Origin of the sequence: Staphylococcus sp. HMSC36A10 (assembly GCF_001838845.1) — a bacterium.
GTDB lineage: Bacteria > Bacillota > Bacilli > Staphylococcales > Staphylococcaceae > Staphylococcus > Staphylococcus aureus.
Genome location: NZ_KV839088.1, coordinates 66,534 through 124,204, shown reverse-complemented (window position 1 = coordinate 124,204; position 57,671 = coordinate 66,534). Strand labels below are relative to the sequence as shown.

The following is a 57,671-nucleotide window of genomic DNA, read 5'->3' as shown; positions in this document are numbered from 1 at the left end:
CGCAGTATTAAAACTTTATGAAGATAAGAACATTGACACATTAGATTTATTAAATGAAGCGTATATTTTAAGAAAACATTATTTTGGTAAAAAAGTGAAATTGAATATGATATTAAATGCCAAAAGTGGGATATGTCCTGAAAACTGTGGTTACTGCGGTCAATCTAGAGATATTAAACAAAAGCAAAGATATGCCTTAATTCCAGAAGAACAAATTATCGATGGAGCAAAGGTGGCGCATGATAATCATATTGGAACATATTGTATTGTTATGAGTGGTAGAGGCCCAAGTGATAAAGAGGTTGATCACATTAGTAATACAGTAAGAACGATTAAGTCACAACACCCACAATTGAAAATATGTGCATGTTTAGGATTAACAAACGACGAACAAGCAAAGAAACTTAAATCAGCAGGTGTCGATAGATATAATCACAATATTAATACAAGTGAAAATTATCATGATAATGTTGTAACAACACATAGTTACAAAGATAGAACAGATACGATAGAGCTGATGAAAGCAAATAATATCTCACCATGTTCTGGTGTGATATGTGGTATGGGAGAATCTAATCAAGATATTGTGGATATGGCGTTTGCTTTAAAAGAAATGGATGCCGACAGTATTCCGATTAACTTTTTACATCCAATCAAAGGCACAAAGTTTGGAAGCATGGATGATTTAACACCAATGAAATGTTTAAGAATAGTAGCGTTATTCCGATTAATTAATCCTACGAAAGAGATTCGTATTGCTGGAGGTAGAGAGGTGAATTTACGTTCGTTACAACCTTTAGCATTAAAAGCAGCGAATTCAATATTTGTCGGCGATTATCTAATTACTGGTGGGCAACCGAATCAATTAGACTACGATATGATAAATGATTTAGGCTTTGAAATTGATTATGGCACTTGTGAAAATAAGGAAAACAAGAATGATGTTTCAAGAGCAAATTGATTTATTACAACAGAAAGGGTTATATCGGTCGCTTAAATCGGTAGGGTATATAGATAGACAGTATATTGAAGTAGAAAATAAGAGATGTACGAACTATACATCTAATGATTATTTAGGATTAGGTCAAATAGCGTTTGATAAGGATGATTTCGAAAGATTTATGCGGAAGTATAGTTATCACTTATCAAGTTCAAGATTAATTAGTGGAAGTTCGACAGCTTATGAAGAAATTGAAACAATGTTAGCAGGTTGGCTCGGATATAGTGCATGTACTATCTTAAATAGTGGTTATGATGCTAATTTGGCGTTATTTAATATTTTCAAAAATACAAATTGTGTCGTGTTTTCAGATCAAGAAAATCATGCGAGTATTATTGACGGTATTAAGTTAAGTGGTTTAGAAAAAGTGATATATAAGCATTTAGATATTGCTGATTTAGAAAAAAGGTTAGAGAAATACCCTAATCAAAATATACCAAAAATAATCATATCTGATAGTGTATTTTCAACGAATGGCGACGTTGTGGATATTGGTCAATTAGTCTCATTAAAGCATAAATATAACGCAACACTGATACTCGATGTTTCACATAGTTTTGGAATAGAGAATTACTCGAATTATCAAGGTGTAGATATACTCACTTCTAGTTTATCTAAAGCATGTGGTGCATACGGGGGTGTGATTTTAAGTTCAAATGATGTGAAGGATATGTTAATTAATCACGGTAGACCACTCATCTACTCAAGTAGTTTGCCAATTTATAATTTGTATTTTATAAAAAGAAACATTGAAAAGTTAATAAATGCTGATGATAGACGCACTAAATTAAATAGTTTGAGTAAATATTTTAACCAAAAGTTAAAAGCACTCAATGTTAATTATAATAGTTCAAACTCGCCGATTAAGTTTATTGAGTTTGATGACATAGAAGCGGCTGAGAACATTCATCAAACATTATTAAAGCATCATGTGTTTACAAGTTATTTAAGGTATCCAACTGTGACTAAGCCAATGTTAAGAATATCATTGTCGTATTTTCATACTGAACAAGATATAGATAGGTTGTTTGAAATTTTGCATCAAGAAGATTGAGGTGATCGTCATGTATAGTATAAAAATGCGTTCTAGCAATCAAGATGTTCATATTAGTGGTGCTGAAACGATTTGTGAGTTTGACAAAATAGAACAGACGGTACAAAGGTTTTATAATAAAGGTTTTTTTCATGAAAATGGGCAACCGGATTTTCTCAATATAAAAATACAAAAAATCATGGAACCGATTCAACAAATAAAAGCATTACAAATTATTGAGGATGATAAAGCAAATCTCCAACATTTAACACAAGAATGTGGTGTAACTGAACAAGCGCTAAATCAAGGGATGACATATATTAAAAATGAAACGGTTTATACAGGAGCTATTATTCTATCTGCTATATCTGGTAAACGTTTAGATTCATTTGGACAAAGGGGGATTAGGGCAACACATTTTTCGTTTGAAGATATAAATAATAAAGGTGATCTTAATGAAAGAGTGACTGATGCCTTAGCAATTGCTAGTTGTATCAATGCGCATCCGTATGTCAAAGGAGAACTTTGCGTGTCCGATGACTTAACGTATACGACAGGTTATTTTGCCTCTGCTAAAATTGGTTACCATCGATTATTTGATATTAAACCAGTTAATACGAGATATGGAGGCAGAATAATATTTGTGGACGATTGTATTGATTTAAATCATTACATATCATTTTTAGAAAGCACACCGAAGCAAGTTGTTTATGAAACGGTATAGGGGTTTTAGTATGACATCAAAAGATATTACTCAAATTAGTGTCATTGCTGCGATTTTAACCATTTTGGCAGTTTTGAAAATACCGTCCATTATACCAGGATTAGATTTTCAATTATCTGCACCGGCAGCATTATTGATATTAGCTTTCTTTGGAATTAAAAAGTACTTTTTAGGTGGATTATTATCTAGCCTATTATTACTAGTATTTGGCGTATTTAATCCAATTAATGTGATTATCTCTATTATATTTAGAGTTATAGCTATTGCAGTTGTTTATTTATTGAAAATAAATGTACTATCATTAGTTTTAGCAAGTGTATTAGGCAGTTTGGTATCTAGGCTACTATTATCTATTATTTTAAATTTACCTGTGTGGGTAGTGTTGTTAAACGCGATTCCAGGCGTAATATTCACTTTAATTGTAGCTATTCCTTTATATCTCACATTGAGAAAAAGAATGGCAGTCTTACTAAGATAATAAATCAAAACACGGTCGTCACAATTACTGTTGGCGACCGTGTTTTACTAGCTATTTATTGTTTTCAGTTTCTTTTGTATCTAACAATTTCACTTTGTGATTTTCCCAATCAATTTCATATGTTGATTTAAATGTTCTAGTTTTAAAGTTTTTATAATTTGCGCCTGCCCAGTAGAAGCCATTCCAACGAATTTGGTATAAATCCATTTCACGTTGATAAGTTACTGTAATTTTAGATTTTTTAGCGCCATCTTGTCTGTGTGATAGTACGCTTAAAAATTCTGGATTGAAGTTACTTCTAGATAATAATGGCATTTGGTGTTGCGCTATGAAGTTTTGGCCAGCGTATGCACTGCTTTGTCTGCCAGCTAAGAAGAGTTCATTACCATATGTTGGGTGGAAGCTATCTCTTCCATAAGGTCCCCAACCATTATTCATAATTTTATGTGCTTCAACTCCCCAGCCAACATTTTTATAATTTGTGTTGCGACTTAATGTTGTTCTGTAACTTTCTTGTTTATAATTAATTGTTTCAGAAAAAGCTGTATTTCCATTAAGTCCACCAGATAAACCATTAGAGATACTAATGTCACCACCAAATGTATAGCCTAAAGTATTTTGAACTTGAAACTCTTCATTTTGATTTTTTGGTGCATAATCAACGACGTTTACTGAATCATTAGATTGTGAGCTTATAGATACATTGTATTTAGCTCCCCAATATAATTTTGAAAAGTCATAGTCATTAGGATTAGGTTTCACAAAGCCTGAGTTAATATTCCCAGTAGCTTTAAGTACTAAAGTATCTTTATCATAACTTTTATCTTTGATGAAATTAAATGTTAAAATCTGTGAAATTTTAAATTTATCAGAATCTGCTGTGGCTGTTGTTTTGTATAAAGTAACTTTGTCATCGACTTTTTTTACGCTGACTGGTGTTATTTTACCTTCAGCATTAGCAGTACCAGAAAGTAATAATAATGCCATAGATGTAGCAACGGATGATTTGACTAATTTATTCATTTTCATATCAATTCTGTCCTTTCACCTTGATTTCATGAGTCTTCCAATTGACCTCGTATTTCACAGTATAGTTTCTATTTACAAATGCATTATGGACTCTATGTCCGTCTAAATAACTGTTGCCATAATGCGTTGATCTTTTAATGGCATGAGTGACATCCATGTTTCTTCCGTAAGTAATTTCAAATTCGCTTGTATCGCTTGAACCTTTTTCATGAGATACTGTGGCGATAAATGAAGGGTTAAATCCACTTTGTACAAGAGGTGGTAACTCACTGTCTGGAACGAAATAATCTCTAGGATCTTTACTATGAGGTTTGTAGCCTACAAATAAATCGCTATCAAAGGCTGATTTTTGACCTGATTCAGTGGCGAATGAATTCGCTTTGACGCCCCATAAAACACTTTTTGAGTTTTGTTGTTCTACTTCACTTACATAATTTTGTTGTGTATAGCTAATCGATTTAGAATAGTTAAATGATCCATTACCACCGAGTGATGGGGCTGATTGGAAATTACCACCGATATTGTATCCTAATGTCTGACTCACGTTTGTAGATTCAATTTTATTTTTAGGTAAATAATTAATTAAAGAAACATATTTATCATTTGTTTTTAAACCAATATTATATTGGAATGGCCATCGCATAGCTTTAACATGATTAGTTTTTTTATAGTTGTAATATGTTGTTCTAGAGCTAATGAATCCTTGCATCTTTAATATCAAAGCATCTTTGTTATATTTTTTATCCTTCACAAAATCAAATTGAATATTTTGAGTCACGCCCCATTTTTTACTTGTTTTATCTTCTGTCCTTTTGATAATTTCTATATCGCTTCCTTTACCGATGTCTTCAGTATCGTTGGCAGCTTTAGCATTTTCTAATAACGGATTGGCAAGAGGGGCAAGTAAGCTCACAGATAAAGTTGTAGTTAATATTTTGTTTTTAAGCATAAGTTTCACTTTCTTTCTATAATTTTATTTAACTTAATTAAATAATAATATATTTTGGGCGTTATTATAATTAACTGTTCATTAACAATTGACCATTATCAACTTTTTTTACAATTAAGTTAAAAATGCCATAATTCCGTTCAATTTAACCTTTTTTGTTTGGAATGCTAAAAGCTAATTTTGTGAGAAATATAGTTAATAAAACCTTGGTATTGTTAACAGTTGTAAACAATTTAAGGTAACCGATTGCACGAATGTCTTGCTTTTATTTTTAATTAATGTTTGTAAAATACAAATTGTTCTTTTTACGATTTTTGATGAATCCATCTAAAAGTTAATTATTTATTAACTTGAGAATATTTATTTAAGCTTTCAACTTAAATGGATTCATTTGTATTATTTGTGTATCTACTATGGTGTGATACTTTGTTCTTATAAAAATCAGTTGTTATTATTAAATTTAATATACGATAAATTAATTTAATGTTATGAGGCTGATTCAATATGTTAAAAAATCCTGAGACAAGTATGAAGTGTCCCAGGATTTTATAAAATGATTGAACTGTTTACTTAGGTGTGATGCTTTTAATTTTTACTTCATGTGTTTTCCAGTTCACTTCATATTTAACTGTAACGTTTCGGTTTTTAAAAGCATCATGTTTTCTATCAACGGCTAAACGATGTCTTGTCACGTAAGCATATGTAGCATCCATGTTTCTACCGTAAGTGATTTCAAACTCGCTTTTATCACCTTTACCTCTTTCGTGTGACAATGTTGTAATAAATGATGGATTAAAGCCACTTTGAATTAAAGGAGGTAATTGATTATCTGGGACGAAATAGTCTCTTGCTGCTGGACCAGTTGGGTCTTGTGCAAATAAGTATTGATCATATGCAGATACTTGACCATTCGGTGTAACGAATGAATTTGCTTTCACTCCCCATTTAACACCTTTAGAGTTCTGACTTTCTACTTCAGTAACATAGTTTTTTGATTATAACTAATTGTTTTAGAGTAGTTGAATGAGCCACTGCCTCCGATTGATGGCGCTGATTGGAAGTTTCCGCCGATATTATAGCCTAATTTCTGACTAACATCTGCTGAATCAATTTTATTTTTAGGAAGATAATTGATTAAATCAACATTAGAGTCTTTCGTTTTCAAACTGATATTATATTGAAATGGCCATATCATTCTTTTAATATATGGATATTTTTTTAAGTCTGAATATGTTGTTCTAGAGCTGATGAAGCCTTGCATCTTAACAACTAGGGCATCTTTGTTATATTTTTTATCTTTTACAAAATCAAATTGAATGTTTTGAGTTATAGCTAATCGTTTGCTAGTAATGTCTTGTGTTCTTTTGATGATTTCTGCACCTTGGCCGATATCTTCTATCTTATTTTCTGCTTTAGAAATTTCTATAAATGGATTGGCTAAAGGGGCTATTAAACCAACTGCTAAAGTTGCTGTTAATATTTTATTTTTAATCATAGAAATCACTTTCTTTCTATTTAATTTTAAGTTCATATATATAATAATCTATTTGTAAGCGTTTTCGAATTAACTGTTCGTTAAAAGTTAATTACTATCAACATGTATTGAAGAGACATTTTTATCATTGTTAAATGATGTTTTTGCATTATGTTATGTTTAAAAGATTTATTGGTCGCAGGCGTTTATATAGCTACATAACTATGTTTTGCAAGTCTTATTCTATTGGATTGTTGTTTAATTATGGTGCTTGTAGTGGAAGAGGAATGGATTGCGCAACAGTTTGTGAAAATTTGAAGTTAATAAAGTTGAGCTGATTCAACTAAATGATGAACTATTCGTTAACGATGTAAGGATTATTTAACAAGTCGCAGATAAAAAAGTGGGCTGACAAATAGCGAAGAAACATTTAATTGATGGATAATGAAAAAAGAACCGTAGATTCGATTGAGAATCTACGGTTCTTTTTAATCACGGTTTATTACGAAAATTATTTAAAAAATGATGTAAAACTAGAGAAGATACTTTTGATTGATTATTTCCAGAATGATTTGAATATGCCTGTTAAAGCGTTTTTGAAAGTTGTTGCTGTTTCTTGAGCTTTAATAGCTGTTTTTACTAATTCTGGTTTTTGGTAAAATGCGTATAACACTTTACCAGTGTTGATTGACTCAGTTACATAGTTTCTTACTTGTGCATATGATTTAGCCAAATTCCCGCTTTCTTTGCTCACTTCAAGAGGTTTAATGTATGAACCATAACCACTACCGATTGTTGTTAAAACTGTTTGGTCAATTAAACCTTTATATTGGTAATATTTATTATAGTAGTACTTTGCTGTATCATATTTTTCTTTATAGCTTTTATAAGTATCTGTTAAATACTTGTAACCATAGTTAAATGAATCTTTTAATGATTGGTAGTAACCTAATAATTTAGATTGAGGAACCTCAACTTTTGGTGATTGGATTTGAGGGACTTCAACTTTTGGTGATTCTGCTTTAGGTTTTTCAATTTGTGGTGATTGAATTTGAGGAGCCTCAACTTTTGGCGCCACTTTCTTTTCAGCATCTTTTTGAGCTACTAATGCGTCTAATTGTTTCTGTAAATGCTCTTTTACATCCATAGGTGCTTTGTTAACTTCACGTTGTGCTAAACGTCTGTTTTCAATTGAATCTTTTACATTTAATTTTGAGATTGCATCATTTGCTGATTTCACACGCTCATCATGACGAACGATTGCTTTTTCAATTGAAACTTTTTCTACAAAGCGGTTATTTTTATCACGTAAATCTTTAGGTAATTTTGAGTTAGCTTCATATGCTGCTGATTTATCGTGTGGTGCTTTGTTATCTTGGAAATCTTTAATTGCTTCATCCGCATTTTCAATATTTTGACGTTCTTTAGCTTTAGAAGATTGTACTGATTCTACCCAAACTTGTTGGCTTCTATCAGGGTTTTCTTTAATTTGTGCAATGTAATTATTTTTTTCTTGTTCAGTTAAGTTATCATTTTTAAGAACATTGTAAAAAGCGTTTTGTTGTGCAACACGTCGGTCTGGGTTCTTGCTGTCTTTAAGTGATTCAGAGAATACTTCTTGTGCACGTTCTGGGTGTTCGCGTAATGTTTTGATGTATTGGTTACGTTGTTCTTCTGTGATACCTTTTAGATGTAATACTTGATAAAAAGCTTTTTGTTGATCTGTTACGTAGTTGTTTTGAGTTGTTTGGTGCTTAGTTGAAGTTTGTTGCGTGTTTTCACTCGCTTTTGCTTCCCCATTTGAAATCATTGTAGCTAACGTAATTGTTGCTGCCCCAACTAGCAACTTCGAGATATATTTATTTTTCATGTGTATTCCCTTTCTTTTTACATATTAAATTTATTGTATGCTTTTAGAATTTATCACATGAGAATACAAATGGAAATTAACTAATTATTAACTAATGTTAACTAATAGATTAACTAGTGTTAACTATGTAAAAAGCGTTTAATTCAGAACATTCAGCGTATTTTAAGTAAGGAAGTACTATATGGAGAAATGCAATAGTTTGCTAATAAATAGAGGAGAAAATTGTCTTTCGAAGAGAGTTTGGTAGAGTAGAAATCTCATTTAATTTGTCACTGATGCACTTTTTCTTCTATATAATTAGGTCACGACATTAGATAGCTTCGCAACTCATGCATAGGGTCCCAACATAGAAACTTTCGAGGCGAAAGTTCACAAACAGGGAGAGTTGGGCGCCTTTCTAGCTCATAAAATTCGCAGAAAATAAAGGAACACATTAGATAGCTTCGCTACTAATGCATTGGGTCCCAACATAGAAACTTTCGAGACGAAAGTTAACAAACAGGGAGAGTTGGGTGCCTTTCTAACAAATAAATTTGAAGAAAGGCTAAAAATTATTTTTAGGGGTTGCGAATGAATAAATTAGTTTAATTTTATAAAAATTTATAAAAATTAAAAACGTTGTAAATTTAAAATAAATCATTCATAATATTGTTACTATACTAATTCAAGGTGGTTCAACGCATGTCTCATAATGAAAATCTTAAATTGGCGCAACGCGGTGCTTATTTGAGTTTAATTGTATATATAATCTTATCTATTGTTAAGTATGTCACGGGTTTTGTCTTTAACTCTGCAGCTGTAAGAGCCGACGCATTAAACAATATGACAGATATTATCGTTTCTTTAGCTGTTATTATTGGATTGAAAATTTCAATTAAACCTGCCGATCGAAATCATCCTTATGGCCATTTGAAGTCTGAAAATATTTCTTCATTATTGGTGTCATTTGTCATTATGTTTGTAGGTATCCAAGTAGTTATTCAAAATGCACCTCGTTTGTTCAAAGAAGATGACGTTGTACCTAACGCAATAACAATTATCGTCAGCTTAATCAGTGGTCTTGTAATGTTGATTGTATTTGCAGTCAATCAAAGACTAGCGAAAAGAACGAAAAGTAGTTCTTTAAATTCGGCTGCCAAAGATAATTTATCAGATAGTTTAGTCAGCATTGGAACAGCGATAGGATTAATTTTTACGCAAATCGGTTTCCCAATTGTCGATATTATTTTAGCAACATTACTAGGCTTACTAATCGTTTATACTGGTTTTGGTATTTTTAAAGAAGCAATTTTTATGTTGAGTGATGGTTTCAATGAAACTGAATTAGAAGCGTATCGCAATGATATTTTAGAAGTTGATGAAGTACAAGAAGTTAAAAGTATTAAAGGGCGTTACCATGGAAGTAGTGTGTTTATTGATGTCACAATTGTTGTAGATGCTAACCTTTCCTTAGTAGAAGCGCATCAAATTTGTGACAATGTCGAACATCATTTGCACAAAAAAGGTATTTCCTCAGTATACGTTCACCCAGAACCAGACCATCTATAATGTATTTAAACGTCTTCATAGATATATAAATATCTGAGGAGGCGTTTTTATTACATTTATTTTTAGGTGCACCTAAAAATATTTTTTAAAACTTAGAAAAATAGCGGATAAAGGTGTATAATATGATTTGTTATTAGGTGGTTATTGATTCATTTATGAATTAAAAAATGAAAATGGGGAATAGGATTTATGTATTTAATGTCTAGTGATAATTGATTTAATCATTGAATTTTAAAACATATTGAAAAGAAAATTACTAAGATTAAATCATCTTAAAATATCCCTGAAATAACGTCCTAAAGATTAAAGGAAAGAGGTTATAAGTTATGCCAAAATTAATTTTATGTCGTCATGGACAAAGCGAGTGGAATGCTAAAAACTTATTTACTGGATGGGAAGATGTTAATTTATCTGAACAAGGTATTAATGAAGCGACTAGAGCAGGTGAAAAAGTAAGAGAAAATAACATCGCCATCGATGTAGCTTTTACATCGTTATTAACACGTGCTTTAGATACAACGCATTATATTTTAACTGAATCTAAACAACAATGGATTCCTGTATATAAAAGCTGGCGTTTAAATGAACGCCACTATGGTGGATTGCAAGGCTTAAATAAAGATGATGCTAGAAAAGAATTTGGAGAAGAACAAGTACATATTTGGCGTCGTTCTTATGATGTGAAACCGCCTGCTGAAACCGAAGAACAACGTGAAGCTTACTTAGCTGATCGTCGATATAATCATTTAGATAAACGTATGATGCCTTATTCTGAAAGTCTGAAAGATACTTTAGTTCGAGTGATACCATTTTGGACAGATCATATTTCACAATATTTGCTAGATGGTCAAACGGTATTAGTTTCTGCACACGGAAATTCAATTCGCGCATTGATTAAATATCTTGAAGATGTGTCAGATGAAGATATCATTAATTATGAAATTAAAACAGGTGCACCGCTTGTTTATGAATTAACGGATGATTTAGAAGTTATAGATAAATACTACTTATAAAAAAAGAGCTGCATGTACACAAGGAGTGAGTGTATATGCAGCTCTTAAATATGTGAAGTAATGTAAGGAAATAGTTAAGTATAGAGTTTATATTAACGAGCTAGGGATACTCGAAAATATAGTTAGACATACAATATAGTCAAATTAAAACAATTATTTCGCTCTTTTATGTTGCTTAATAATCTTTAAAGCACGCTTTCTTGTTTTAATGTTAGGGCTATTTAAATTACGACGAGCAGTCTGTAAATCTAATTTCATCTCTATCCCTCCTTGTAAATATATTATGACCGATAACTACTCATATGTAAATAGTAATGATTACGTTTTAAAGAAATTGTAATAAAGTCGTGCTAATTTTTTTGAAAATGGGTATAATTACCGGATATCTAAAAATGAGTGTCGTTTTTTAGATGGTGAGGGGGGAAGCTTTAAATGTCGAAGAAACAAAAATTAACGATGATTATTACTATGCTGATGGGTGGATTTTTTGGATTATTAAATGAAACACTATTAGTGACGGCTTTACCAAGTATTATGAAAGACTTTGAAATTTCATATACACAAGTTCAATGGCTGACAACAGCTTTTTTATTGACTAATGGGATTGTTATTCCTTTGTCCGCGCTTGTTATACAACGTTATACAACAAGACAAGTGTTTTTAGTGGGTATTTCTATCTTTTTCTTAGGTACATTACTCGGCGGCTTGAGTCCGCACTTTGCAACATTATTAGTTGCTAGAATTATTCAGGCGTTAGGCGCAGGTATTATGATGCCATTGATGATGACAACGATTTTGGATGTTTTCCAACCGCATGAACGCGGTAAATATATGGGGATATTTGGTTTGGTAATTGGTTTAGCACCAGCTATTGGACCTACTCTTTCAGGTTACCTTGTTGAATATTTTAACTGGAGATCGCTTTTCCATGTTGTCGCTCCAATTGCAGCTGTTACATTTTTAATTGGATTTAAAACGATAAAAAATGTTGGAACTACAATTAAAGTACCTATTGATTTTATTTCTGTCATTTTTTCTGTACTAGGTTTCGGCGGGTTATTGTATGGAACGAGTTCAATTTCAGAAAAAGGTTTTGATAATCCTATCGTATTAGTATCTATGATTGGAGGCGTTGTTTTAGTCGCATTATTTGTATTACGTCAATATCGGCTATCAACACCATTATTAAATTTTGCTGTATTTAAAAATAAACAATTTACAGTTGGTATCATTATTATGGGTGTCACAATGGTATCGATGATTGGTTCGGAAACGATTTTACCTATCTTTGTGCAAAATTTATTGCATCGTTCAGCTTTAGATTCTGGGTTAACTTTATTACCAGGAGCAATTGTTATGGCATTTATGTCGATGACTTCGGGTGCTTTATATGAAAAGTTTGGTCCAAGAAAATTGGCTTTAGTCGGTATGGCGATTGTTGTTATTACTACGGCTTATTTTGTTGTAATGGATGAACAAACATCAACAATCATGTTGGCAACAGTTTATGCGATTCGAATGGTTGGTATCGCGTTAGGATTAATTCCAGTAATGACCCATACGATGAATCAATTAAAGCCAGAAATGAATGCACATGGTTCATCTATGACAAACACAGTACAACAAATTGCTGGTTCTATCGGAACAGCTGCATTAATTACTATTTTATCCCATGCAAGCAAAAACTTTTCTCCAACTATGTCAGACTATAATGGCATGAACAAAATTGATATGATGAATCAAATTAAAGTTGATACGATGTTGCATGGTTATCACGCTGGATTTTTATTTGCATTATTGATTACAGTTGTTAGTTTCTTTTGTTCATTTATGTTACAAGGTAAGAAAAAAGAAGTTGATTCTCGTCAATAAATATAAGTTGCTAGCTATATAAAGCTTTTTAGCAAAAGTTCAACATATTGACTTATCCGGCATTTCAGATTAAAATATTTTTATTCCGATTAGAATAATAAGAATAAGGAGATATATTCTATGAAAAGACTTTTATTTGTGATGATAGCTTTCGTTTTCATATTGGCTGCATGCGGAAACAATTCGTCGAAAGACAAGGAAGCTAGTAAAGATAGCAAGACAATTAATGTTGGGACTGAGGGGACTTATGCACCATTTAGTTTCCACGATAAAGATGGTAAATTAACTGGTTACGATATTGATGTTATTAAAGCAGTGGCTAAAGAAGAAGGTTTAAAACTTAAATTTAATGAAACTTCTTGGGATTCTATGTTTGCAGGTTTAGACGCAGGGCGTTTTGATGTAATCGCGAACCAAGTAGGTATTAATCCTGATAGAGAAAAGAAATATAAATTTTCTAAGCCTTACACATTCTCAAGTGCTGTTTTAGTTATTCGTGAAAATGAAAAAGATATTAAAGATTTTGATGATGTTAAAGGTAAGAAGTTAGCACAAACATTCACATCTAATTATGGTAAATTAGCTAAGGATAAAGGTGCTGATATTACAAAAGTTGATGGCTTTAACCAATCAATGGATTTATTATTGTCTAAGCGTGTTGATGGTACATTTAATGATAGTCTGTCATACTTGGATTATAAAAAACAAAAACCTAATGCTAAGATCAAAGCAATCAAAGGTAATGCTGAACAAAGTAGATCTGCATTTGCATTTTCTAAAAAAGCAGATGATGAAACAGTTCAAAAATTCAATGATGGCTTGAAAAAAATCGAGGAAAACGGTGAATTAGCTAAAATAGGTAAGAAATGGTTTGGTCAAGATGTTTCTAAATCTAAATAGCGAACAACAACATGCGCTAGATGCTGCAAAACAAGCTTTCGGACCTATGCTAGAAGGTTTGGTCAAATATTCAATTCCTATTACATTAGTTACATTTGTTTTAGGATTGATTATTGCATTATTTACAGCATTAATGCGAATTTCAACGAGTAAAATTTTAAGAAGTATTTCACGTGTCTATGTATCTATTATTCGAGGAACACCAATGATAGTACAACTATTTATCATATTTTATGGTATTCCAGAATTAGGTAGATTATTAACAAATGACGCTGACAACCAATGGACATTGGCACCTGTAGTGGCTGCTATTATTGGTTTATCATTAAATGTAGGTGCGTATGCTTCGGAAATTATTCGTGGCGGTATTATTTCTATACCGAAAGGACAAACAGAAGCTGCATATTCCATCGGTATGACGTATGGTCAAACGATACAACGTATCATTTTACCGCAGGCAATTCGAGTGTCGATTCCTGCACTAGGTAATACATTTTTAAGTTTAATCAAAGATACATCATTATTAGGATTTATTTTAGTGGCTGAAATGTTTAGAAAAGCTCAAGAAGTTGCGTCTACAACATATGAATATTTAACAATTTATGTGTTAGTTGCGCTAATGTACTGGGTGGTATGCTTTATTATTTCAATTATCCAAGGTATCTATGAATCTTATATTGAAAGAGGGTATCGCTCATGATTCAATTGAACAATATCTATAAATCATTTAATGATGTTGAAGTCATCAAAGGTATTGATTTATCTGTTGAACAAGGTGAGGTTGTAACCTTAATCGGTCGATCTGGTTCAGGTAAAACAACATTGTTACGTATGATTAATGCATTAGAAATTCCAACTGAAGGTACAGTTTATGTTAACGGCAAAACATATACATCTAAAGATAAAAAATCACAAATAGAAGTTCGTAAACAGTCTGGTATGGTATTTCAAAGTTATAACCTTTTTCCGCATAAGACGGCATTAGAAAATGTAATGGAAGGTCTTATCACAGTTAAAAAGTTGAAAAAGGATGAGGCACGTGGGAAATCACTTGAGTTACTTGAGAAAGTTGGTTTAACACATGTCAAAGATCAACGTCCACATGCATTATCAGGTGGTCAACAACAACGTGTTGCTATTGCAAGAGCACTAGCAATGAACCCTAAAGTGATGTTGTTTGATGAACCAACATCTGCACTTGATCCTGAACTTGTGAATGATGTTTTAAAGGTTATTAAAGATTTGGCTAATGAAGGCATGACAATGGTCATTGTGACACATGAAATGCGTTTTGCTAAAGAAGTATCTAATAACATTGTATTTATTCATGAAGGCATGATCGGAGAACAAGGGGCACCAGAAGAGATGTTCAATCGTCCGAAAACAGAAGAATTAAGACGTTTCTTAAATGTTATAAATGAAGAATAATCAAATAGAACCACGTATCATGTTTTAGTATGGCGATGAAGCCATATACATGATGCGTGGTTCTTTGTTATGTTGTCATAATCTTGGAGCGATATTTTAACGACGTTTATGATTTAAGTACGTTTGTACCTTATATAGTAATGGTTTGATAGGCTTAATAAAGTCACCGATATACTCTTCTACATGTGCGTTAAAACCTTTTTTGAATTGTTGGACGCCATAGTCTTCTGATGACTCTGAAAAGTCACCGGTAATACCATAAAAATTATAGCGATCAATATGATGCGCTTTAGCAAACTTAATCATTTCCCACTGCAAATGGTAGGCACCCATATAAGCATTATATTTAGGGTTTGAACCACTAGATAAGTAATAAACTTCATGCTCATTGTAGATAAATAAAGCAGAAGCTAAGTTTAAGACTGCACCATCTTGTTCAATTTGTTCTATTGTATTGTCGATTTTACGCTTATTGCTATTTAGCTGTTGTTCTAGCTGTGTGCGTTTCGTTTTATTTTTCTTTGAATTAGGACTTTCTTCCAATGCTTCTTCAACACCTGAGAGTTCAGCTGTTAATTGTTGTTGCTTTAATTGTAACGTTTTTAAATACTCGTTTAAATCAATATACGCCAACTTTAACATGGCGTGGTCATCGTATAACTTTTGCATTTCTTCAAAGTATGGTAACTCACGGAATTTGAAACCATGCTTTTCCTCAGCCATATGGAATAAGTCGAAAAAAGTTTGCGTTTCATCAATCGTTAACGTTTTAGTTTTGACACCAATATCATATGTTTTTTTAATATTACGTCTCGTTTGATAATCCATTTCTTTTAAAAGTTGGTCTTCAGTCTTATCTTTTAAATCTAACACTGACAGCCAACGGATTTGGCTCATTGAATCATAACCTACAGGGAAACCTTGGTGTTTATAACCTAATTTATCCATTGTTCTAACAAATGCTCGGTTATCATAAGATTTAACAATTTCACCGTCTGCATTGCGTAAATTTTCAATTAAATATGGATCTACAAGGACATATAAACAATTGTGTTTCTTTAAATATGACGTTAATGCTTTAAAGAAAAATGCTACTAATGATTGATTTGTATAATCCATCACTGGCCCGCGATGTGTATAAAAATATTTGAAAAATTTAAGTGTGCGTGCTTCTGTCAATAAGCATCCTGCAATCACTTGACCATTGTCATCTTTAACCCCTACAAGATGCACATCGCCTTTTAAATCAACTCTATGATTGTAATGAATAGCTGATTGTGTGTAATGTGAAAAATGCTTTGTTGTAAACGCATTGAACTCATCCGAAGTCAACGTTACAAAGTTCATTTTATCCCATCCCTCTCTGAATTGAACTGTAATTTTTGAATTTATTAATAATGCTATTTTTTTATTTTATCAAAAACTGATTACAAATACACATAGAAAATGAAATATATTTTTCTTTGACTATACATAACTGTTATTTCTTTGGATATTTATATTAAATGCATTGGTAGTAGTTGTAGCGCATTAATGTTTGACGGTGTATAGTATTAATTATATTGAAAGTTAGTTGGAAGTTGATAGTAGGAGTGGGAGCATTGAAGCGATTTGTGGCGACGGTATTATTATTACTAGTCTTTATATCAGGATGTGGTAATGATAAATATGTGAAAGAAATAGATGAAGCAGTTAAAATTCAAAATCAAAAACAAGAACAACTTGCCAAAAAAGGCAACGGTGATCGTGTTGATCATTTTGAACGCAAAGATGCTAATATTTATGTCTATGATAAGGATAAAATTATCATTTTAGCTTATAAACCTTTGAGTAATGATGATGAAGTGCATTATTATGCATATGATTTTAGTGATAAACGTGTATCATATAAGCAAGATTTTGATTCGAGACGATATTATCAACAACATGATGCGGATTATCATGAAGAAAATATGACGAACTAGATATGAATAGGAGTTATTATGACTAAAAAATTACTAACATTATTTATAGTGAGCATGTTAATTTTAACAGCTTGCGGTAAAAAAGAATCAGCAACGACATCTTCGAAAAACGGCAAACCATTAGTTGTCGTATATGGCGACTATAAATGTCCTTATTGTAAAGAATTAGATGAAAAAGTCATGCCAAAGTTGCGTAAAAATTATATAGATAATCACAAAGTGGAATACCAATTTGTCAATTTAGCTTTCTTAGGTAAAGACTCAATTGTTGGTTCGCGTGCGAGTCATGCAGTATTGATGTATGCACTTAAATCATTTTTAGATTTTCAAAAGCAATTATTTGCTGCCCAGCAAGATGAAAATAAAGAATGGTTAACAAAAGAACTATTAGATAAACATATTAAACAACTGCATTTAGATAAAGAGACGGAAAATAAAATTATAAAAGATTACAAGACAAAAGATAGCAAGTCTTGGAAAGCTGCAGAGAAAGATAAAAAAATAGCGAAAGATAATCATATAAAAACGACACCAACTGCATTTATTAATGGCGAGAAAGTTGAAGATCCATATGATTATGAAAGTTATGAGAAGTTATTAAAAGATAAAATCAAATAGTCTTAATTGTTGAGATCAGTAAGTGATACCAATTTATTAGGACAATACGAAAAGGCAATTTCTATTAGCGATATGATAGAGATTGTCTTTTTAATGTATGAAGTCTAAATAGGTGGAAATTATCATGTAAACATTGTTTAGTAGGGAATCAGTACAGGATAGGTATTGATTCTTCCCCGTGCGAAATCTTGATTAGTAGTTTTTTTCTGTGTCGCTTGTTTTATTGTACAGATATTTGTACAATTGAGGTGTGTTAAAAGGAGGCGATAAATATGATTATTAAAAATTATTCATACGCTCGACAGAATTTAAAGGCACTTATGACAAAAGTAAATGATGATAGTGATATGGTAACTGTAACATCTACTGATGATAAAAACGTAGTAATCATGTCAGAATCAGATTATAACTCCATGATGGAAACACTTTACCTCCAACAGAACCCAAATAATGCTGAACACTTAGCTCAATCAATTGCAGATCTAGAACGTGGGAAAACTATAACGAAAGATATAGATGTATAATGGCTAGGTTAAATATTACGTTTTCGCCTCAAGCCTTTGAAGATTATAAGTATTTTCAGCAGAACGATAAAAAAATGGTGAAGAAGATTAATGAGTTACTTAAAAGTATTGACAGAAATGGTGCATTGGAAGGTATAGGTAAGCCTGAAAAGTTAAAATCGAATCTGACTGGGTATTATAGTAGACGTATCAATCACGAACATAGATTGGTTTATACAGTAGATGACAATCATATAAAAATAGCATCATGTAAATACCATTATTAAATCTAAAAGTCACACTATAAAAATAGGGTAAGTTATTTTAGGACAATATGAAAAGGCAATTTCTATTAGCAATATGATAGAGATTGTCTTTTTTTCTTATATTATGACGTTCGTAAATACTATAAAGTTTTCTGTATCATATTTGTACAATAGTCATGTATTAGATAAAACGAAAAGTGGTAAATACCTAAAGTATGATTCGACTTTATATTATTTATAAAAACAGTGCTTGTATTTTAAGTAGCATGAGTATATAATTTTAAAACGTAAAGATTACTATTTAGGAGGGTGACTATGAAAAAGAAATTAGGTATGTTACTTCTTGTACCAGCCGTAACTTTATCATTAGCCGCATGTGGGAATGATGATGGAAAAGATAAAGATGGCAAGGTAACAATTAAAACGACAGTTTATCCATTGCAATCATTTGCAGAGCAAATTGGTGGAAAACACGTGAAGGTATCATCAATCTATCCAGCAGGGACAGATTTACATAGCTATGAACCAACACAAAAAGATATATTAAGTGCAAGCAAGTCAGACTTGTTTATGTATACAGGGGATAATTTAGATCCGGTTGCTAAGAAAGTTGCATCTACTATCAAAGATAAAGATAAAAAACTGTCTTTAGAGGATAAATTAGATAAAGCAAAGCTTTTAACTGATCAACACGAGCATGGTGAAGAGCATGAACATGAGGGACATGATCATGAGAAAGAAGAACATCATCATCATCATGGTGGATATGATCCACACGTATGGTTAGATCCTAAAATTAACCAAACTTTCGCTAAAGAAATTAAAGATGAATTAGTGAAAAAAGATCCAAAACATAAAGATGACTATGAGAAAAACTACAAAAAATTAAACGACGATCTTAAGAAAATTGATAACGATATGAAGCAAGTTACAAAAGATAAGCAAGGTAATGCAGTATTCATTTCACATGAATCAATTGGATACTTAGCTGATCGTTATGGTTTTGTTCAAAAAGGTATTCAAAACATGAATGCTGAAGATCCATCACAAAAAGAATTAACTAAAATTGTTAAAGAAATTAGAGATAGCAATGCTAAATATATTCTTTACGAAGATAATGTTGCGAATAAAGTGACTGAAACAATTCGTAAAGAAACAGATGCGAAGCCTTTAAAATTCTACAACATGGAGTCTTTAAATAAAGAACAACAGAAAAAAGATAATATTACGTATCAATCATTAATGAAATCTAATATTGAAAATATCGGTAAAGCTTTAGACAGTGGTGTTAAAGTGAAAGACGACAAAGCTGAAAGTAAACATGACAAAGCAATTTCTGATGGGTATTTTAAAGATGAGCAAGTTAAAGACCGTGAATTAAGCGATTATGCTGGTGAATGGCAATCTGTTTACCCTTACTTAAAAGACGGTACGCTTGATGAAGTGATGGAACATAAAGCTGAAAATGATCCGAAGAAATCTGCTAAAGATTTAAAAGCTTATTATGACAAAGGATATAAAACTGATATTACTAACATTGATATAAAAGGAAATGAAATTACATTTACTAAAGATGGTAAGAAACACACTGGTAAATATGAATACAATGGTAAGAAAACATTGAAATATCCTAAAGGTAACCGTGGCGTGAGATTTATGTTTAAATTGGTCGATGGTAATGATAAAGACTTACCGAAATTCATCCAATTTAGCGATCACAACATTGCACCTAAAAAGGCAGAACACTTCCATATCTTTATGGGTAATGATAATGACGCGTTATTAAAAGAAATGGATAACTGGCCAACATATTATCCTTCAAAATTAAATAAAGACCAAATCAAAGAAGAAATGTTAGCGCATTAATTCAACAGGTTTGCACACTCTACTCAACTGTTAATAGCTGAATAGAGTGTGTTTTTTATTTCGTAGTTATCAATTTCAACAGAGGGAATGATTAATATTACTATAGTTTATAACAAATGATTTGGTAACATATGTTACTCAATGCATGTTAAGATGAGTAAATATAAAAGATAGGGAGTGGGAAGATGACGATTAAAGTTGAAGATAATAAAATTATTTTTTCAAGAACGATAGAAGCACCGATTGAAAAGGTGTTTGATGCCTATACGACAAAAGCATTATTTGAAAAATGGTTTCATCCAAAAGACGCTAGTACCAAAGTGTTTCGCTTTAATGCTGTTTCAGGCGGTGATGCATTTTATGCGATTAAAACACCTACAATGACCAGCTATACATTAGCAGAATATAAAACGGTTAAGCGTCCATATTTAATTGAATATATTGACTCATTTGCGACACCTCAAGGTGCAAAAGATACAAAAATGCCAAGCATGAAAATTACTTTGTCATTTTCCAAGAGCAATACAACGAAAACGACAGTGACATCAACATCGGTATTTCCAACAAAAGAAGCCGCTCAACAAGTCATAAACATGGGTGTTGAACAAGGTATGAATCAAACTTTAGATCAACTTGATGCTTTATTGAAATAAAGTTGTTGAAAATATGTAAAAACTTTTTTGTTTCATTCGGTTTATAATAATCTTGTAATATTATAAAAATGAGGGATGATTCGATGGTAGAACGTTATATCAAAGTTTTAATATTATATATTTTCACAACACTACTATCTTCTATTTCAGTAACGTCAAAATGTGTACCTAATAAAGTTATAAGGTTTATTTTACGTACTGCAATTGGTTACAGTGTATTTGCATATGGTTTACATTACTTTTCAAATTTAAAAAAGAATAAGTAATACTTTACATAAAGCGAGATAAAATGAGCGTCGTAATATCTTAAATCATAAAGATATTAGCCAATCACGCGATTTATCTCGCTGTTTTTATGAAAGAAAACTACATTTTCGAGAGAATAAAAAGATTTTTCTGAAATTTAATCTATCAATTACATTGATTTACTAATATAATTAGAAAGTAAATTTTATTTGATCAAAGTAAATGGGGGAAGTACTGTGATAGAAAATAAGAAAACAGTTGAAGATACATATTCAACAGGCGCAATTGTTGATTCAATATCATCTTCAGTACAAATGAAGCAAGTAATGGTACAGCAAACACCTGGCCGATATATGCTTAAAGCAATGATGGCCGGATTTTTACTCTCAATCGTTACTGTATTTATGTTCGGAATAAAGACGCAGTTTGCGAGTACTCACGTAGATGGACTTATCAATTTAATGGGAGCCATTGCGTTTAGTTTAGGTTTGATTTTAGTTGTATTAACTAACTCTGAATTATTAACAAGTAACTTCATGTACTTTACAGTAGGCTGGTATTATAAAGTCGTTTCTGTTAAGAAGATGACTTGGATTTTATTATATTGTTTCTTAGGAAATATTTTAGGTGGGTTTGTGTTATTTTTCTTAATGAAATTTGCGCATGTCATGACACCTGAAATGACACAAGCTTTAACAGCTTTAGTTCAGAAAAAGACTGTTGATTCAACATGGTTGAATATTTTTACAAAAGGTATTTTCTGTAACTTCTTTATTAATATTGGTATTTTCATCTCTATGCAATTCAAAGGCGGCTTAACAAAGGCATTCTTCATAGCTTGTGGTGTCGTGGTCTTTGTATACATGGGATATGAGCACGTTGTGTTCAATGCAGGTCTATATGCAGGTATGGTATTCTTTAACCTTGATGCAGTTTCATGGTTACACGTTTTAAAAAATATCGTTTTTGCTTTCTTAGGTAACTTTGTCGGTGGCGGTATTTTTGTAGGTCTCGTTTATGCTTTCTTAAATGGTAAGCGTAATCGTTTAGAGCAACAATAATTAAGATGTAGTGATTAAATAGCGTAACAATGAATCATTCTTCCAAACCATTCATGAATTTGAATGGTTTTTTACGTTGAGAGAGTAATTTTTAATAAGTTTCATGAGAGTATTGGTGTATTCAGATGAAGCATACTTTCTGACATGTGATAAATTTATTGATACACTTTGATGGATATTTATTTTAAAAATAAAATATGGTTAAATCATTTAAAAAAGAGTGGGGATTAATATGACAAAAACGATGATTCGACTCGCAAGTGAACAAGATGCAGAAAAATTGCAACAACTCATGCATGAAGCATTTACGCCTCTAAGAGAACTAGGTATTGATTGGCCTTCGGTTAATGCTAATTTAGATGCTGTTAAAGAAAATATAGATAAAAATACTACATTTGTCATGACAATTGATGATGAAATTATATCTACGATTACGGTTAGATATCCTTGGGGAAGTGTGAAAAGTATTTCGGGTTATCCTTTTGTCTGGTGGTTTGCGACAAATCCTGAGTATGAAGGGAAAGGCTATGGTAGCCAATTACTTACTTATGTTGAAGAAGCATTTTTGCGAGATACGTTAAAGTCAGCGGCAGTTACTTTAGGTACATCTGCAAGATTGCATCCGTGGTTACTTAAAATTTATGAAAAAAGAGGTTATGAAATATACAGCGAACATGAAAATGATGATGGCGATTTAGGTGTGATCATGCGCAAAGTATTGATACCCGAGCGCTTTGACGAAACAATATTAGGCCAACCACCATTTTAAGATAATAATATACACTACAAGCGACCGATATATTAATGCTTGCTCAAATAAATGTTGAGTAGGGATTCATATATCGGTCGCTTTTTTTGATTTAACAAAAAGGGAAAATGTATAAGGAATATGCATGACTACAGGCATCAGGGAATTCCCTGATTTTACATTATAATGTGATTCTTTTCACAAAAACAAAATGATTTGGTATACAATACGTGTGAAAGGGTTGGTAAATGTGAATGGGAATATCATTGTTGCACATGGCATGAGGCACGGACGACAGAATCAAGCGTTAGAAGCATTTATTTCTGAATTAGTAAAAGATGATATACATCACTATGATATTGCGTTTTTAGAAAGTGAGCATCAGGATTTAGAGACGGTAATGACGACGTTGATTCAAAGTGGGGTTGACCATTTTAAAATTGTACCATTGCTAATCTTTAGTGCAATGCATTATCTCAAGGATATACCGAATATCGTTCATGAAATGAAACGACGGTATCCAGACATAAAGGTAGAAGTAAGCGAGCCACTTGGCACACATCCTTTAATGAGACGATTAATTGAACAACGTATTTGTGACGCATTAGCAGGTGACGAACAACAAGTTGGAGTTATGGTTGTTGCACACGGCAATATTAATGGAAAGTTTACTAAGGCACACGAAGAGTTACAAATATGCGCTCAAAATTTGCAAATTAGCAAGCCGACATATGCGAGAACGCTATATGGAGAGATTAGTTTTACACATGATTTAGAAAGCATCTCGAAACGGTATCAAAAATTGATTGTCGTACCATTATTTTTATATGACGGAAGACTTGTTAACAAAGTGAAGCAGCAAATGAATGACATGGTTATTAATACAGATATACACTTCACACCTTCAATTAACTTCGACCCAATTTTAAAGCAAATCATTAACGATAGATTAGAAAGCTTAATGATTCCGATGAAAATATAAAAGCACTAACGAAAAATTAATACCTTTTTTTGAAATAAATATTATGGAGTAAAGGGGCATATTTTATGGCAAAGCAAAAACTAGTAATGATTGGTAACGGTATGGCGGGCATTCGAACAATCGAAGAAATATTAGAGCGCGCCAACGATTTATATGATATTACGGTAATAGGTAAAGAACCTTATCCAAACTATAACCGCATCATGCTTTCAAATATTTTACAAAATAAAATGACAGTTGAAGAAACAATTATGAATCCATATGAGTGGTATGAGGAACATGGTATCGAGTTAATTACAAATGATCCTGTAATTGAAGTAGATAGAGCAAACCAATCAGTTACTACTGCAAATGGTATTGAAGTATCATACGATAAATTGATTTTTGCGACAGGTTCTAAAGCATTCGTCATTCCAGTTCCAGGTTCGACATTACCGAGTGTAATTGGTTGGAGAACGATTGATGATACTGAACAAATGATGAACATTGCGAAGACTAAAAAGAAAGCAATTGTAATTGGTGGAGGCTTACTAGGTTTAGAGTGTGCACGTGGTTTATTAGATCAAGGTATGGAAGTAACGGTGTTACATTTAGCTGAATGGTTGATGGAAATGCAGCTAGACCGTAAAGCTGGAAATATGCTTAAAGCAGATCTAGAAAAGCAAGGTATGAAGTTTGAAATGCAAGCCAACACAACTGAAATCTTAGGAGAAGATGATGTTGAAGGTGTTAAATTGGCTGATGGACGCGAGATTCCGGCAGACTTAGTTGTTATGGCAGTAGGTATTCGACCATACACAGAAGTAGCCAAAGAATCAGGTCTAGATGTTAATCGAGGTATTGTTGTCAATGATGTGATGCAAACAAGTGATAGCAATGTATATGCAGTTGGTGAATGTGCAGAACATAACGGCAAAGTTTATGGACTCGTTGCACCACTATATGAACAAGGTAAAGTATTAGCTGATCATTTAACAAATAAAGAAACGAACGGATACAAGGGATCAACAACATTTACGTCATTAAAAGTTTCTGGGTGTGACTTGTATAGTGCTGGTCAAATTGTAGAAAATGCAGAAATTAAAGGTATTGAAATATTTAATAGTGTTGATAATAACTATAAAAAAATCTTTTTAAAAGACGGTAATGTAGTTGGTGCAGTACTATATGGTGATATCGATGATGGTTCACGCTTTTATAACATGATGAAAAAAGGTGAATCCACTGAAGATTACACACTTGTATCATTGCTTACTAAAGGTGGAGAAGAGGCATCGCTATCAATTGCTGATATGGCTGATGATGAAACAATTTGTGGTTGTAATGGTGTTGATAAAGGTACTATAGTAAATGCGATTACGGAAAATGGCTTTACAACAGTTGAAGAAGTAACGGCTAAAACAAAAGCGGGGAATTCATGTGGTAAATGTAAACCGCAAATTGCTCAAATATTGCAGCACACTTTAGGAGATGACTTTGTTGCGGCAAAACCTGCTGGTATATGTGGTTGCACTGATTTGACACGCGATCAAATTGTAACGCAAATAAGAGCGAAAGGTTTAAAAACATCTAAAGAAGTTCGACATGTTTTAAACTTTAAAAACAAAGGTGGATGTCCAAAATGTCGACCTGCGATTAACTATTATTTGAATATGGTTTATCCACATGATCATGAAGATGAAAGAGAATCAAGATTTGCTAACGAACGTTACCATGCGAATATTCAAAATGATGGTACATTTTCTGTTATACCTCAAATGCGTGGGGGTGTTACAGATGCAGACCAACTGATTCGTCTAGGAGAAGTGGCTAAGAAATATCATGTGCCACTAGTTAAAGTGACAGGTTCGCAACGTGTTGGTTTGTATGGAGTTAAAAAAGAAGAATTACCAAATATATGGGAAGACCTAGGTATGCGTTCAGCATCAGCTTATGGTAAGAAAACACGCTCAGTTAAAAGCTGTGTTGGTAAAGAGTTTTGTCGATTTGGTACGCAATACACGACACGACTTGGCATTCGTTTAGAAAAAACATTTGAATACATCGATACACCTCATAAATTCAAAATGGGTGTATCAGGCTGCCCAAGAAGTTGTGTTGAATCAGGTGTTAAAGATTTTGGTATTATCTCAGTTGAAAATGGATTCCAAATCTATATCGGTGGTAATGGTGGTACAGAAGTCGAAAAAGCTGAATTTTTAACAACTGTAGAAACAGAAGATGAAGTAATCAAATTATGTGGTGCTTTGATGCAATATTATCGCGAAACAGGTATATATGCTGAAAGAACAGCGCCATGGTTAAGAAGACTTGGATTTGAAAATGTAAAAGAAGTCTTACTTGCCCCAGAAAGACAAAATGAACTATTTGAACGCATTATGGATGCTAAAAAAGCAGTCGAAGCTGAACCTTGGGAAGCAATAACTAGCAATGCGCAAGCACGTAAAATTTTTGAAGTGGAGAAGGTGTAATACATGGAAACAAAAGAAAAAATTAAAGTGACAACTATAGATGAATTAACACCCCTAATTGGAAAAAAGGTTATTGTCAAAGGCAAAGAGGTAGGATTGTTTTTAACTGAAAGTGGTACAATTCACGCGATTCACAATATCTGTCCACACAAAGAAGGACCATTGTCTGAAGGGACAGTGAGTGGGGAATATGTATTTTGCCCGCTCCACGATCAAAAAATTGATTTAAATACAGGTATTGTTCAAGAACCTGATGAAGGTTGTGTAGATGTTTATGAGGTAGAAGTTACAGACGGGAACGTATATATATGTCTGTAGAGGAATATGGCAAGGTTTACTTGATAGGTGCGGGTCCAGGTAATCCGAATTATTTGACGAAAAAGGCTGAGCGTTTAATACGTGAAGCGGATGTCATTCTATATGATCGATTAGTGAATCCGTTAATTTTACAATATGCGAATTTGACTACTGAAATTATCGATGTTGGTAAAAAGCCGTATGCAAAACATATTCAGCAAGAAAAAATAAATGACTGTATCGTGGAAGCAGCGCGTCGATATAACAAGGTTGTTAGACTTAAAGGTGGCGATCCAGCGATATTTGGTCGTGTGCAAGAAGAAGTCGACACACTAAATGAACATCATATTGCGTTTGAAATTGTACCAGGGGTGACATCAGCGAGCGCAGCAGTTGCTACTATGCAGACAGGTTTGACAATGCGTACAGTTGCTAAAAGTGTGACATTTTCTACAGGTCACTTTAAAGATTCAGAAGAAAATGAAGTGGATGTCAATTCCTTAGTGAATGGTGGCACGTTAGCAATTTATATGGGGGTAAAACGTTTAGGGAAAATTATCACACAGATACAACAATACACAGATATTGATTACCCGATAGCGATTGTCTTTCAAGCATCGTGTTTTAACGAGTTTGTTGTTAAGGGGCGTTTAAGTAATATTATTTCAAAATTGCAACACTATTCAATTGAGGCGAAACCAGGTATATGTATTATTGGGGAAGTTGTTGGTTATACTGAAAATGTCTCAACAACTTCTAATCCGACTCAGCAATTTTATGTAGTAAGTGGTTCTAAACATGACGCCCTTATGCTCTGTGAACATTTATATGACGAAGGTTATGGCTGTTTGCTAAACCCAAATAATACATCGAATGGCACATATCATTCGTCGCAATATGATTACTATGATGCATTTATTAAGCAGCAAGAAAATGTAACATATATTTCAACCGATCGTGCAGATGCTAATACAGTGTTATGTCACTAATTTAAAAAAATAAATGAATAAGTAAGGTTTCAACCGAGAGAATATATTCGTGTTGAAGCCTTATTTGTCGTTGTGCCAAATTTGAACGATTTAGATTGGCAATAAGCACGACCATACATGATTGTGTATTATTTCAATGAAATCCCGTTATTGATAGGGAAATTCCTTAAGTAATTAGGTGATTCCCTAATATTTTATGTTTGTGAAAAAATGTACAATCTAATTAAAGTAATAGTCTTGGGCATTTTAAAGTATTTAAAAACACGACATCTACACATCGTATTTTTATACGTAGGAGGATATAAATATGGGAAAATTTGGATTGAATTTCTTTAAGCCAACAGAAAAATTTAATGGGAATTGGTCGATCCTAGAAAGTAAAAGTAGAGAATGGGAAAAAATGTACAGAGAACGTTGGAGCCACGATAAAGAAGTAAGAACAACACATGGTGTTAACTGTACAGGCTCATGTTCTTGGAAAGTATTTGTGAAAAATGGTGTGATTACCTGGGAAAATCAACAAACTGACTATCCAAGTTGTGGTCCGGATATGCCTGAATATGAACCGAGAGGATGTCCACGAGGTGCGTCATTCTCTTGGTATGAATACAGTCCGCTTCGAATCAAATATCCATATATTCGTGGAAAACTCTGGGATTTATGGACTGAAGCATTAGAAGAAAACAATGGTAATCGCGTTGCTGCATGGGCGTCTATTGTTGAAAATGAAGACAAAGCCAAACAATATAAGCAAGCCCGAGGTATGGGAGGGCACGTGCGTTCAAATTGGAAAGACGTTACAGAGATAATCGCAGCACAATTACTGTATACAATAAAAAAATATGGTCCAGATCGAATCGCAGGATTTACACCTATTCCAGCGATGTCAATGATTAGTTATGCAGCAGGTGCTCGATTCATCAATTTGCTTGGTGGTGAAATGCTTAGTTTTTATGACTGGTATGCAGATTTACCACCTGCCTCTCCACAAATTTGGGGAGAGCAAACAGATGTGCCTGAATCAAGTGACTGGTATAACGCATCATACATTATTATGTGGGGCTCTAATGTACCTTTAACACGTACTCCGGATGCACATTTTATGACTGAAGTCCGCTATAAAGGTACAAAAGTCATTTCAGTAGCACCAGATTACGCAGAAAATGTGAAATTTGCAGATAACTGGCTAGCACCGAATCCTGGTTCAGATGCTGCAATTGCACAAGCAATGACGCATGTTATTTTACAAGAACATTATGTTAATCAACCTAATGAACGCTTTATAAATTACGCTAAACAATATACAGATATGCCGTTTCTTATCATGCTGGATGAAGATGAAAATGGATATAAAGCGGGTCGATTTTTAAGAGCGAGTGACTTAGGTCAAACAACAGAGCAAGGCGAATGGAAGCCAGTTATTCATGATGCAATCAGCGATAGTTTAGTAGTACCTAATGGCACAATGGGTCAACGTTGGGAAGAAGGTAAGAAGTGGAACTTAAAACTAGAAACAGAAGATGGTTCTAAAATTAACCCTACATTATCAATGGCAGAAGGTGGATACGAATTAGAAACAATTCAATTCCCATACTTTGATAGTGATGGAGATGGGATATTCAATCGTCCAATTCCAACTCGACAAGTCACTTTAGCAAATGGTGACAAAGTCCGTATTGCTACAATTTTTGACTTAATGGCAAGTCAATATGGCGTGCGTCGTTTTGATCATAAATTAGAATCAAAAGGATACGACGATGCAGAATCAAAATATACACCTGCTTGGCAAGAAGCCATTTCAGGCGTAAAACAAAGTGTTGTCATTCAAGTAGCGAAAGAATTTGCGCAAAACGCTATCGATACTGAAGGGCGTTCAATGATTATCATGGGTGCGGGTATTAACCATTGGTTTAACTCAGATACGATTTATCGTTCAATCTTAAACTTAGTTATGTTATGTGGCTGTCAAGGTGTGAATGGTGGCGGTTGGGCTCACTATGTGGGACAAGAAAAATGTCGTCCGATTGAAGGATGGAGTACTGTCGCATTTGCGAAAGACTGGCAAGGACCACCACGTTTGCAAAACGGAACAAGTTGGTTCTATTTTGCAACAGACCAATGGAAATATGAAGAGTCAAATGTAGATCGTTTAAAATCTCCATTAGCTAAAACAGAGGAGTTAAAGCATCAACATCCAGCTGATTATAATGTTTTAGCAGCTAGACTTGGTTGGTTACCATCTTATCCACAATTTAATAAAAATAGTTTGTTGTTTGCAGAAGAAGCTAAAGATGAAGGCATTGAGTCGAATGAGGCAATTTTAAAACGCGCGATAGATGAAGTTAAGTCAAAACGAACGCAATTTGCGATAGAAGATCCGGATTTGAAAAAGAATCATCCGAAATCACTGTTTATATGGCGCTCAAATCTAATCTCAAGTTCTGCAAAAGGTCAAGAATACTTTATGAAGCATTTACTTGGCACAAAATCAGGGTTATTAGCTACACCAAATGAAGATGAAAAGCCAGAAGAAATTACGTGGCGTGAGGAAACAACAGGGAAATTAGATTTAGTCGTTTCTTTAGATTTCAGAATGACAGCAACACCTTTATATTCTGACATTGTTTTGCCAGCAGCGACTTGGTATGAGAAGCATGATTTGTCATCTACAGATATGCATCCATATGTACATCCTTTTAATCCAGCTATTGATCCATTATGGGAATCGCGTTCAGACTGGGATATTTATAAAACGTTGGCAAAAGCATTTTCAGAAATGGCAAAAGACTATTTACCTGGAACGTTTAAAGATGTTGTGACAACTCCGCTTAGTCATGATACAAAGCAAGAAATTTCAACACCATACGGCGTAGTGAAAGATTGGTCGAAGGGTGAAATTGAAGCGGTACCTGGACGTACAATGCCTAACTTTGCAATTGTAGAACGCGACTACACTAAAATTTACGACAAATATGTCACGCTTGGTCCTGTACTTGAAAAAGGGAAAGTTGGAGCACATGGTGTAAGTTTCGGTGTCAGTGAACAATATGAAGAATTAAAAAGTATGTTAGGTACGTGGAGTGATACAAATGATGATTCTGTGAGAGCGAATCGTCCACGTATTGATACAGCACGTAATGTAGCTGATGCAATACTAAGTATTTCATCTGCTACGAATGGTAAATTATCACAAAAATCATATGAAGATCTCGAAGAACAAACTGGAATGCCGTTAAAAGATATTTCTAGCGAACGTGCAGCTGAGAAAATTTCGTTTTTAAATATAACTTCACAACCACGAGAAGTAATACCGACAGCAGTATTCCCAGGTTCAAATAAACAAGGTCGACGATATTCACCATTTACAACGAATATAGAACGTCTAGTACCTTTTAGAACATTAACAGGACGTCAAAGTTATTATGTGGATCACGAAGTTTTCCAACAATTTGGGGAGAGCTTACCAGTATATAAACCGACATTGCCGCCAATGGTATTTGGGAATAGAGATAAGAAAATTAAAGGTGGTACAGATGCTTTGGTACTGCGTTATTTAACGCCTCATGGAAAATGGAATATACACTCAATGTATCAAGATAATAAGCATATGTTGACACTATTTAGAGGTGGTCCAACGGTTTGGATATCAAATGAAGATGCTGAAAAACACGATATCCAAGATAATGATTGGCTAGAAGTGTATAACCGTAATGGTGTTGTAACGGCAAGAGCAGTTATTTCGCATCGTATGCCTAAAGGTACAATGTTTATGTATCATGCACAAGATAAACATATTCAAACGCCTGGGTCAGAAATTACAGATACACGTGGTGGTTCACACAACGCGCCGACTAGAATCCATTTGAAACCAACACAACTAGTCGGAGGATACGCACAAATTAGTTATCACTTTAATTATTATGGACCAATTGGGAACCAAAGGGATTTATATGTAGCAGTTAGAAAGATGAAGGAGGTTAATTGGCTTGAAGATTAAAGCGCAAGTTGCGATGGTATTAAATTTAGATAAATGCATAGGATGCCATACGTGTAGTGTGACATGTAAAAACACTTGGACAAATCGTCCAGGTGCTGAGTACATGTGGTTCAACAACGTAGAAACGAAGCCAGGTGTAGGGTATCCGAAACGTTGGGAAGACCAAGAACACTACAAAGGTGGTTGGGTACTAAATCGTAAAGGGAAACTTGAATTAAAATCTGGAAGTAGAATTTCAAAAATTGCTTTAGGTAAAATTTTTTATAACCCAGATATGCCATTAATAAAAGATTATTATGAACCATGGAACTATAATTATGAACATTTAACAACTGCGAAATCAGGGAAGCATTCGCCAGTTGCTAGAGCGTATTCAGAAATTACAGGGGATAACATTGAAATTGAATGGGGACCTAACTGGGAAGATGACTTAGCAGGTGGTCATGTTACAGGTCCAAAAGATCCTAACATCCAAAAAATAGAAGAAGATATTAAATTCCAATTTGACGAAACTTTTATGATGTATTTACCACGTTTATGTGAACATTGCTTGAATCCAAGTTGCGTTGCATCGTGTCCTTCAGGTGCTATGTATAAACGTGATGAAGATGGCATTGTATTAGTTGACCAAGACGCATGTCGTGGATGGCGTTACTGTATGACAGGTTGTCCATATAAGAAAGTTTACTTCAATTGGAAAACGAACAAAGCTGAAAAGTGTACTTTCTGTTTCCCGAGAATCGAGGCGGGTATGCCTACGGTATGCTCTGAAACTTGTACAGGACGTATGCGTTACTTAGGTGTTTTATTATATGATGCAGATCGAGTTCATGAAGCAGCTTCAGCAGTAGACGAGAAAGATTTATATGAAAAACAATTAGATATATTCTTAAACCCATTTGACGAAGAAGTCATTGCTCAAGCTGAAAAAGATGGTATTGGTTACGATTGGATTGAAGCTGCACAAAACTCTCCAATTTATAAGTTAGCAATTGAATATAAACTTGCATTTCCGTTACATCCTGAATTTAGAACGATGCCGATGGTTTGGTATTGCCCACCACTTAGCCCAATTATGAGCTATTTTGAAGGTAAAAATACAACTCAAAATCCAGATGCGATTTTCCCAGCCATTGAAGAAATGCGTTTACCTATTGAATACTTAGCTAATATTTTCACTGCAGGAGATACAGAGCCAGTAAAAGGAGCCCTACAACGTATGGCAATGATGAGAAGTTATATGAGATCTCAAGTTACTCAACAGCCATTTGACACGTCTCGATTAGAGCGATTAGGTATAACCGAGCGCCAAACTAAAGACATGTATCGTTTATTAGGACTAGCTAAATATGAAGATCGATTTGTTATTCCAACATCACACAAAGAAACCTATTTAGATACGTATCACGCACAAGGTAGTACAGGATACAATTATGGCGGCGAGCATTTTGGAGATAACTGTGAAGGCTGTGGTGTTGCAGTAGGTTCAGGGAAAACTGGTCAAGAAATTTATAATGAGAATTTCTATGGAGGGATTTTCCGTGATTAATTTCGATAATTTTAAAAAATATCAAGAAAGTTTTGGATATATGGCACAACAGTTATGTTTTCCAGAAAAATTAACTTTTCATCCAAAAACTTTTGAAGAAACAATTTCGACAGATCATCCAGCATATGAAGATTTAGTAGCATTTAGAAATGTAATGATGACATTTTCATTATCAGAAATCAAAGCGATTTATACAGATACATTTGATTTTACGAAAAAAGCGCCATTATATATGACGTATAACAAATTTGATACGCAAAAAGAACGTGGTCAAATGTTAGCTAAATTAAAGGTATTATATGAAATGTTTGGACTAGAAATGGTAGATAATGAACTTTCTGATTATCTACCGTTGATGCTTCAATTTTTGCAAGTGGCAGAATGGCGAAATGATCCAAGAGCTGAAGAGAATATTCAATTAATCATTATGATTATTGAGGATGGAACATATGTGATGGCGAATGTACTTGGTGAAGATAACAATCCATATGCCTATGTGATTCAAGCACTTAGAAAAACATTGAAATTATGTTTGACATCACCAAAAGGAGTGAAACATCATGCTTAATCAGTTTTTATGGGTTATATTTCCGTATTTATGTTTAGTTGTCTTTGTCGCAGGTCATATTGCACGTTATCGTTATGATAAATTTTCGTGGACAGCAAAATCTAGTGAATTAATTGAAAGAAAAAGATTGATGTGGGGTAGTTTATTATTTCACTTAGGTATTATTCCGGTATTTTTTGGACATGTTGTAGGATTATTAATACCGAAATCATGGATGGATGCTGCCGGTGTGTCTGAGCATTTATATCATATTGGTGCTGTTTATATAGGGAGTATCTTTGGTATAATTACATTGGTAGGGATGTTTTTATTAACAGCGAGACGTGTTACTACGAAAAGTATTCGCAGATTAAGTTCAGCGTCCGATATCTTTGTTAACTTCTTATTATTACTTATTGTATTTATGGGATGTTATGCAACATTAGTAACAAACGTACAGCATCCAGATTTTAACTATAGAACTTCATTATCAATTTGGTTTAGACAATTATTTATGTTGAAACCAGATGCATCATTAATGAGTGGTGTGCCGATTGCATTTAAAATGCATATATTGTTAGGTTTCACTATTATGGCTTGTTGGCCATTTACACGTTTGGTGCATGTTTGGAGTGTACCTTTGACATATATAAATCGCAGATATATTATTTACCGTAAGAATAAAGTGTAAGCATAAGAGGTGAAAGGATTTGACACCAGAAGCAATAATTGAAGATCGTAGATTTCAAGAGACATTAGATAAAATACGCAAAGAAGAGGGTTATGATTTTGCGGCAATCGCTTTCTATGAATCTAACAAACCATCATCTCCAATAAAATGGCACTATGTTTCAGGTAATAAAAATAATCGATTTAAATTGATTATTTTAAGAAAAGGTCGTGGATTAGCTGGAACTGTTATGAAAACAGGAAAGCGTATGGTAATAGCCAATGTTGGTTTAGCTTTAGGGCCTGAAGAAAAGATTGACTATCCAATTTTATTGAGCGAATCATTAACAGCAGTTTTAGCAGTGCCGCTTTGGTATAAGAATCAAGTGTATGGCGTACTATTATTTGGTCAAAGAGATGGTCGTCCTTTACCAAAAATATTTGATAATGATGATATTCAACGTAAGTTTGGTATTTTCAATGATGATAAATAATGAGATGAATTAGGGTGTAAGTCATGATTAATGAGGACAGTATACAGTTAGATACTTTATTGAAAAAATATTATGAGCATTCAATCGAAAAGATAGTTTTTGCTGATGATAACGGCAAAATTATTGCAATGAATGATGCTGCTAAAGATATATTATCTGAAGAAGATAATTACAGTGCTGTGGCGAATGCGATTTGTCACAGATGTGAAGGGTATACAAATGCCTATGATGTACAATCATGTAAAGACTGTTTCTTAGAATCGATGCAAGTACAAGCTACGAATTTCCAAGTATTTATGAAGACGAAAGATCAAAAAGTGATGCCATTTACAGCAACATATCAGTTGATTGATCAAGACAGGGGAATTCATGCATTTACGCTTCAAAATGTTTCATCACAAATTGAACAGCAAGAGAAATTACATCAACAACGTATGATGCGTAAAACAATCTCAGCCCAAGAAAATGAAAGAAAGCGAATTTCTAGAGAGTTACATGATAGTGTGATTCAAGAAATGCTCAATGTAGATGTTCAATTGAGATTATTAAAATATCAAGAAGATACAACTAAGCTTTTGGAAGACGCAGAAAATATTGAATATATTGTCGCTAAATTAATTGATGATATACGTAATATGTCGGTTGAATTAAGACCCGCTTCTTTGGATGATCTAGGCCTTGAAGCAGCTTTTAAATCATATTTTAAACAGTTTGAAGAAAATTATGGAATAAAAATCATATATACATCAAATATTAAAAATACCCGCTTTGATAGTGATATTGAAACGGTTGTTTATCGAGTAGTACAAGAAGCTATTCTAAATGCGTTGAAATACGCTGATGTAAATGAAATAAATGTAGGTATCCGTCAAACTGGGCGCCATTTGGTAGCAGAAGTGATAGATGCGGGAAATGGTTTTGATCCAAGTTCTAAGCCTAAAGGTTCTGGACTCGGTTTATATGGAATGAATGAGCGAGCTGAGTTAGTCAGCGGTAGCGTCAATATTGAAACGAAAATTGGTGAGGGTACCAATGTTACATTGAACATTCCAATTTGAAACATACATTGGGGGAATAAAATTGAAAATAGTCATTGCCGATGATCACGCTGTTGTCCGTACGGGGTTCTCTATGATTTTAAATTATCAAAATGATATGGAAGTTGTTGCAACGGCTGCAGATGGCGTCGAAGCTTACCAAAAAGTAATGGAATATAAACCTGATGTGTTACTAATGGATTTAAGTATGCCACCAGGTGAGTCAGGTCTTATCGCTACGAGTAAAATTGCTGACAGTTTTCCAGAAACTAAAATTTTAATATTAACCATGTTTGATGATGAGGAGTATTTGTTCCATGTGTTGCGTAATGGTGCGAAAGGTTACATATTGAAAAATGCACCTGATGAACAATTATTGTTAGCTATTCGAACTGTATATAAAGGTGAAACATATGTAGATATGAAACTTACAACATCTTTAGTGAATGAATTTGTATCTAATTCAAATCAGGACACTGCAAACACAACAGATCCTTTTAAAATCTTATCAAAACGAGAACTAGAAATATTGCCACTTATTGCCAAAGGTTACGGGAATAAAGAAATTGCAGAGAAATTATTTGTATCTGTGAAAACAGTAGAAGCACATAAGACGCATATTATGACAAAGCTTGGCTTAAAGAGTAAACCTGAGCTAGTTGAATATGCATTGAAAAAGAAATTATTAGAGTTTTAGAGTTTGAAATTAATATAATTCAGTATAAAAGCGCGAGAGGAAATGATTATCTTCTGGCGCTTTTGTATGTTTCGAAATATATTTTTTTATAAATCGAATGGAACCTAATCCTTTCTCCTTTCGGTAACCTTTACTAATTCGCTTTGCAAAGGTATAACTTTTAATATAGTTATTGATTTAGAGAATAAATGATTAGTTTTCTACTTTGAACAATTATTTTAGTTGGTGTATTCAGTGTTGTAGCATCTGTATGAGGATTAAAAATTGTCGCTCTTATTCACATTGCTCAAAAAATAATTAACAGCTTCTGAAATGTATGATGCTAAATTTTGATTATCATATGAATTAAAGTAATCTTTGAAACGCGTATCATCTTCATATGTTTTAGCAATACAGCATAATGTTTCATCATCAAAATCAGCGATAGTGTTCATAAATGCCTTCCACTCAAATACGAGATCACTACAATCTTGGATTGGATAATGACTCAAAGACATATGATTAAATTTATTGAAGATAGTTGTCAATTTATGTCTGATATCCTGCGATTGTAAGCTGTCTTTACGTCTAATAAATGATTGATATGCTTTCGTATGACCATATTTTATAGATGCTTCTTTATCATATTGTGACTGTAGTGTCTTATTTAAAATGCTGGTATCTATTAGAGAGTGTCCGTTAATAAATTCACATACAGAGCGTCTAATTAATTGTAAGTCTGAAATCTTTTTATCTAACTTGCTTACTTGCTCTGATAATAACTTTCGCAACTGTTCATTATCATATGAAATGTATTGTTTTATTTTAGCGATATCAAAATCAAAAGACTTGAGTATTAAAATCTTTTGTAATTTTTCTAAGTCTTGCTGTTTATAAACGCGATAATTTTTATCATTTTTATCTGGAACTAATAATCCTATTTCATCGTAATAATGTAAAGTTCTTTTAGTTACACCTGTAATTTCAATAATATCTTTTAAAGTGTATGTGTATGCCAAAATTCAGTCACCTCATTTATTATTTTTTGTGCTGGAAGTGTTGTGGCAACTTCAATAGGTATGTTTGTTTTTTGTAAAAAGTATTTTACCAAGTGATAGCCACATGCATACCCGGCAGCATGAGATAAGCCAACGATAGGCCTACCTTGAAGTTTATTAATATCATCACCATAGAGATAAGGCATCGATTCAAATATATGCTTTAAATGTAAATGATTATAAATAGTATTTTTAATTTTTACGTTATCACGACTCCAATTAGTATTTGTTACCCACGGTCCAATATGCGCTTTACCATACAATGATTCTACATAGTTTTCAGCTAATCCTTCTGCAATAATCAATTCAATCAAACTTCCGCCATCCCAATCAATAATATTGATAGCGCATATTATGATTTACTTCATGTGCAATTAAGCTTTTCATAGAATTAATTGTACTTGTACTCGGCACTAAATAAATCATAATATAACCTGGTATGCCACCATCACCACCGCGATTTTTATTTAGATACATAAGTGGTTTTTGGCTATCTCCAAGTAATACTGTGAAATGATAGTTAGAAACTTGAAATGAGATACTATAATTTGAAAATTGATCTATAGCAACTTTTAAATATTTTTCGCAATTACTCCAGAAATCATTATTCAGGTATTGTATTGACATTTGGTCAGTTTCAACCAGTTCTTTGGGAGACTTTTGAAATGCATCTAAAAATTGAATCGCACTCATTGTTTGTTTGTCATCATTATAAATAGGCATATGTTGTACCTCAAATTTCTTTTTAAAAGGTACTAATATTTCTTTAGTGAAAATTGAATCACGGTCGTTTATTGGTGCCTTGAGTATATTCTTATAGACGGAATCTGATCTAATAATATTGATTTTATACATGATAAACCTCCTTATGTTGTCAGCATAAAGGATAACGTAACGTGATTTTCAAGCAGTAATTGTAACTAATTGAAAAAAATAAGAAAAGTATGTGAGTGTTCCTAAATAATATGATTAAAATGATGGCGAATAAGTGTCTAAAAGCATCTTAAAGGGACATTGTATAGGGTAAATCACTTCATAAATAAGGGAAAATCCTTATGTTCACTTTTTCACAATCATAATAAAATATATATGTAGTCAATACTTTGTCTATATTGAATGATTTCATATAAATGAAAGCATTTTTAAATAACATTGACCTCTAATATATAGGCAGAGTATTGATATCTATTAAAAAATAAATGATTTTGGTGAAGGTGAAACGTATGTACAAAACAAAAGGTGGCTTTCAACTTACATTACAGACATTAAGTTTAGTGGTTGGGTTTATGGCTTGGAGTATAATTGCGCCATTAATGCCCTTTATTAAACAAGATGTCAATGTTACTGAAGGTCAAATATCAATCATTTTAGCGATACCAGTTATTTTGGGATCGGTGCTCCGTGTGCCATTTGGTTATCTAACAAACATTGTTGGCGCTAAATGGGTATTCTTTACTAGTTTTATCGTATTGTTATTCCCGATATTTTTCTTAAGCCAAGCACAAACACCGGGTATGTTAATGGCGTCAGGATTTTTCCTTGGTGTAGGTGGTGCAATTTTCTCAGTTGGTGTTACATCAGTTCCTAAATATTTCCCTAAAGAAAAAGTAGGTCTAGCAAATGGTATTTATGGTATGGGAAATATCGGTACAGCAGTTTCTTCATTTTTAGCACCGCCAATTGCGGGTATTATTGGTTGGCAAACAACTGTTAGAAGTTACTTAATTATTATCGCTTTATTTGCATTAATTATGTTTATATTTGGTGATACACAAGAACGTAAAATTAAAGTGCCATTAATGGCACAAATGAAAACATTATCTAAAAACTACAAATTATATTACTTAAGTTATTGGTATTTCATTACTTTTGGTGCTTTTGTAGCATTTGGTATTTTCTTACCTAACTACTTAGTAAATCATTTTGGAATTGACAAAGTAGATGCTGGTATTCGATCAGGTGTATTCATTGCGCTGGCAACATTCTTAAGACCAATAGGTGGCATTTTAGGTGATAAATTTAATGCAGTTAAAGTATTGATGATTGATTTTGTTGTTATGATTATCGGTGCCATTATTTTAGGTATTTCAGACCATATCGCATTATTCACTGTAGGCTGTTTAACAATAAGTATTTGTGCAGGTATTGGTAACGGCTTAATCTTCAAATTAGTACCATCCTACTTCTTAAATGAAGCGGGATCCGCAAATGGTATCGTATCAATGATGGGTGGTTTAGGAGGATTCTTCCCACCACTAGTAATCACGTACGTAGCTAATTTAACAGGATCAAGTCATTTAGCATTTATTTTCTTAGCGGTATTTGGATGTATTGCATTATTTACCATGCGTCATTTATACCAAAAAGAATATGGCTCATTGAAAAACGGTTGATATGTAATACATGACATTCATTTAGTTAAATACAAAGCCTTAATATCATGCGCAATATTCGTAGCATGACATTAAGGCTTTAGTAGTGTATTCATTTTAAATTTAACTATGAAATTGGAATAGATGTTGATGAAGTAGTTTCATTGCTTAGTTTGATTTTAGGCAAGGTAATGGTTAATAACCCATTTTCAAAACTAGCAGTAATATGTTGCTTATCAACAGCTTCAAAATCAAATTGACGCATTAATGATTCGAAGTTACGCTCATCTAAAATGAGTTGTTCAGATTTGTATTTTGCGCTTCTAGTAGCTTGAATAGTGAGCGTATTATTATTGAAATCGATACTAATATCTTCTTTATTTACACCTGCTAGTTCAGCTTCTAAGTAATATAATTCGTCTGTTTCATATATATTCGTTACAAATGAAGGTGTTGAAAAGTAATTAAATACTTGTTTACCTAAATCTTTAAATGTATCACTTGGATTACCGTTAAAAAAGTTTTGATTCTCGAATTGATTGAAGTTCAATATCATCACTTCCATTATAGAAATTTGTATTACAAAGCCATTATATGAGTAGTATTAAAAAAGTTAAAGTAAAAGGGGAGATAAAAAAGTAATAAATGGGTAGATTTGTGCCTGATAAGGAATCAGGGCAAAAGAACTGAGCATCGAGATTTATACAAGCAATAAAGATAATGAATAAACATAGCGATGCATACTTCTGCCCATCACCTTATGATAGGGAGTGATTTTTTGTCGGAATAGTCAAAATTTTTAGAAACAAAATTCCGCAAATTATTAATTATATCTGATGCTTCTCGTTCTGAAATGTTGAATTCATTAAAGACCTTAACAGAAATTTCAGCAAGAGGGCTTTTTATTGCTTTACCTTGTTCTGTTAGAGAAATTTGTAGGTTTCTTTCATCTTTCTCTTCACGTGTTCGAACAACGTAATCTTTCTTTTCTAATTTCTTTAGTAATGGTGTCAGTGTTCCAGAATCTAAGAATACACGTTCACCTAATTTTTTGATGTTAAGTTTTTCATCATTTTCAATCGCCATTAAAACAATGTAACCAGTATAGGTTAAATCATATTCCTTAAGATAGTTTGTGTATTTTTTAATTATTTCTTTTGAAGAAACATAAAATAAAAAACACAACTGTTTGCTAAGATAGCTGTTTTCTACATACATCCAATCACTCCTTGTTAAAATAAACAATATTATGAAGTGTAATAGTTGTCAAGTACTGATTTCATCGCAATTATTGAATTGTCTATAATTGAATTTAAATGTTAAATAATGCAAAATATATCGATATCTTAGTATTTTCATCGGTAATTACTGATATGACTGATTTTTTAAATTGAAAAAAATGTAATTGTATCATCCTTAATTGTTAAAAGTAGTCAATTATTTTGATAGATAGTAAAATAAAATTTGTTATTAAATTTTTTAAAAGCATCGTGTATGTAATTCGATTTCTATAATAATATTGAGAATAAAAAAATTTGTTACAATCTGGTAAAAACTCTTTATTAAATAAATTGATTCGTTCATACTGAATAGATAAGCAAAAAGGAGTTACATAATGAAGAAGAAAAAAAACGCGATTAAAGTTATCATTATATTATTTATTTCATTAATTGTTGCAGTAGCATTTTTCTTTGGTCTGAAAACATATCAAGGCCATAAGAATATTCAACTAATTGACAGTTACTTGGAAGAGAAAAATCTAAAAGATAAAATTAAATCAGAAAAAACAGAGTATAGTGCTAAAAAAGGTCTCTTCTATAAGGAAGTTACATTTAAAGATGAACCTGGTGTAACTTATGTTGTGCAACCAATCAGTACTAATAAAGGATTATTTGTTGAAGGCTTTGATACAGAGACTAAGAAAAGTTTGAAAACTGCAAAGCATAAATATTTTAATCAAAATTATAAACCATCAAAATAGTGTAACGTATAACTGGTGAAACAGTTTAGTGCCTTCAATTTTAATTATTTGAGGTAAACAGTTTTTGTATGGAAATTAGTGATTTTTGACATCTATAAAAGATAAATATTTTAATTTTTTATAGATAATTATCAATTTTCTGATATAATTGAGTGATGTCAGATGAAGGGGAGTTTGTACTATGGCTCTATTCAAGAGAAAAATTAGCCTACCTATGCAAGTTGTTATTGCATTAGTGTTAGGTGTTGTCGTAGGACTTTTATTATATGGACAAGAAAACGTAGCAAATTACATTAAACCATTTGGTGACGTATTTTTAAATTTAATTAAAATGATCGTTATACCAGTTGTATTTTGCTCACTAGCGCTTTCTATTTCGAACGTTGGGGAATCGAAAACTGTAGGGCGTTATGGCTGGAAAACAATTTTATACTTTGAAATTATTACAACAATCGCAATAGGTTTAGGGATTATCTTCGGTAACCTATTTAAACCAGGTGCTGGATTAGACCCAACAAAATTACCTAAAGGTGATATTTCTAAATATCAATCAACTGCACATGCAGCAGAACAATCTACATATGGAAATCATTTTATTGATACCATTGTACATATTATTCCGACAAACTTTTTTGAAGCTTTAAATAAGGGTGAATTATTACCTATTATCTTCTTCGCAGTATTCTTTGGATTAGGATTAGCTGCTGTAGGTAAAAAAGCAGAACCAGTTAAAGAATTTTTAAGCGGATCGCTTGAAGCTGTGTTCTGGATGATTAATAAAATTTTAAAATTAGCACCACTTGGAGTGTTTGCATTCATTTGTACTACAATTATTACATTTGGTGCATCCGCATTATTACCACTATTAAAATTAGTATTAGTTGTTGTCTTTGCAATGGTGTTCTTTGTATTCGCTATACTAGGACTAGTTGCATGGATGTGTGGTATTAATATCATGAATATTATTAGAATCTTGAAAAGTGAATTGCTTTTAGCATTTTCTACATCAAGTTCGGAAGCTGTACTTCCTGTAATGATGAAGAAAATGGAAAACTTCGGTTCTCCAAAAGAAATTACTTCTTTTGTTATACCAATTGGTTATACGTTTAACTTAGACGGATCAGCACTTTATCAATCTATTGCAGCATTATTCGTTGCACAGATGTATGGAATGCACTTAACATTATCAGAGCAAATTGTGTTGATGTTAACATTAATGATTACGTCTAAAGGTATGGCGGCAGTACCAGGAACTTCAATCGTTGTTTTATTAACAACATTAGGTGCCATGGGCTTACCGGCACAAGGTTTAGCATTAATTATTGGTGTTGACCGTATCTTAGATATGGTACGTACATGTGTAAACGTTATTGGTAACGCATTATCAACAATCGTTATAGCTAAATGGGAAAACGTATATGACAAAGCAAAAGGTCAAGAATATTTAAAATCAATTTAAAAAATACTATCTGACATTTAAAGCCCCTTACAACCTTTGGTTGTTAGGGGCTTTTATGCATGCGCTAAAGCGCAGGCGAACCGAAAATAGACTGACACAGTAATTCTTAAAAAGCAGCAGTAAGATGATTCCAAATTGGAAATCAACTTACCGCTGCTTTTACTCGTATATACCTTGATGGCAACTAAAATTTGTAATTTAAATTACAATTAGTGTTTCATGTGCATTTTGCCCATGTCATGAATTTTCATCATTAAACCGTGAGGGACGTCATCATGGTCAACTTTTTTAACTTTAACAATTTTATCTGAATCTGCTAATTTATAAACAATTACAAAATCACCTTTTTTAACTTTAACATCTGAATCTGAAGGTAATTTAACATTTTTTTCAATGCTTTCATCTTTTTCACTAATCATTTTTTCAATAGTAGTATTATCTTTCATAATTCCATAGTATGTATCTTTCTTTCCGCCAGTCATCATCATGATTACTAATACAATACATACAATTAACATGATGGCGATTAAACTAATACCAAGACCAAAACCTTTTTTCTTTTTCATGGTTCATCAATCTCCTTAAATGTAGTTAATTCTGTTATACCTAAAAGTGCAACAGTTTGCAAATGCAGTATTTATATTACATAAAATTAATTTAAAAAGACACACCCTAATCACGTTAAATGTGAATAAAGTGTGTCTAAAAAACAATACATTGCAAATTGAATTGTAAACATATTAAACACTTTAATTATAGCGAGTTATTTTAAGTATTTAACATTGTTATATCTAGAATTCATAAAAGTTATTTCCTATATATACTTTGTGTTATAAATCGATTTTGATAGGTGTATCTAATGATTTGTCATTCATCAATTTAACAGATTGTGGTGTCACCTTTAAAACACATAACTCTGGATCTTCTTTTGAACTGAAAAAGCTTTTATCTTGAGTCTCCCATAACCAATCGATTACTTTTTGATCAGTAACTACTTCTATCGTGGCTTCCATTTCAACGAAACTGCGATTTGTCGTATCATTGTAACCTAACAATACATAGGCTGCTGGGTTTTCTTTAATTTCTTTGACCTTAGCAGAATGGATATTCGTTTTAGTATATAAAGTAAGACCATCATTATAAAAGACCATATATCTACTATTAGGTTTGTTATTATATGCAGTTGATAATACACCAACTTTTGACGTTGCTAACACGTTTTCAATTGCTTGAATTGCTTGTGAGTTACTCATTACATATCATCTCCTTATGATATAAATAGCCTTTAACGTAAGAAACTAAACACAAGAGGACTGTTAGTATTTAGCTTGGTTTAAAGCAAATATATTTAACCTCGTCGTGATTTAACTTGAGTTCAAATGTACGACCAGTTTCTTCTTGAACTGCAAGCTCCGTTTTAGGGTAATTCGTTTTGTCTAATTCATCTAAAATTTCTTTTTCTATATAAACAAGTTGATCGCTTATTGGAAGCAAATGTTGAATTGAACCATGTTCATGATTCAATGTTTTAATAATCATCAAAGAGTCTTGAGGTAATTCATTATGGAAAATGAAATCTTGTTTTACGTCTGACATATATCGATCATTAATTTTATTGAATAATAAGAAATGGTAGTTATTATCTTTACGACTCAATACATAATTATTTGTAATTTCAATATCTTCATTAACAAAAGGTCTAAACATTTTATATAAATGCATTAATGGTAGGGGACTACCATATTTGTTGTACAAGGAAATATAATTTGAATGGTCATCTAATAATTGATAGCTAATGCCACCGCCATATCGTAATAATGCGATTAAGTGATACACTATGTCAGATAATTGAATTGGATTCTTACCATCATTAGTATATTTAAATCCGCTTACAGACAGGTTATTATATACAAATTGTGTTGATGATATACCTGAATCTAAAATAAATTTCTTATACTGTTCAAAATGAGTGTCAGTTTGATGATAGTGTTGGTTTTTAGTGATAAGATGTGTTGCAGTTTTTGAATTTTCAATATCAATAAAGTAATAATGGAATTTAAGACGCTGCATGACATCATAAACTTGTTCCACGGTTGAATAAGTTTCTAAAAAGCCATCGACTGTCACACTATATTTAATTTCTTTATTTTTGTTTTTAATTTTAAGATGACATAAATGAATTTCTTCTGCTGTCATAGAATTAGAGCAAAATACGAGCATAAATTTAACTAATTTCTTGCTTGTCTTATAGTCTTGATTGCCTTGTAAAAATGTGAGTATTAATTGCTTCATCGTTTCGAATTGTTGTGTTGATTTAATAGCGATTGCTAAACCTATATTTTTTTCGAAAAGCTTTTCAAAACATCTATTTAACAGGTTGTAATTCGTTTGGCTAATCTCAATATCGTGAATATCGTCAATGAAAACGACAGGTTTTGGTAAGTGCTCAAAGTTAATATCGTAATATTCATTGAAAATAAATTGAAATAGTTCATTGAAATTACTAAATCGAACAAATACTTTGGCACGCTGACTTCGATCTTTCGGATTAAAATCATCTATATGAATATCTGTTGTATTTGTAGCCAGTTGAGCTGTTAAATCAATTGTTGAAATTAACTCAGTGAATTGTGATACGTTATCTTGTTGGAAGTGTATTTGTGGTGGTTCAGTAATCTTGGAAACGAGTGAACGGAACTGTTTAGGACTAAAATGCAAGTAATTCTTAAATTGATTTGCAAAATTTGTATGACTGTTAAAACCGGCCAATTCAGAAACAGTTGTAATAGAATGTTTTGTAGAAAGTAATAAATTGATGGCGTTAACAAGTTTAATACTTGTAAAATAATCTTTAAAATTCATACTCAAATATCGAACAAAAAGATTAGAACAATATGATTCAGAGATGTTGCAATGCATCGCTATATCTTTTAAAGACAAGTGCGCATCAATATTGTCATGAATATAGTTTACACAGTCTATGAACACCGGATTGCTTAAAGCAATATTTGGTAAATATTCATGATCTATTCTTATAAAAGCTTCTTTAAGTAAAGTGTCTATAATACTTTGACCTATATTTTTCCCCATTAAAGAAGAACTTGTTGGTGTACTGATTAAATCGGCAATTAATGACTTAATATAATTACTTGATTGTAATAAATGACGATCTAAATAACCATTAAAGAAATCATCATCTTGTTGATAAAAATAAAAAACGGGTATCATTAATTCGATTATATTTTCGCCGTGGTTAATATTATAAATATCACCATGGTTAATTAAGATAATATAATTACTTACGTCTTTGGTTTCACCATTAATCGTAATATTGAGTTTACTTGTAAGTGAAAATAGCACCATAATATTATTAATATTACGACTTGGTATTGTCGATAATGTATGATGTATTTTAAGTTGGCATGTCATATTTCTCTCTCCTGCCTAATATATATTGAAATCTATCATTTAAATGTAAAACATGGAAATTTTTAAAATCATGGATAGTATACCTATTATAGTTGAATATTTTTGAAAAGGTAATAGTGAAAAATAAAAGAAATTAATGAAAACTCCTAGGAAAACGCTTGTTTTTATGAATTGTGCACAATATAAAAGTAAAATTAGAAAGATAGTAAGCAAAATTTGGAAATTTTCGATAGAGTCTAATTAAATTATTTGGTGCATAATTAATATAGATTTCAAACCTATGTATTTCAAAAAACAATACATAGCCATTTTGAACTAACTTGCTAATCTTTTATTGATATTCAACTATGTTATAAAAAAAGCAAATTGACCAAAATGGAAGTTTGAATCAAAAAACATTAAATGTACCCATGACTTAAATTTTATCGCCATTATTTAAGTTTGGACATACACTTTTGTCATCAAACGCTGAAAATTAGTACGATTGAAATCACTTCTTGTTATAAAAATTCTTAGTAGCCCTGTTACAAAATATTCGCTACAAATTATTCAAATCAACAACAATAACCATCAACTAAGAAATTTTAAACAATCTACTAAAAAATAAAGCGTTTAAAAGTTCTGTTTAGAAAACATCAAGATAAGTATAAACATCTAGAAAAGTGAACATCTAAGAAAATCCATCTAGTTATTGCCGTAACAATTAGAATAATCATTTGAAAAAGTGCATTAGACAACGAAATTCACCATCAAGATAATGAAGCAACAAGAAACAGCACACATCAATGAATTAACACCTTAGATTCATCATGAGAAAATGCATGGCACAACTAGATTTACCATCAAGATAATTCTTAAGCAGCAAAGAATTAACATCTAGAAATGCATAAACATCTTAGATTTTACATCAAGAGATGCGATAACTATAAACAACTAGAAACGTCACCAAGATAGTGCAACAACAAAGAATCAGCATCTTGAAATCGCACTAACATCTAAGAATCAACATCAAGTATTATATTAACATCATAGATAACTTCATCAAGACAGGCATCCACATCTAAGAAACTCATCTAGAATAGCTAACACCTAACATCAAAGAATATTCATCAAGAACAGTATCTAACAGAACTTTTTGACTATATATGAATTAATTATGTTACTAGCTAAATCATCTATTATTAACTTTCACACTCAATTTCTACATCTAATATCAATTTATTAACAATAGAATTAGCAGCAACAAGATATTACTTAAAATTACTCCCCCGAATTTAAAATATAAACAATGTAATAATTAAGGGTATAAATTGATTTATGCTGTAACTAATTAAATGTGTATGGTATCTTCTAACATCATGAAACGCATTTTAATATAGATATGTACATTTAAACCTTGAGAGATAGATTATAGTAAACTTTAGTACAAAGTATGAATTGCTGAACTCCAATGACTACTATTTGTCCGTTACAACTAAAGTTTCAATCTATCTCTTTCTTTTTGTGTTTAAAACACGACTTTGTAGTAAATATTGAACATCATATTTATTAGCAAGTTCTGCTAAAAAATCTAATAAAGTTTGGGTGTCGATTTTACTATTAATAAAATCAGCTTTAAGTAGTTTTGATTGTTTTCTTTCTTCTTCATTCGCACATTTTTTAAAATATCCCCACATATGATCAAAAGCATTACATACACTTCCTATACTCGGTTCAACTAACAAAGCATCATCAATCATTTGTTGGACTTGATGAAGTGATAAATCCGTTTTTAAAGCATTCCTTATCATTTGATAAGACTGTTGACTGTGTAACAATACATGATATTTTTCCTCACGCCAAAGCTGTTCGATATGGCCACGTTCTTTCATAAAATTACCTCCGATAATTAATGTTAATATACATGCATATAGTATAGCAATAAAAATGAATGCGCTATCAAAAATGGTGTAGGTGTTTATATAAAATGATAATAGAGTGTTGCAAATATTTTTGGAACCGGTTACAATAAAGTGGAATAAATGGAACCGGTTCTAATTAGGAGGCTAAATATATGAATTATAAGCAATCCGCAGAAGAAATTTTGAACGCGATAGGCGGAGAAGAGAATTTAGATGCAATGGCGCATTGTGCAACGAGACTACGATTAGTTTTAAATGATGAAAGTTTAGTAAATGAAGAGGCGCTAAACAATATGGATGTAGTTAAAGGGACGTTTTCTACTGGGGGACAATACCAAATTATTATTGGGTCTGGTACAGTCAATAAAGTATTTAGTGAACTGGAAAAATTAACTGGAAAAGAAGCATCAACCACTTCGGAAGTCAAAGCACAATCTGCTAAAAATATGAATCCGGTACAGCGATTTGTAAAAATGCTTTCAGATATCTTTGTTCCGATTATACCAGCCATCGTTGCTGGTGGTTTATTAATGGGGTTAAATAACATTTTGACTGCGAAAGATTTATTCTTTTCAGGTAAATCATTGATAGATGTATATAGTCAATTTGCTGGATTAGCTGAAATGATAAATGTTTTTGCGAATGCACCATTTACATTATTACCAATTTTAATTGGATTTAGTGCAGCAAAACGCTTTGGTGGCAATCCATTTTTAGGTGCTGCATTAGGTATGATACTAGTTCATCCATCGCTAATGAGCGCATACGATTTCCCAAAAGCAGTTGAAGCAGGTAAGGCTATTCCATATTGGGATGTTTTTGGTTTGCATATTAATCAAGTAGGTTATCAAGGACAAGTGTTACCTATGCTTGTAGCAGCTTATATCTTAGCCTCAATTGAAAAAGGGTTACGCAAAGTTATTCCAACGGTGTTAGATAATTTGTTAACACCATTGTTATCTATTTTTATAACAGCATTTCTAACATTTTCATTTGTAGGTCCAATCACTCGACAATTAGGTTACTGGTTATCAGATGGTTTAACATGGCTTTATGAATTTGGTGGTGCAATTGGTGGATTAATATTCGGATTATTGTATGCTCCGATTGTTATTACAGGTATGCATCATAGCTTTATAGCTGTAGAAACGACATTAATTGCAGATGCCACTAAAACGGGTGGATCATTTATATTCCCGATTGCGACAATGTCTAATGTTGCACAAGGTGGTGCAGCAATTGCAGCGTTCTTTATTATTAAACAAAATAAGAAGTTAAAAGGTGTGGCATCTGCCGCAGGTATTTCAGCATTACTTGGTATTACAGAACCGGCTATGTTTGGTGTTAACTTAAAACTAAGATATCCATTTATTGGCGCTATCGTTGGATCAGGTATTGGTTCAGCATATATTGCTTTCTTCAAGGTTAAAGCAATCGCATTAGGAACTGCTGGATTGCCAGGATTTATTTCAATCAATCCAGTACATGCAGGATGGTTACACTACTTTGTTGGTATGACAATATCATTCATCATTGCTATAACAGTTACTTTAATTTTATCTAAAAGAAAAGCAAATAAAGAAGTTGTAGAATAAAAAAGAGGTATGGCAGTAATCAAAGTATCAGTCATTGCAAATGCAATAGGATGAAACTTTAAGCTGTCATACCTTTTAATTTAGTTATAATTTCTGTTTACGCCATAAGAAAATACTAACAATTACGACAAGAATTAATGAAATACCTACCACAATAATCCAAGATATATAACTATGGTCATCAATTGGCAACGGCACATTCATACCGAAGAAACTAAATACGAGTGTTGGTAACGTTAATAGTACCGTGAAAAGTGTTAATGTCTTCATAATCGTATTCATATCATTAGATAATAAGGAAGCATATGATGTTGTGATACTTTCTAAGATACGTTGATGTAATTCTGTTGTTTCGATGGCTTGGTTATTTTCAATGATTAAATCTTCTAGTAATTCTTCATCTTCTTCAAAACGTTTAATTGCAGGTAAACGGAATAACTTTTTAATAATTGTATCGTTACCTTTTAAGGCAGCTAAAAAGTATACTAAACTTTTTTCAACTTCCATTAATTTGAAAAGTTGTTTGTTAGTAATGTTATTTTTTAGTTCTTTCTCAATACGAATTCTACTTTTATTAAGTAATCGTAAGTTACGATTATAATGGTCGGCAATAGTAGTTAAAATTTCTAATGCAAATCTGCTGTGAAATTTTAAATTAATATCACGCTTAGGTAAATTTTCTAAAAATTCATTTTCAGCGTCACAAACTGTTACGATAATACCGTTGCCAATAATAATGCCTAATGGAATCGTTACAAAAGATAGAACGCTACGATTAGTTGAATTGACGATAGGTAAATCAATAATGATTAATGAGTAACCAGTATCTTCGTCATATTCAATACGGGAACTTTCTTCTGAGTCCAAAGGGTCACGTATAAAGTCTTCAGGTATATTATATTGTTCCATAAGATTTTCAATTTCTTCTCGGTCTGGTTCTACTACATTAATCCATGACGCTGTATGATCTAATGGTGTTTTTATAATATGTTTATCTATATCTTCAGAATGTCTGAATGAAGTAATCATGATATATAGTTCCTTTCTAAAGGATTTAGGAAAAGCGAGTATTACTTAAGTTAGTGAATCAAGGTTTGATTTATGCAAACGGTTTTCTGCCATTATTCTTAATGGACCATTAAAAATAATATTATGCACATGTTTAGCTAATTCATCAACTGAAATGGGCTGTTTGTCCATTACCCAGTATTTAATAATTGAAATTGTTGCTCCGGAAACGTAACTGTAAAAATACATCTCTGGAATGCCTCCGATAGAATGATTGATACTAATATAACGTTGCATATTATTTTTAATATGTTCGTTGATTTTCAATTCTAATTGACTCGTGCGTTCCAATTGTAAAATAGTATGATAAAACTCTAAATTATCATGAATATGTTGGAAAATATTTTTGAGTATATTATTTACAAAAGTATTCGCAATGTCTTCAATTGAAGAACCGCGTAACAAATCAAATTGAGTATATGTCGTTAGTTCTGAAATATACTCATCTTCCATATCTGCGAGTAACATATATTTATCCTCGTAATGTAAGTAAAATGTTCCTCTATTGATATCGGCGCGTGTTGTTATGTCGCGAATGGTAATCTTTTCTAAATCTTTTTCTTGTAGTAATTTAGTGAACGCTTGTTTAATGGAGGACTTTGTCTTTCTAATTCGCCTATCTTCTTTCAAAAATAAATCAACCTCCTCGTGTTATTGAACAATGTGGGTGTATTTGTCTATTAATAAACGTATTGATGAACATTGTGTATTGTTTATTCCCACTTACATATTATAATAGACAACATGCGAAATATTCAACACATTGTCTAATAAGGAGGTAATTAATAAAATGAATATATTTAAAAATAAATTATTATGGATTGCACCAATAGCAACTATGATTATCTTGGTAATCTTTTCTTTAGCTTTTTATCCTGCATATAATCCTAAACCAAAAGATTTACCAATTGGTATATTAAACGAGGATAAAGGTATAACGATTCAAGATAAAAATGTTAACATTGGTAAAAAATTAGAGGATAAATTATTAGATAGTGATTCTAATAAAATTAAATGGGTTAAGGTTGATAGTGAAAAAGACCTTGAAAAAGATTTGAAAGATCAAAAAATCTTTGGAGTAGCTATTATTGATAAAGACTTTTCAAAAGATGCTATGAGTAAAACACAAAAAGTAGTTATGGATAGTAAAAAAGAAGAAATGCAACAAAAAGTTGCTTCAGGTGAAATTCCGCCACAAGTGGTTCAACAAATGAAACAAAAAATGGGGAATCAACAAGTAGAGGTTAAGCAGGCTAAATTTAAAACGATTGTAAGTGAAGGATCAAGCTTACAAGGTTCACAAATTGCATCAGCTGTATTAACTGGTATGGGTGATAATATTAATGCTCAAATTACGAAGCAAAGTTTGGAAACATTAACGAGTCAAAATGTTAAAGTCAATGCCGCGGACATCAATGGTTTGACGAATCCAGTAAAAGTGGATAATGAAAAACTTAATAAAGTTAAAGATCACCAAGCAGGTGGTAATGCACCATTCCTAATGTTTATGCCAATTTGGATAGGTTCAATCGTAACGTCTATCTTATTGTTCTTTGCATTTAGAACTAGTAACAATATCGTCGTGCAACATCGTATCATTGCTTCAATTGGACAGATGATATTTGCAGTTGTTGCAGCATTTGCAGGTAGCTTTGTTTATATTTATTTCATGCAAGGCGTTCAAGGATTTGATTTTGACCATCCAAATCGTATCGCAATTTTTGTAGCATTTGCGATTCTTGGTTTCGTGGGCCTTATTTTAGGTGTTATGGTATGGCTAGGTATGAAGTCAGTTCCAATTTTCTTCATTTTAATGTTCTTTAGTATGCAACTTGTAACGTTACCTAAACAAATGTTGCCTGAAAGTTATCAAAAATATGTATATGATTGGAATCCATTCACACACTATGCAACAAGTGTAAGAGAACTATTATACTTGAATCATCATATTGAATTAAATAGTACAATGTGGATGTTTATAGGGTTTATGATTTTTGGCGCTGTATCAAGTTTAGTTTCAGCTATTGTTAGAAAACATAGCACAAAACGTACTGAAGTGCCGTCATAATTTAATAAATAGAAATAATAGCTATACAAGACGTTTGTAGCGAGCGTCATGGTATAGCTATTTTATTTGTATAGCGCTTGATGTAAAGTTATTTTAGCTGTCATACTATGTGCTAAACCAAATTCAGTTGTGTCATATCTTCGCTTTTTTGTCACTGTTATAATAGGTATAATCGGATATAATGAAAAGGTGAGGGAGGATTCAAAATGCGTAGGTTATTATATTCATTTCTTTTTTATATGATCATAGGTTTATTTAGTGGCTTTTTCTATAGAGAGCTAACAAAAGCATATGATTTTACTGGTACAACACAATTATCACTTGTACACACACATACACTTATTTTAGGTATGTTTATGTTTTTAATATTATTACCATTGGAGAAGTTATTTAAATTATCAAGTTACTACTTATTTAACTGGTTCTTCTATGTATATAACATAGGTGTTATCGTTACTATAGGTATGATGGTGACAAAAGGATTCTTCCAAGTCACTGGTAAATCATACTCTCCAGAAGCATTTGCAGGCTTTGCAGGTATTGGGCACACAGGTATGCTTGCAGGTTTATTGTTGCTATTTTTCCTTTTAAGACAAGCAATTCTTAAAGAACCACGTGATGAGTCTTTTAAAAAATAATATAACTAGAACTAAAAAATATACACATCTTTCAAAGGAACATTGTTGTTTCTTACTTTGAAAGGTGTGTTTTTATATTGTGATGGGATAGTTATTGATAATTCATGGCTAACTATGCGATTTATTTTAACAATATAAATATTAATAGTATAATGGCTTTAAATGATAATAATTATCAATTTGTGTACGTTAATGAAAGAAATGAATATAGAGAGTCATAGGAGGCACATAATGAAAGACGTTACAATCATTGGTGGCGGTCCGTCTGGTTTGTATGCAAGCTTTTATGCTGGATTGCGAGATATGTCTGTAAGATTGATAGATGTTCAATCTGAATTAGGGGGTAAGATGAGAATTTACCCTGAAAAAATTATTTGGGATATTGGCGGCATTGCGCCAAAACCTTGTCATGAAATTTTAAAAGATACAATTAAGCAAGGATTATATTTTAAACCGGAAGTTCATTTGAATGAACGTGTGGTAGATATTAGGAAAAAGGCAGAACGTCATTTCGAAGTTGAAACAGAAGCGGGAGAAATATATACATCGAAAGCAGTTATCATTGCAATTGGTGCGGGTATTATTAATCCAAAACAATTAGATGTTAAAGGTGTAGAGAGATATCAATTAACTAATTTACATTATGTTGTACAAAGTTACAGACGTTTCAAAGATAAAGATGTATTAATATCAGGTGGAGGAAATACAGCATTAGATTGGGCGCATGATATTGCCAAGATTGCTAAAAGCGTGACAGTTGTTTATCGAAAAGAAGATGTAAGTGGTCATGAAGCGATGAAAACGTTGGTGACAGATTTAAATGTGAAACTATGCCCAAAAACACGTATTAAATACTTGGTCGGCAATGATGATGAAACGCATATAAGTGAAGTTGTTTTGGAACATGTTGAAAGTGGCGATACGCATACAGTTAAATTTGACGATGTCATTATTAGTCATGGTTTTGATCGTTGTAATACATTATTGAGTGAAACATCTTCAAAGCTAGATATGCATGATGATTGTCGTGTTAAAGGATTTGGTAATACGACAACTAGTATACCTGGTATCTATGCGTGTGGAGATATTGTTTATCATGATGCAAAATCACATCTAATTGCAAGTGCATTTAGTGATGGTGCAAATGCAGCGAATCTTGCTAAAACATATATCCAACCAGATGCGAATGCAGAGGGTTATGTTTCAAGTCATCATGAAGTGTTTAAAGAAGCGAATAAGACTATTGTAAATAAACATTTATACTAGGTTGATATATTGTGTGATGAAAAGTGGGGTAAATAATGGTTAAAGTGACATATGATATTCCGACTTGCGAGGATTATTGCGCATTAAGGATTAATGCAGGTATGAGTCCAAAGACGCGCGAAGCAGCTGAAAAAGGATTACCTAATGCCTTATTTACAATAACCTTGTATGATAAAGATCGGTTAATTGGTATGGGTAGAGTAATTGGCGATGGCGGAACTGCTTTTCAAATTGTTGATATTGCTGTTTCGAAAAGTTATCAAGGTCAAGGTTACGGCAGTCAAATTATGGAACATATTATGAAGTATATTAAAAATGTATCTGTCGAAAGTGCATACGTTAGTCTGATTGCAGACTACCCAGCGGATAAATTATATACAAAATTTGGATTTATACCTACCGAACCAGATTCAGGCGGTATGTATATCAAATACTAAATTAAAAAAGACATCTCGCAAAACGGGATGTCTTTTTCATGAATACTATTTATCTACACCGAAATCAATAACAATGCGGCCTTTATTTTCATGTTTAATTACTTTGTTAAGTTGTTCTGGAAGTTCATCAAATGTAATAACTTGCTTGATCTCATGTAAATTTTCAGGCATTAAATCTTTTGCGAGACGACGCCAAACGCGCTGTCTTAATTTCATAGCAGTAAATACCGAGTCAATTCCTAAAATGTTTACACCTCTTAAAATGTGAGGGAATACAGAATTAGTATAAGTATTACCGGCAGTCATACCAATAACTGCAATTGACCCACTATGATTTAAACGCTTTGTAACATAATTAATACCTTCGCCACCAACAGGGTCTACACAAGCTTGCCAAGTTGATGATGCGAGTGGCTTTTTATGATCATCTTCAACAGGAAGTCGATCGATAACTTCTTTGGCACCAAGTTCAAGTAATTGATCGCTAACATCTTGTTTACCTGTACTTGCGATAACTTTATAACCAAGTTCATTAAGCATGAGTACTGCTAAAGTACCGACACCACCTGAAGCACCGCGAACGAGTACAGGACCATCTTCAATATTCATTCCAACTTTTTCAAGTCTTTCAATTGCTAAACCGGCAGTATAACCAGCTGTGCCATATATCATTGATTCTTCTAATGTTAAAGTATCAGGAAGCTTGATAATCCATTCTGATTTTACACGCGCATATTCACTAAAACCGCCATAATGGCTAACACCTAGGTCATAACTCGTTACAATTACTTGTTCTCCTTTTTCAAATCCTGGTGCTTCGGATTCAACAATTGTTCCAGCTAAATCTATTCCTGGAATCATAGGAAACGATTTTACGACTGCATTATGATCTTGAGTCGCTAAAGCATCTTTATAATTTATACCAGAGTAATGTACTTTAATCAGCACATCTCCTTTAGGTAAATCAGTAGGCGATAATTGTTTGAAAGTTGGTGTCACTTTACCGCTCTCATCTTTATCAATTACAAACGCTTTAAATGTTTCTATCACAACGATACATCCTCTCTTTTTCTCTTTTGAAAATACGGCCATTTTACTGGAATAAATGTATCATTTATTGATGTTACACACAATCAATACAATTTGTAATTGATTTGTGTTAATGTATTTTTAAATAGTTTTGGCTGAAAAATAACATAAGTAATATTTTGATTCGATCACTGTTTATTGGAGGATTTATATGGCTGGGATAATCAAAGAAATTTCAGAACAAAATGCTAGTGAATTAGTTGAATTAGCAACTAGAACATTTTATGACACGTTTGGTTCTTACTATGATGACAAAGATTTTGATCAATTTTTTAAAGACAATTATACTGTAGAAAAATTTACACAAGAGATTAACCATGTAGATTCATTTCATTATTTTTATCAAGAAGATGGTGCGA

General features: G+C 32.4%; 56 protein-coding genes and 4 pseudogenes (2 of these 60 cut by a window edge). 43 read left to right on the top strand and 17 right to left on the bottom strand.

Annotation, left to right across the window (positions count from 1 at the left end):
- The 4 genes in view from bioB to HMPREF3247_RS04415 are tightly spaced (at most 10 nt apart) and all read left to right on the top strand, a layout consistent with a single transcriptional unit that may run on beyond the window.
- Positions 1-961 carry the 3' portion of a biotin synthase BioB gene (gene bioB / locus HMPREF3247_RS04430; protein ID WP_001046652.1) on the top strand. 47 nt of this gene lie to the left of the window's left edge, so the window shows 961 of its 1,008 coding nt (coding positions 48-1,008); the start codon falls outside the window, past its left edge; its stop codon occupies positions 959-961.
- Entirely contained in the window at positions 939-2,054 is a 1,116-nt protein-coding gene (locus tag HMPREF3247_RS04425) for an aminotransferase class I/II-fold pyridoxal phosphate-dependent enzyme (protein WP_000971550.1), read from the top strand. Before bioB ends, HMPREF3247_RS04425 begins: the two co-directional genes overlap by 23 nt.
- A gap of 10 nt (positions 2,055-2,064) precedes the next feature.
- On the top strand, positions 2,065-2,757 hold the full coding sequence (locus HMPREF3247_RS04420; RefSeq protein ID WP_000286877.1) for a 6-carboxyhexanoate--CoA ligase: 693 nt from the start codon (positions 2,065-2,067) through the stop codon (positions 2,755-2,757).
- Positions 2,758-2,767: 10 nt separating this feature from the next.
- Positions 2,768-3,235 (top strand): QueT transporter family protein, encoded by a 468-nt coding sequence (locus HMPREF3247_RS04415; protein ID WP_000200948.1) that lies wholly within the window; start codon positions 2,768-2,770, stop codon positions 3,233-3,235.
- Between the two features lie 51 nt (positions 3,236-3,286).
- Here HMPREF3247_RS04415 and hlgB read toward each other — a convergent pair whose 3' ends face one another.
- The 4 genes and pseudogenes from hlgB to sbi form a co-directional block, all read right to left on the bottom strand.
- Positions 3,287-4,264 (bottom strand): bi-component gamma-hemolysin HlgAB/HlgCB subunit B, encoded by a 978-nt coding sequence (gene hlgB / locus HMPREF3247_RS04410; protein WP_000783428.1) that lies wholly within the window; start codon positions 4,262-4,264, stop codon positions 3,287-3,289.
- Position 4,265: 1 nt separating this feature from the next.
- A complete protein-coding gene (hlgC, locus tag HMPREF3247_RS04405) occupies positions 4,266-5,213 on the bottom strand; it encodes a bi-component gamma-hemolysin HlgCB subunit C (RefSeq protein WP_070866192.1) in 948 nt (315 codons plus the stop codon).
- A 566-nt stretch (positions 5,214-5,779) separates the two neighbouring features.
- A pseudogene (gene hlgA / locus HMPREF3247_RS04400) lies at positions 5,780-6,708 on the bottom strand (bi-component gamma-hemolysin HlgAB subunit A).
- 535 nt (positions 6,709-7,243) lie between these two features.
- A complete protein-coding gene (gene sbi, locus HMPREF3247_RS04390) occupies positions 7,244-8,557 on the bottom strand; it encodes an immunoglobulin-binding protein Sbi (protein WP_000792553.1) in 1,314 nt (437 codons plus the stop codon).
- A gap of 94 nt (positions 8,558-8,651) precedes the next feature.
- On the opposite strand from sbi, the pseudogene HMPREF3247_RS04385 reads away from it, so the two are divergent.
- The 3 genes and pseudogenes from HMPREF3247_RS04385 (at position 8,652) to HMPREF3247_RS04375 (ending at position 11,118) form a co-directional block, all read left to right on the top strand.
- Positions 8,652-8,755 (top strand): annotated as a pseudogene (locus HMPREF3247_RS04385) (hypothetical protein).
- A gap of 483 nt (positions 8,756-9,238) precedes the next feature.
- Positions 9,239-10,105, top strand: a complete 867-nt coding sequence (locus HMPREF3247_RS04380; RefSeq protein WP_000019127.1) for a cation diffusion facilitator family transporter — start codon at positions 9,239-9,241, stop codon at positions 10,103-10,105.
- Positions 10,106-10,431: 326 nt separating this feature from the next.
- A complete protein-coding gene (locus HMPREF3247_RS04375) occupies positions 10,432-11,118 on the top strand; it encodes a 2,3-diphosphoglycerate-dependent phosphoglycerate mutase (RefSeq protein WP_001125208.1) in 687 nt (228 codons plus the stop codon).
- 153 nt (positions 11,119-11,271) lie between these two features.
- Here HMPREF3247_RS04375 and HMPREF3247_RS04370 read toward each other — a convergent pair whose 3' ends face one another.
- Positions 11,272-11,376 carry a putative metal homeostasis protein gene (locus HMPREF3247_RS04370; RefSeq protein WP_000762708.1) on the bottom strand — a complete coding sequence of 35 codons (105 nt, stop codon included), beginning with the start codon at positions 11,374-11,376 and terminating at the stop codon, positions 11,272-11,274.
- Positions 11,377-11,550: 174 nt separating this feature from the next.
- Here HMPREF3247_RS04370 and mdeA point away from each other — a divergent pair, with 174 nt between their 5' ends.
- The 4 genes from mdeA to HMPREF3247_RS04350 all read left to right on the top strand — a co-directional run bounded on the left by mdeA (position 11,551) and on the right by HMPREF3247_RS04350 (position 15,318).
- Positions 11,551-12,990 (top strand): multidrug efflux MFS transporter MdeA, encoded by a 1,440-nt coding sequence (gene mdeA, locus HMPREF3247_RS04365; protein WP_000038960.1) that lies wholly within the window; start codon positions 11,551-11,553, stop codon positions 12,988-12,990.
- A 120-nt stretch (positions 12,991-13,110) separates the two neighbouring features.
- The gene (locus HMPREF3247_RS04360) at positions 13,111-13,890 is read left to right on the top strand and encodes a transporter substrate-binding domain-containing protein (RefSeq protein WP_000825929.1); all 780 of its coding nucleotides are present in this window, start codon (positions 13,111-13,113) and stop codon (positions 13,888-13,890) included.
- On the top strand, positions 13,871-14,590 hold the full coding sequence (locus HMPREF3247_RS04355; RefSeq protein ID WP_000479576.1) for an amino acid ABC transporter permease: 720 nt from the start codon (positions 13,871-13,873) through the stop codon (positions 14,588-14,590). The genes HMPREF3247_RS04360 and HMPREF3247_RS04355 overlap by 20 nt, the downstream gene beginning before the upstream one ends.
- Positions 14,587-15,318, top strand: a complete 732-nt coding sequence (locus tag HMPREF3247_RS04350; RefSeq protein ID WP_000615470.1) for an amino acid ABC transporter ATP-binding protein — start codon at positions 14,587-14,589, stop codon at positions 15,316-15,318. The genes HMPREF3247_RS04355 and HMPREF3247_RS04350 overlap by 4 nt, the downstream gene beginning before the upstream one ends.
- 96 nt (positions 15,319-15,414) lie before the next feature.
- On the opposite strand, the gene fmhA is transcribed toward HMPREF3247_RS04350, so the two are convergent.
- Positions 15,415-16,665, bottom strand: a complete 1,251-nt coding sequence (fmhA, locus tag HMPREF3247_RS04345) for a FemA/FemB family glycyltransferase FmhA (RefSeq protein ID WP_001012222.1) — start codon at positions 16,663-16,665, stop codon at positions 15,415-15,417.
- Positions 16,666-16,919: 254 nt separating this feature from the next.
- Here fmhA and HMPREF3247_RS04340 point away from each other — a divergent pair, with 254 nt between their 5' ends.
- The 22 genes and pseudogenes from HMPREF3247_RS04340 (at position 16,920) to nreC (ending at position 36,972) form a co-directional block, all read left to right on the top strand.
- A complete protein-coding gene (locus tag HMPREF3247_RS04340) occupies positions 16,920-17,282 on the top strand; it encodes a DUF4467 domain-containing protein (RefSeq protein WP_000819843.1) in 363 nt (120 codons plus the stop codon).
- Positions 17,283-17,300: 18 nt separating this feature from the next.
- Positions 17,301-17,900 carry a DsbA family protein gene (locus HMPREF3247_RS04335; RefSeq protein WP_070866191.1) on the top strand — a complete coding sequence of 200 codons (600 nt, stop codon included), beginning with the start codon at positions 17,301-17,303 and terminating at the stop codon, positions 17,898-17,900.
- A 6-nt stretch (positions 17,901-17,906) separates the two neighbouring features.
- Complete coding sequence (locus HMPREF3247_RS04330; protein ID WP_001791744.1) at positions 17,907-18,008, top strand: hypothetical protein; 102 nt, start codon at positions 17,907-17,909, stop codon at positions 18,006-18,008.
- Between the two features lie 164 nt (positions 18,009-18,172).
- Positions 18,173-18,424, top strand: a complete 252-nt coding sequence (locus tag HMPREF3247_RS04325; RefSeq protein WP_000584499.1) for a type II toxin-antitoxin system Phd/YefM family antitoxin — start codon at positions 18,173-18,175, stop codon at positions 18,422-18,424.
- Positions 18,424-18,690, top strand: coding sequence for a Txe/YoeB family addiction module toxin (locus tag HMPREF3247_RS04320; RefSeq protein ID WP_000113262.1), 267 nt, complete (start codon positions 18,424-18,426; stop codon positions 18,688-18,690). Before HMPREF3247_RS04325 ends, HMPREF3247_RS04320 begins: the two co-directional genes overlap by 1 nt.
- A 34-nt stretch (positions 18,691-18,724) precedes the next feature.
- Positions 18,725-18,790, top strand: a pseudogene (locus tag HMPREF3247_RS14700) (hypothetical protein); the annotation flags it as partial.
- A gap of 194 nt (positions 18,791-18,984) precedes the next feature.
- Positions 18,985-20,535 (top strand): zinc ABC transporter substrate-binding lipoprotein AdcA, encoded by a 1,551-nt coding sequence (gene adcA / locus HMPREF3247_RS04315; protein WP_000727763.1) that lies wholly within the window; start codon positions 18,985-18,987, stop codon positions 20,533-20,535.
- Between the two features lie 185 nt (positions 20,536-20,720).
- Positions 20,721-21,188, top strand: coding sequence for an SRPBCC family protein (locus HMPREF3247_RS04310; RefSeq protein WP_000153344.1), 468 nt, complete (start codon positions 20,721-20,723; stop codon positions 21,186-21,188).
- A gap of 83 nt (positions 21,189-21,271) precedes the next feature.
- The gene (locus tag HMPREF3247_RS04305; protein WP_000230294.1) at positions 21,272-21,454 is read left to right on the top strand and encodes a hypothetical protein; all 183 of its coding nucleotides are present in this window, start codon (positions 21,272-21,274) and stop codon (positions 21,452-21,454) included.
- Positions 21,455-21,670: 216 nt separating this feature from the next.
- Entirely contained in the window at positions 21,671-22,495 is an 825-nt protein-coding gene (locus HMPREF3247_RS04300; protein ID WP_000572040.1) for a formate/nitrite transporter family protein, read from the top strand.
- 232 nt (positions 22,496-22,727) lie between these two features.
- A complete protein-coding gene (locus HMPREF3247_RS04295; protein WP_000169317.1) occupies positions 22,728-23,264 on the top strand; it encodes a GNAT family N-acetyltransferase in 537 nt (178 codons plus the stop codon).
- Positions 23,265-23,493: 229 nt separating this feature from the next.
- Positions 23,494-24,225 carry a sirohydrochlorin chelatase gene (locus HMPREF3247_RS04290; protein ID WP_001014062.1) on the top strand — a complete coding sequence of 244 codons (732 nt, stop codon included), beginning with the start codon at positions 23,494-23,496 and terminating at the stop codon, positions 24,223-24,225.
- Positions 24,226-24,290: 65 nt separating this feature from the next.
- A complete protein-coding gene (gene nirB / locus HMPREF3247_RS04285) occupies positions 24,291-26,696 on the top strand; it encodes a nitrite reductase large subunit NirB (RefSeq protein WP_001118724.1) in 2,406 nt (801 codons plus the stop codon).
- Between the two features lie 3 nt (positions 26,697-26,699).
- The gene (gene nirD / locus HMPREF3247_RS04280) at positions 26,700-27,014 is read left to right on the top strand and encodes a nitrite reductase small subunit NirD (RefSeq protein WP_000448223.1); all 315 of its coding nucleotides are present in this window, start codon (positions 26,700-26,702) and stop codon (positions 27,012-27,014) included.
- A complete protein-coding gene (cobA, locus tag HMPREF3247_RS04275; protein ID WP_000109972.1) occupies positions 27,005-27,982 on the top strand; it encodes a uroporphyrinogen-III C-methyltransferase in 978 nt (325 codons plus the stop codon). Before nirD ends, cobA begins: the two co-directional genes overlap by 10 nt.
- Before the next feature lie 307 nt (positions 27,983-28,289).
- On the top strand, positions 28,290-31,979 hold the full coding sequence (locus HMPREF3247_RS04270) for a nitrate reductase subunit alpha (RefSeq protein WP_000514388.1): 3,690 nt from the start codon (positions 28,290-28,292) through the stop codon (positions 31,977-31,979).
- Positions 31,969-33,528: a nitrate reductase subunit beta gene (narH, locus tag HMPREF3247_RS04265; RefSeq protein WP_000692645.1), complete on the top strand. Its 1,560-nt coding sequence runs from the start codon at positions 31,969-31,971 to the stop codon at positions 33,526-33,528. The genes HMPREF3247_RS04270 and narH overlap by 11 nt, the downstream gene beginning before the upstream one ends.
- Complete coding sequence (gene narJ, locus HMPREF3247_RS04260; protein WP_000606772.1) at positions 33,521-34,096, top strand: nitrate reductase molybdenum cofactor assembly chaperone; 576 nt, start codon at positions 33,521-33,523, stop codon at positions 34,094-34,096. The genes narH and narJ overlap by 8 nt, the downstream gene beginning before the upstream one ends.
- A complete protein-coding gene (gene narI / locus HMPREF3247_RS04255; protein WP_000934154.1) occupies positions 34,089-34,766 on the top strand; it encodes a respiratory nitrate reductase subunit gamma in 678 nt (225 codons plus the stop codon). Before narJ ends, narI begins: the two co-directional genes overlap by 8 nt.
- 19 nt (positions 34,767-34,785) lie before the next feature.
- Complete coding sequence (gene nreA / locus HMPREF3247_RS04250) at positions 34,786-35,238, top strand: nitrate respiration regulation accessory nitrate sensor NreA (RefSeq protein WP_000186933.1); 453 nt, start codon at positions 34,786-34,788, stop codon at positions 35,236-35,238.
- Positions 35,239-35,261: 23 nt separating this feature from the next.
- A complete protein-coding gene (gene nreB, locus HMPREF3247_RS04245) occupies positions 35,262-36,296 on the top strand; it encodes a nitrate respiration regulation sensor histidine kinase NreB (RefSeq protein ID WP_000606546.1) in 1,035 nt (344 codons plus the stop codon).
- A 22-nt stretch (positions 36,297-36,318) separates the two neighbouring features.
- Positions 36,319-36,972, top strand: a complete 654-nt coding sequence (gene nreC, locus HMPREF3247_RS04240) for a nitrate respiration regulation response regulator NreC (RefSeq protein ID WP_000706315.1) — start codon at positions 36,319-36,321, stop codon at positions 36,970-36,972.
- Positions 36,973-37,229: 257 nt separating this feature from the next.
- Here nreC and HMPREF3247_RS04235 read toward each other — a convergent pair whose 3' ends face one another.
- Complete coding sequence (locus HMPREF3247_RS04235; protein WP_000332069.1) at positions 37,230-37,970, bottom strand: MerR family transcriptional regulator; 741 nt, start codon at positions 37,968-37,970, stop codon at positions 37,230-37,232.
- Positions 37,949-38,864: pseudogene (locus HMPREF3247_RS14695) on the bottom strand (DUF2268 domain-containing protein). The gene HMPREF3247_RS04235 and the pseudogene HMPREF3247_RS14695 overlap by 22 nt, the downstream one beginning before the upstream one ends.
- A gap of 368 nt (positions 38,865-39,232) precedes the next feature.
- Here HMPREF3247_RS14695 and HMPREF3247_RS04225 point away from each other — a divergent pair.
- Entirely contained in the window at positions 39,233-40,402 is a 1,170-nt protein-coding gene (locus HMPREF3247_RS04225; RefSeq protein WP_000278558.1) for a nitrate/nitrite transporter, read from the top strand.
- A gap of 106 nt (positions 40,403-40,508) precedes the next feature.
- Here HMPREF3247_RS04225 and HMPREF3247_RS04220 read toward each other — a convergent pair whose 3' ends face one another.
- Both HMPREF3247_RS04220 and HMPREF3247_RS04215 read right to left on the bottom strand, forming a co-directional pair.
- On the bottom strand, positions 40,509-40,937 hold the full coding sequence (locus tag HMPREF3247_RS04220) for an Hsp20/alpha crystallin family protein (RefSeq protein ID WP_072467485.1): 429 nt from the start codon (positions 40,935-40,937) through the stop codon (positions 40,509-40,511).
- A gap of 197 nt (positions 40,938-41,134) precedes the next feature.
- Complete coding sequence (locus tag HMPREF3247_RS04215; RefSeq protein WP_070866190.1) at positions 41,135-41,599, bottom strand: MarR family winged helix-turn-helix transcriptional regulator; 465 nt, start codon at positions 41,597-41,599, stop codon at positions 41,135-41,137.
- Between the two features lie 397 nt (positions 41,600-41,996).
- Between HMPREF3247_RS04215 and HMPREF3247_RS04210 the strand changes: the two genes are divergently transcribed.
- Both HMPREF3247_RS04210 and HMPREF3247_RS04205 read left to right on the top strand, forming a co-directional pair.
- Positions 41,997-42,362, top strand: coding sequence for a DUF3139 domain-containing protein (locus HMPREF3247_RS04210; RefSeq protein WP_000727537.1), 366 nt, complete (start codon positions 41,997-41,999; stop codon positions 42,360-42,362).
- A 181-nt stretch (positions 42,363-42,543) separates the two neighbouring features.
- Positions 42,544-43,821 (top strand): cation:dicarboxylate symporter family transporter, encoded by a 1,278-nt coding sequence (locus HMPREF3247_RS04205; protein ID WP_001173165.1) that lies wholly within the window; start codon positions 42,544-42,546, stop codon positions 43,819-43,821.
- A 209-nt stretch (positions 43,822-44,030) separates the two neighbouring features.
- Here HMPREF3247_RS04205 and HMPREF3247_RS04200 read toward each other — a convergent pair whose 3' ends face one another.
- The 4 genes from HMPREF3247_RS04200 to HMPREF3247_RS04185 all read right to left on the bottom strand — a co-directional run bounded on the left by HMPREF3247_RS04200 (position 44,031) and on the right by HMPREF3247_RS04185 (position 49,121).
- On the bottom strand, positions 44,031-44,387 hold the full coding sequence (locus HMPREF3247_RS04200; protein WP_000727328.1) for a DUF4889 domain-containing protein: 357 nt from the start codon (positions 44,385-44,387) through the stop codon (positions 44,031-44,033).
- A 264-nt stretch (positions 44,388-44,651) separates the two neighbouring features.
- Positions 44,652-45,074, bottom strand: coding sequence for a pyridoxamine 5'-phosphate oxidase family protein (locus HMPREF3247_RS04195; RefSeq protein ID WP_000071908.1), 423 nt, complete (start codon positions 45,072-45,074; stop codon positions 44,652-44,654).
- Positions 45,075-45,144: 70 nt separating this feature from the next.
- Complete coding sequence (gene rsp / locus HMPREF3247_RS04190) at positions 45,145-47,250, bottom strand: AraC family transcriptional regulator Rsp (RefSeq protein ID WP_000128366.1); 2,106 nt, start codon at positions 47,248-47,250, stop codon at positions 45,145-45,147.
- Positions 47,251-48,737: 1,487 nt separating this feature from the next.
- A complete protein-coding gene (locus HMPREF3247_RS04185; RefSeq protein WP_064129933.1) occupies positions 48,738-49,121 on the bottom strand; it encodes a YbgA family protein in 384 nt (127 codons plus the stop codon).
- A gap of 182 nt (positions 49,122-49,303) precedes the next feature.
- Here HMPREF3247_RS04185 and HMPREF3247_RS04180 point away from each other — a divergent pair, with 182 nt between their 5' ends.
- Positions 49,304-50,746, top strand: a complete 1,443-nt coding sequence (locus HMPREF3247_RS04180; RefSeq protein ID WP_001108130.1) for a sucrose-specific PTS transporter subunit IIBC — start codon at positions 49,304-49,306, stop codon at positions 50,744-50,746.
- 84 nt (positions 50,747-50,830) lie between these two features.
- On the opposite strand, the gene HMPREF3247_RS04175 is transcribed toward HMPREF3247_RS04180, so the two are convergent.
- Entirely contained in the window at positions 50,831-51,775 is a 945-nt protein-coding gene (locus tag HMPREF3247_RS04175) for a magnesium transporter CorA family protein (protein WP_000633068.1), read from the bottom strand.
- A gap of 45 nt (positions 51,776-51,820) precedes the next feature.
- Positions 51,821-52,444, bottom strand: coding sequence for a TetR/AcrR family transcriptional regulator (locus tag HMPREF3247_RS04170; RefSeq protein ID WP_000656766.1), 624 nt, complete (start codon positions 52,442-52,444; stop codon positions 51,821-51,823).
- Between the two features lie 160 nt (positions 52,445-52,604).
- Between HMPREF3247_RS04170 and HMPREF3247_RS04165 the strand changes: the two genes are divergently transcribed.
- The 5 genes from HMPREF3247_RS04165 (at position 52,605) to HMPREF3247_RS04140 (ending at position 56,223) form a co-directional block, all read left to right on the top strand.
- Positions 52,605-53,882, top strand: coding sequence for a YhgE/Pip domain-containing protein (locus HMPREF3247_RS04165; RefSeq protein WP_001020005.1), 1,278 nt, complete (start codon positions 52,605-52,607; stop codon positions 53,880-53,882).
- Between the two features lie 206 nt (positions 53,883-54,088).
- Entirely contained in the window at positions 54,089-54,520 is a 432-nt protein-coding gene (locus HMPREF3247_RS04155; RefSeq protein WP_001253464.1) for a DUF2871 domain-containing protein, read from the top strand.
- 104 nt (positions 54,521-54,624) lie between these two features.
- Positions 54,625-54,741 (top strand): hypothetical protein, encoded by a 117-nt coding sequence (locus HMPREF3247_RS04150; RefSeq protein ID WP_001808111.1) that lies wholly within the window; start codon positions 54,625-54,627, stop codon positions 54,739-54,741.
- A gap of 10 nt (positions 54,742-54,751) precedes the next feature.
- Positions 54,752-55,786, top strand: a complete 1,035-nt coding sequence (locus HMPREF3247_RS04145) for an NAD(P)/FAD-dependent oxidoreductase (protein ID WP_000655972.1) — start codon at positions 54,752-54,754, stop codon at positions 55,784-55,786.
- 35 nt (positions 55,787-55,821) lie between these two features.
- On the top strand, positions 55,822-56,223 hold the full coding sequence (locus HMPREF3247_RS04140) for a GNAT family N-acetyltransferase (protein WP_000241598.1): 402 nt from the start codon (positions 55,822-55,824) through the stop codon (positions 56,221-56,223).
- 45 nt (positions 56,224-56,268) lie between these two features.
- Here the strand turns inward: HMPREF3247_RS04140 and HMPREF3247_RS04135 are convergent, their stop codons facing one another.
- Positions 56,269-57,273: an oxidoreductase gene (locus tag HMPREF3247_RS04135; protein WP_000573237.1), complete on the bottom strand. Its 1,005-nt coding sequence runs from the start codon at positions 57,271-57,273 to the stop codon at positions 56,269-56,271.
- Positions 57,274-57,463: 190 nt separating this feature from the next.
- Here HMPREF3247_RS04135 and HMPREF3247_RS04130 point away from each other — a divergent pair, with 190 nt between their 5' ends.
- A protein-coding gene (locus tag HMPREF3247_RS04130; RefSeq protein ID WP_000907313.1) for a GNAT family N-acetyltransferase crosses the window boundary here: on the top strand, positions 57,464-57,671 show its 5' portion. The gene runs 308 nt beyond the window's last position; only the first 208 of its 516 coding nucleotides appear in the window; it begins with the start codon at positions 57,464-57,466; its stop codon lies beyond the right edge, outside the window.

Bases quoted from the DNA above. Each gene is read 5' to 3' on its own strand.
- nirD (WP_000448223.1), top strand. From the start codon at position 26,700: ATGGAAACAAAAGAAAAAATTAAAGTGACAACTATAGATGAATTAACA.
- HMPREF3247_RS04370 (WP_000762708.1), bottom strand. From the start codon at position 11,376: ATGAAATTAGATTTACAGACTGCTCGTCGTAATTTAAATAGCCCTAAC.
- HMPREF3247_RS04210 (WP_000727537.1), top strand. From the start codon at position 41,997: ATGAAGAAGAAAAAAAACGCGATTAAAGTTATCATTATATTATTTATT.
- HMPREF3247_RS04150 (WP_001808111.1), top strand. From the start codon at position 54,625: ATGGCTAACTATGCGATTTATTTTAACAATATAAATATTAATAGTATA.
- HMPREF3247_RS04425 (WP_000971550.1), top strand. From the start codon at position 939: ATGATGTTTCAAGAGCAAATTGATTTATTACAACAGAAAGGGTTATAT.
- HMPREF3247_RS04360 (WP_000825929.1), top strand. From the start codon at position 13,111: ATGAAAAGACTTTTATTTGTGATGATAGCTTTCGTTTTCATATTGGCT.
- cobA (WP_000109972.1), top strand. From the start codon at position 27,005: ATGTCTGTAGAGGAATATGGCAAGGTTTACTTGATAGGTGCGGGTCCA.
- HMPREF3247_RS04305 (WP_000230294.1), top strand. From the start codon at position 21,272: ATGGTAGAACGTTATATCAAAGTTTTAATATTATATATTTTCACAACA.
- mdeA (WP_000038960.1), top strand. From the start codon at position 11,551: ATGTCGAAGAAACAAAAATTAACGATGATTATTACTATGCTGATGGGT.
- HMPREF3247_RS04155 (WP_001253464.1), top strand. From the start codon at position 54,089: ATGCGTAGGTTATTATATTCATTTCTTTTTTATATGATCATAGGTTTA.
- HMPREF3247_RS04205 (WP_001173165.1), top strand. From the start codon at position 42,544: ATGGCTCTATTCAAGAGAAAAATTAGCCTACCTATGCAAGTTGTTATT.
- HMPREF3247_RS04310 (WP_000153344.1), top strand. From the start codon at position 20,721: ATGACGATTAAAGTTGAAGATAATAAAATTATTTTTTCAAGAACGATA.
- adcA (WP_000727763.1), top strand. From the start codon at position 18,985: ATGAAAAAGAAATTAGGTATGTTACTTCTTGTACCAGCCGTAACTTTA.
- HMPREF3247_RS04215 (WP_070866190.1), bottom strand. From the start codon at position 41,599: ATGTATGTAGAAAACAGCTATCTTAGCAAACAGTTGTGTTTTTTATTT.
- HMPREF3247_RS04415 (WP_000200948.1), top strand. From the start codon at position 2,768: ATGACATCAAAAGATATTACTCAAATTAGTGTCATTGCTGCGATTTTA.
- sbi (WP_000792553.1), bottom strand. From the start codon at position 8,557: ATGAAAAATAAATATATCTCGAAGTTGCTAGTTGGGGCAGCAACAATT.
- HMPREF3247_RS04350 (WP_000615470.1), top strand. From the start codon at position 14,587: ATGATTCAATTGAACAATATCTATAAATCATTTAATGATGTTGAAGTC.
- HMPREF3247_RS04420 (WP_000286877.1), top strand. From the start codon at position 2,065: ATGTATAGTATAAAAATGCGTTCTAGCAATCAAGATGTTCATATTAGT.
- HMPREF3247_RS04185 (WP_064129933.1), bottom strand. From the start codon at position 49,121: ATGAAAGAACGTGGCCATATCGAACAGCTTTGGCGTGAGGAAAAATAT.
- HMPREF3247_RS04355 (WP_000479576.1), top strand. From the start codon at position 13,871: ATGTTTCTAAATCTAAATAGCGAACAACAACATGCGCTAGATGCTGCA.
- HMPREF3247_RS04175 (WP_000633068.1), bottom strand. From the start codon at position 51,775: ATGATTACTTCATTCAGACATTCTGAAGATATAGATAAACATATTATA.
- narI (WP_000934154.1), top strand. From the start codon at position 34,089: ATGCTTAATCAGTTTTTATGGGTTATATTTCCGTATTTATGTTTAGTT.
- nirB (WP_001118724.1), top strand. From the start codon at position 24,291: ATGGCAAAGCAAAAACTAGTAATGATTGGTAACGGTATGGCGGGCATT.
- HMPREF3247_RS04225 (WP_000278558.1), top strand. From the start codon at position 39,233: ATGTACAAAACAAAAGGTGGCTTTCAACTTACATTACAGACATTAAGT.
- hlgB (WP_000783428.1), bottom strand. From the start codon at position 4,264: ATGAAAATGAATAAATTAGTCAAATCATCCGTTGCTACATCTATGGCA.
- HMPREF3247_RS04375 (WP_001125208.1), top strand. From the start codon at position 10,432: ATGCCAAAATTAATTTTATGTCGTCATGGACAAAGCGAGTGGAATGCT.
- HMPREF3247_RS04165 (WP_001020005.1), top strand. From the start codon at position 52,605: ATGAATATATTTAAAAATAAATTATTATGGATTGCACCAATAGCAACT.
- HMPREF3247_RS04325 (WP_000584499.1), top strand. From the start codon at position 18,173: ATGATTATTAAAAATTATTCATACGCTCGACAGAATTTAAAGGCACTT.
- nreB (WP_000606546.1), top strand. From the start codon at position 35,262: ATGATTAATGAGGACAGTATACAGTTAGATACTTTATTGAAAAAATAT.
- rsp (WP_000128366.1), bottom strand. From the start codon at position 47,250: ATGACATGCCAACTTAAAATACATCATACATTATCGACAATACCAAGT.
- fmhA (WP_001012222.1), bottom strand. From the start codon at position 16,665: ATGAACTTTGTAACGTTGACTTCGGATGAGTTCAATGCGTTTACAACA.
- HMPREF3247_RS04140 (WP_000241598.1), top strand. From the start codon at position 55,822: ATGGTTAAAGTGACATATGATATTCCGACTTGCGAGGATTATTGCGCA.
- hlgC (WP_070866192.1), bottom strand. From the start codon at position 5,213: ATGCTTAAAAACAAAATATTAACTACAACTTTATCTGTGAGCTTACTT.
- HMPREF3247_RS04145 (WP_000655972.1), top strand. From the start codon at position 54,752: ATGAAAGACGTTACAATCATTGGTGGCGGTCCGTCTGGTTTGTATGCA.
- HMPREF3247_RS04380 (WP_000019127.1), top strand. From the start codon at position 9,239: ATGTCTCATAATGAAAATCTTAAATTGGCGCAACGCGGTGCTTATTTG.
- HMPREF3247_RS04200 (WP_000727328.1), bottom strand. From the start codon at position 44,387: ATGAAAAAGAAAAAAGGTTTTGGTCTTGGTATTAGTTTAATCGCCATC.
- HMPREF3247_RS04270 (WP_000514388.1), top strand. From the start codon at position 28,290: ATGGGAAAATTTGGATTGAATTTCTTTAAGCCAACAGAAAAATTTAAT.
- HMPREF3247_RS04295 (WP_000169317.1), top strand. From the start codon at position 22,728: ATGACAAAAACGATGATTCGACTCGCAAGTGAACAAGATGCAGAAAAA.
- HMPREF3247_RS04180 (WP_001108130.1), top strand. From the start codon at position 49,304: ATGAATTATAAGCAATCCGCAGAAGAAATTTTGAACGCGATAGGCGGA.
- HMPREF3247_RS04335 (WP_070866191.1), top strand. From the start codon at position 17,301: ATGACTAAAAAATTACTAACATTATTTATAGTGAGCATGTTAATTTTA.
- HMPREF3247_RS04320 (WP_000113262.1), top strand. From the start codon at position 18,424: ATGGCTAGGTTAAATATTACGTTTTCGCCTCAAGCCTTTGAAGATTAT.
- HMPREF3247_RS04195 (WP_000071908.1), bottom strand. From the start codon at position 45,074: ATGAGTAACTCACAAGCAATTCAAGCAATTGAAAACGTGTTAGCAACG.
- HMPREF3247_RS04220 (WP_072467485.1), bottom strand. From the start codon at position 40,937: ATGATATTGAACTTCAATCAATTCGAGAATCAAAACTTTTTTAACGGT.